At 64.9% G+C, this 43557-nt stretch carries 45 protein-coding genes and 1 pseudogene; 24 read left to right on the forward strand and 22 right to left on the reverse strand.

The annotated features are described in order from the left end of the window. The 3 genes from FNJ47_RS14920 to FNJ47_RS14930 all read right to left on the reverse strand — a co-directional run. A partial coding sequence (locus FNJ47_RS14920; RefSeq protein WP_163154254.1) for an ABC transporter ATP-binding protein occupies nt 1-645 on the reverse strand: 645 nt, incomplete at its 3' end. After that, the gene (locus tag FNJ47_RS14925) at nt 642-1793 is read right to left on the reverse strand and encodes a branched-chain amino acid ABC transporter permease (RefSeq protein ID WP_163154256.1); all 1152 of its coding nucleotides are present in this window, start codon (nt 1791-1793) and stop codon (nt 642-644) included. The genes FNJ47_RS14920 and FNJ47_RS14925, both read right to left, overlap by 4 nt. A 9-nt stretch (nt 1794-1802) precedes the next feature. Continuing rightward, nucleotides 1803-2678 carry a branched-chain amino acid ABC transporter permease gene (locus FNJ47_RS14930; protein WP_021080282.1) on the reverse strand — a complete coding sequence of 292 codons (876 nt, stop codon included), beginning with the start codon at nt 2676-2678 and terminating at the stop codon, nt 1803-1805. A gap of 292 nt (nt 2679-2970) precedes the next feature. Here FNJ47_RS14930 and FNJ47_RS14935 point away from each other — a divergent pair, with 292 nt between their 5' ends. Continuing rightward, nucleotides 2971-3723: an ABC transporter ATP-binding protein gene (locus tag FNJ47_RS14935; RefSeq protein WP_163154258.1), complete on the forward strand. Its 753-nt coding sequence runs from the start codon at nt 2971-2973 to the stop codon at nt 3721-3723. Beyond that, complete coding sequence (locus FNJ47_RS14940; RefSeq protein ID WP_163154260.1) at nt 3720-5240, forward strand: permease; 1521 nt, start codon at nt 3720-3722, stop codon at nt 5238-5240. The genes FNJ47_RS14935 and FNJ47_RS14940 overlap by 4 nt, the downstream gene beginning before the upstream one ends. An 8-nt stretch (nt 5241-5248) precedes the next feature. On the opposite strand, the gene FNJ47_RS14945 is transcribed toward FNJ47_RS14940, so the two are convergent. Then, complete coding sequence (locus tag FNJ47_RS14945) at nt 5249-6133, reverse strand: alpha/beta fold hydrolase (protein WP_163154334.1); 885 nt, start codon at nt 6131-6133, stop codon at nt 5249-5251. Nucleotides 6134-6351: 218 nt separating this feature from the next. On the opposite strand from FNJ47_RS14945, the gene FNJ47_RS14950 reads away from it, so the two are divergent. From FNJ47_RS14950 to FNJ47_RS14960, 3 genes are read left to right on the forward strand one after another with little or no spacing between them, the layout of a single operon-like run. Continuing rightward, entirely contained in the window at nt 6352-7167 is an 816-nt protein-coding gene (locus FNJ47_RS14950; protein WP_163154263.1) for an MBL fold metallo-hydrolase, read from the forward strand. A gap of 41 nt (nt 7168-7208) precedes the next feature. Then, a complete protein-coding gene (locus FNJ47_RS14955; protein ID WP_163154265.1) occupies nt 7209-8258 on the forward strand; it encodes an amidohydrolase family protein in 1050 nt (349 codons plus the stop codon). An 11-nt stretch (nt 8259-8269) separates the two neighbouring features. Beyond that, a complete protein-coding gene (locus FNJ47_RS14960) occupies nt 8270-9202 on the forward strand; it encodes a GNAT family N-acetyltransferase (RefSeq protein ID WP_163154267.1) in 933 nt (310 codons plus the stop codon). A gap of 201 nt (nt 9203-9403) precedes the next feature. Here the strand turns inward: FNJ47_RS14960 and FNJ47_RS14965 are convergent, their stop codons facing one another. The 3 genes from FNJ47_RS14965 to FNJ47_RS14975 form a co-directional block, all read right to left on the reverse strand. Next, entirely contained in the window at nt 9404-10660 is a 1257-nt protein-coding gene (locus FNJ47_RS14965) for an aminopeptidase (protein WP_163154269.1), read from the reverse strand. A gap of 115 nt (nt 10661-10775) precedes the next feature. After that, nucleotides 10776-12137, reverse strand: a complete 1362-nt coding sequence (locus FNJ47_RS14970) for a class-II fumarase/aspartase family protein (RefSeq protein ID WP_163154271.1) — start codon at nt 12135-12137, stop codon at nt 10776-10778. A 71-nt stretch (nt 12138-12208) separates the two neighbouring features. Beyond that, nucleotides 12209-12598 (reverse strand): carboxymuconolactone decarboxylase family protein, encoded by a 390-nt coding sequence (locus FNJ47_RS14975; protein ID WP_163154273.1) that lies wholly within the window; start codon nt 12596-12598, stop codon nt 12209-12211. Nucleotides 12599-12734: 136 nt separating this feature from the next. On the opposite strand from FNJ47_RS14975, the gene FNJ47_RS14980 reads away from it, so the two are divergent. The 7 genes from FNJ47_RS14980 to FNJ47_RS15000 all read left to right on the forward strand — a co-directional run bounded on the left by FNJ47_RS14980 (nt 12735) and on the right by FNJ47_RS15000 (nt 17928). After that, nucleotides 12735-13694, forward strand: coding sequence for a Bug family tripartite tricarboxylate transporter substrate binding protein (locus FNJ47_RS14980; protein ID WP_163154275.1), 960 nt, complete (start codon nt 12735-12737; stop codon nt 13692-13694). Nucleotides 13695-13713: 19 nt separating this feature from the next. After that, on the forward strand, nt 13714-14601 hold the full coding sequence (locus FNJ47_RS14985; RefSeq protein ID WP_163154277.1) for an NAD(P)-dependent oxidoreductase: 888 nt from the start codon (nt 13714-13716) through the stop codon (nt 14599-14601). Further along, entirely contained in the window at nt 14598-14834 is a 237-nt protein-coding gene (locus FNJ47_RS51230) for a hypothetical protein (RefSeq protein WP_235999890.1), read from the forward strand. The genes FNJ47_RS14985 and FNJ47_RS51230 overlap by 4 nt, the downstream gene beginning before the upstream one ends. Then, entirely contained in the window at nt 14765-15577 is an 813-nt protein-coding gene (locus FNJ47_RS14990) for a Gfo/Idh/MocA family protein (protein WP_347341669.1), read from the forward strand. Before FNJ47_RS51230 ends, FNJ47_RS14990 begins: the two co-directional genes overlap by 70 nt. A gap of 6 nt (nt 15578-15583) precedes the next feature. Beyond that, the gene (locus FNJ47_RS14995; protein ID WP_163154279.1) at nt 15584-16339 is read left to right on the forward strand and encodes a GntR family transcriptional regulator; all 756 of its coding nucleotides are present in this window, start codon (nt 15584-15586) and stop codon (nt 16337-16339) included. A 542-nt stretch (nt 16340-16881) separates the two neighbouring features. Further along, entirely contained in the window at nt 16882-17058 is a 177-nt protein-coding gene (locus FNJ47_RS49855) for a hypothetical protein (RefSeq protein WP_165445694.1), read from the forward strand. A 642-nt stretch (nt 17059-17700) separates the two neighbouring features. Then, nucleotides 17701-17928: a hypothetical protein gene (locus FNJ47_RS15000; protein WP_163154281.1), complete on the forward strand. Its 228-nt coding sequence runs from the start codon at nt 17701-17703 to the stop codon at nt 17926-17928. Between the two features lie 24 nt (nt 17929-17952). Here the strand turns inward: FNJ47_RS15000 and FNJ47_RS15005 are convergent, their stop codons facing one another. After that, a complete protein-coding gene (locus FNJ47_RS15005; protein WP_165445695.1) occupies nt 17953-18951 on the reverse strand; it encodes a L,D-transpeptidase family protein in 999 nt (332 codons plus the stop codon). A 562-nt stretch (nt 18952-19513) separates the two neighbouring features. Here FNJ47_RS15005 and FNJ47_RS15010 point away from each other — a divergent pair. After that, nucleotides 19514-19828 carry a hypothetical protein gene (locus FNJ47_RS15010; protein WP_235999891.1) on the forward strand — a complete coding sequence of 105 codons (315 nt, stop codon included), beginning with the start codon at nt 19514-19516 and terminating at the stop codon, nt 19826-19828. A gap of 9 nt (nt 19829-19837) precedes the next feature. On the opposite strand, the gene FNJ47_RS15015 is transcribed toward FNJ47_RS15010, so the two are convergent. Beyond that, nucleotides 19838-20872, reverse strand: a complete 1035-nt coding sequence (locus FNJ47_RS15015) for a D-alanine--D-alanine ligase family protein (RefSeq protein WP_163154283.1) — start codon at nt 20870-20872, stop codon at nt 19838-19840. Next, nucleotides 20869-21897 carry a putative zinc-binding metallopeptidase gene (locus FNJ47_RS15020; protein ID WP_163154285.1) on the reverse strand — a complete coding sequence of 343 codons (1029 nt, stop codon included), beginning with the start codon at nt 21895-21897 and terminating at the stop codon, nt 20869-20871. Before FNJ47_RS15020 ends, FNJ47_RS15015 begins: the two co-directional genes overlap by 4 nt. A gap of 249 nt (nt 21898-22146) precedes the next feature. Between FNJ47_RS15020 and FNJ47_RS15025 the strand changes: the two genes are divergently transcribed. Then, nucleotides 22147-22584, forward strand: a complete 438-nt coding sequence (locus FNJ47_RS15025) for a styrene oxide isomerase (protein ID WP_163154287.1) — start codon at nt 22147-22149, stop codon at nt 22582-22584. On the opposite strand, the gene FNJ47_RS15030 is transcribed toward FNJ47_RS15025, so the two are convergent. From FNJ47_RS15030 to FNJ47_RS15065, 8 genes and pseudogenes are all read right to left on the reverse strand, one after another. Beyond that, nucleotides 22574-22951 (reverse strand): hypothetical protein, encoded by a 378-nt coding sequence (locus FNJ47_RS15030; protein WP_163154289.1) that lies wholly within the window; start codon nt 22949-22951, stop codon nt 22574-22576. The two genes, FNJ47_RS15025 and FNJ47_RS15030, sit on opposite strands and share 11 nt — an antisense overlap. Before the next feature lie 69 nt (nt 22952-23020). Beyond that, entirely contained in the window at nt 23021-24304 is a 1284-nt protein-coding gene (locus FNJ47_RS15035) for an RNA polymerase sigma factor (RefSeq protein ID WP_163154291.1), read from the reverse strand. Between the two features lie 84 nt (nt 24305-24388). Continuing rightward, a complete protein-coding gene (locus tag FNJ47_RS15040; RefSeq protein WP_163154293.1) occupies nt 24389-24784 on the reverse strand; it encodes a YciI family protein in 396 nt (131 codons plus the stop codon). 159 nt (nt 24785-24943) lie between these two features. Further along, complete coding sequence (locus FNJ47_RS15045; protein ID WP_163154295.1) at nt 24944-25639, reverse strand: AprI/Inh family metalloprotease inhibitor; 696 nt, start codon at nt 25637-25639, stop codon at nt 24944-24946. Continuing rightward, entirely contained in the window at nt 25639-26622 is a 984-nt protein-coding gene (locus FNJ47_RS15050) for a 2-hydroxyacid dehydrogenase (RefSeq protein WP_163154297.1), read from the reverse strand. The genes FNJ47_RS15045 and FNJ47_RS15050 overlap by 1 nt, the downstream gene beginning before the upstream one ends. Next, nucleotides 26622-27409, reverse strand: a pseudogene (locus FNJ47_RS15055) (ABC transporter permease). The gene FNJ47_RS15050 and the pseudogene FNJ47_RS15055 overlap by 1 nt, the downstream one beginning before the upstream one ends. Then, a complete protein-coding gene (locus FNJ47_RS15060; RefSeq protein ID WP_163154299.1) occupies nt 27406-28209 on the reverse strand; it encodes an ABC transporter ATP-binding protein in 804 nt (267 codons plus the stop codon). Before FNJ47_RS15060 ends, FNJ47_RS15055 begins: the two are co-directional and overlap by 4 nt. 16 nt (nt 28210-28225) lie before the next feature. Further along, on the reverse strand, nt 28226-29269 hold the full coding sequence (locus FNJ47_RS15065) for an ABC transporter substrate-binding protein (protein ID WP_163154301.1): 1044 nt from the start codon (nt 29267-29269) through the stop codon (nt 28226-28228). Nucleotides 29270-29414: 145 nt separating this feature from the next. On the opposite strand from FNJ47_RS15065, the gene FNJ47_RS15070 reads away from it, so the two are divergent. Both FNJ47_RS15070 and FNJ47_RS15075 read left to right on the forward strand, forming a co-directional pair. Then, nucleotides 29415-30221, forward strand: a complete 807-nt coding sequence (locus tag FNJ47_RS15070) for a creatininase family protein (RefSeq protein WP_163154302.1) — start codon at nt 29415-29417, stop codon at nt 30219-30221. 146 nt (nt 30222-30367) lie between these two features. After that, on the forward strand, nt 30368-30631 hold the full coding sequence (locus FNJ47_RS15075; RefSeq protein WP_163154304.1) for a hypothetical protein: 264 nt from the start codon (nt 30368-30370) through the stop codon (nt 30629-30631). A 133-nt stretch (nt 30632-30764) separates the two neighbouring features. On the opposite strand, the gene FNJ47_RS15080 is transcribed toward FNJ47_RS15075, so the two are convergent. Next, on the reverse strand, nt 30765-31034 hold the full coding sequence (locus tag FNJ47_RS15080) for a metal-sensing transcriptional repressor (RefSeq protein WP_163154313.1): 270 nt from the start codon (nt 31032-31034) through the stop codon (nt 30765-30767). A gap of 321 nt (nt 31035-31355) precedes the next feature. On the opposite strand from FNJ47_RS15080, the gene FNJ47_RS15085 reads away from it, so the two are divergent. From FNJ47_RS15085 to FNJ47_RS15115, 7 genes are all read left to right on the forward strand, one after another. Beyond that, a complete protein-coding gene (locus tag FNJ47_RS15085) occupies nt 31356-31649 on the forward strand; it encodes a hypothetical protein (protein WP_163154315.1) in 294 nt (97 codons plus the stop codon). A 195-nt stretch (nt 31650-31844) separates the two neighbouring features. Beyond that, nucleotides 31845-32333 (forward strand): phosphoribosyl-ATP diphosphatase, encoded by a 489-nt coding sequence (gene hisE, locus FNJ47_RS15090; protein ID WP_163154317.1) that lies wholly within the window; start codon nt 31845-31847, stop codon nt 32331-32333. Continuing rightward, a complete protein-coding gene (locus FNJ47_RS15095; RefSeq protein ID WP_163154319.1) occupies nt 32317-32598 on the forward strand; it encodes a hypothetical protein in 282 nt (93 codons plus the stop codon). Before hisE ends, FNJ47_RS15095 begins: the two co-directional genes overlap by 17 nt. 13 nt (nt 32599-32611) lie before the next feature. Next, nucleotides 32612-34297, forward strand: a complete 1686-nt coding sequence (locus tag FNJ47_RS15100) for an Nramp family divalent metal transporter (protein WP_235999892.1) — start codon at nt 32612-32614, stop codon at nt 34295-34297. Between the two features lie 35 nt (nt 34298-34332). After that, nucleotides 34333-34533, forward strand: a complete 201-nt coding sequence (locus FNJ47_RS15105) for a hypothetical protein (RefSeq protein ID WP_163154321.1) — start codon at nt 34333-34335, stop codon at nt 34531-34533. A 307-nt stretch (nt 34534-34840) separates the two neighbouring features. Further along, a complete protein-coding gene (locus FNJ47_RS15110) occupies nt 34841-36829 on the forward strand; it encodes a carbohydrate porin (protein WP_163154323.1) in 1989 nt (662 codons plus the stop codon). A 222-nt stretch (nt 36830-37051) separates the two neighbouring features. Then, nucleotides 37052-38509: an FAD-dependent monooxygenase gene (locus tag FNJ47_RS15115; protein ID WP_163154325.1), complete on the forward strand. Its 1458-nt coding sequence runs from the start codon at nt 37052-37054 to the stop codon at nt 38507-38509. An 8-nt stretch (nt 38510-38517) separates the two neighbouring features. Here the strand turns inward: FNJ47_RS15115 and FNJ47_RS15120 are convergent, their stop codons facing one another. The 3 genes from FNJ47_RS15120 to FNJ47_RS15130 form a co-directional block, all read right to left on the reverse strand. Next, the gene (locus FNJ47_RS15120; protein ID WP_163154327.1) at nt 38518-40143 is read right to left on the reverse strand and encodes an FMN-binding glutamate synthase family protein; all 1626 of its coding nucleotides are present in this window, start codon (nt 40141-40143) and stop codon (nt 38518-38520) included. A 205-nt stretch (nt 40144-40348) separates the two neighbouring features. Continuing rightward, nucleotides 40349-41218, reverse strand: coding sequence for a patatin-like phospholipase family protein (locus tag FNJ47_RS15125; RefSeq protein ID WP_163154329.1), 870 nt, complete (start codon nt 41216-41218; stop codon nt 40349-40351). Between the two features lie 469 nt (nt 41219-41687). Then, a complete protein-coding gene (locus FNJ47_RS15130) occupies nt 41688-42461 on the reverse strand; it encodes a ferredoxin--NADP reductase (RefSeq protein WP_163154331.1) in 774 nt (257 codons plus the stop codon). Between the two features lie 297 nt (nt 42462-42758). Here FNJ47_RS15130 and FNJ47_RS15135 point away from each other — a divergent pair, with 297 nt between their 5' ends. Further along, complete coding sequence (locus FNJ47_RS15135) at nt 42759-43556, forward strand: ATP-grasp domain-containing protein (protein WP_347341670.1); 798 nt, start codon at nt 42759-42761, stop codon at nt 43554-43556. Nucleotide 43557: the final 1 nt, after the last annotated feature.

Raw genomic sequence — 43557 nt, forward strand, 5'->3', positions numbered from 1 at the left:
GACCAGGGTCATGTCGTGCTCGACCATCAGCACGGTGATGCCGAGCTCGCTCTTCATGTCACGGATCCAGAACGACATGTCGTCGGTCTCCTCGACATTGAGGCCGGACGACGGCTCGTCGAGCAGGATCAGCTTCGGCTCCGAGCACAGCGCCCGCGCCAGCTCGATCACCTTGCGTACGCCGTAGGGCAGGCCCGAGATCAGCTTGTCGCGGTAGGGCTCGAGATCGAGGAATTCGATCACCTGCTCGACGCGGCGGCGATGCGCCTTCTCGCCGGCGCGGACGCTCGGCAGGAACAACAGCTCCTGCCAGAGCTGCGTCGTGGAATGGCGATGGCGGCCGACCAGGAGATTGCTCAGCACGGTCGCATTCTCGAACAGCTCGATGTTCTGGAAGGTGCGCGCGATGCCGAGCTTCGCGATGTCGTAGGCCGGCTGCTGGGTGATGTCCTGATCCTCGAAGAAGATCCTGCCCGAGGTCGGCGGATAGATCCGCGAGATCAGGTTGAAGATCGAGCTCTTGCCGGCGCCGTTCGGCCCGATGATCGAGAGGATCTCGCCCTTCTCCACCGCGAAGCTGACGGCATCGACCGCCTTGAGGCCGCCGAAATGCAGCGACAGGTTCTCGGCGCGGAAATAGCTCATCGGTTCCGCTCCGATTTCACGTAGATCTTCTGCCGCTTGAAGGTCGCGCGCTTGTAGAGCGGGAACAGCTGGAAGAAGAGCTTGATCTTGAGCCAGCGGCCATAGAGCCCCAGGGGCTCAAACAGCACGAACACCACGATGATGATGCCGTAGATCGCGCCTTTGAGCCCGTTGGCGGAAGCAAAGGCCGCGACCGCATCCTGGATGTGGCCTGCGCGCTCGGCGCCGGCGCCCAACGTGGCCGCAGCGCCCGCGATCACGCCGGGCATGTCGTCCTTCAGATAGGTCAGGAACGGATCGATCATGACCAGGAAGATCGCGCCCAGCACCGCACCATGCAGGCTGAACGTGCCACCGATCAGGATCACGATGATGAACTCGATCGAGAGCTGCAGCGTGAACATCTCGGGCGAGATGAAGGACAGCTTGTGGGCGAACAGCACGCCGGCAAAGCCGGTGATCGCGGCCGAGATCGCGAACGACTTCACCTTGTAGAGCGCGACATTGATCCCCATGCTGCGCGCCGCGGTCTCGCTGTCGCGGATCGCGACAAAGGCGCGGCCGGTCGGCGAGCGCAGCAGATTGAGCGTGCCGACGATGGTCAGCACAAGCACCGCGAGGCAGAGATAATAGAAGGTCGGGCCGTCGCGCGACACCGTGGTGCCGAAGAGCTGCATGGTCTTGACCCGCATGCCCTCATTGCCGTTGGTCACGCTTTCCCAGCGCGCCATGATTTCCTCGACGATGAAGGCAAACGAGATCGTGGCGATCACGAGATAGATGCCTTGCAGCCGCAGCGCCGGAAATCCGACCAGCGCGCCGACGACGCCGGTCAACAGCCCGGCAGCGAGGAAGTACACTGGAAACGGCACGTTGAATTGCTGCAGGTAGGCCGCGGTGTAGGCGCCGATCGCCAGAAACGCGGCATGGCCGAGCGAGGCCTGTCCGGTGAAGCCGGTCAGGATCAAGAGCCCGACGCCGACCGTCGCGTAGATGCAGACGAAGACCAGCTGGCTCATCAGATAGCTCGAGAGCACATAGGGCGCAATCAGCAGCACCGCCAACAGCAGGCCGTAGGAATAGACGTAGCCGGAATGCGGAAACAGTCTGATGTCGTCTTCATAGTCGGTCTTGAAGAGAAACCGCATGCTTCCTCCTCAAACCTTCTTGCGGACATGAAGGCCGAACAGGCCCTCAGGCTTGAGCAGCAGCACTGCGAGCAGCACGATGTAGGGCGCGACGTCCTTCCATCCCTGCGGCAGATAGAAGCCGGCCATGCTCTCGATCACGCCGATCAGGACGCCGCCGACCACCGCACCCGGGATCGAGCCGAAGCCGCCGAGCACCGCGGCCGGAAACGCCTTCAGCCCCAGCACCAGGCCGACATTGGAATGGATGAAGGTGATCGGCGCCAGCAGCACGCCGGCGCAGGTCGCCACCGCCGCCGAGATCGCCCAGACGATCGAGACCACGCGCTTGACCGGGATGCCCATGTAATAGGCAGCCAGCATGTTCTCGGAACTGGCGCGCATCGCGGTGCCGAGCGTGGTGCGGTTAAAGAACAGATAGAGCAGCGCGCACAGGATGATGGTCGCCGCGATCACCGACAGCTTGTCGTAGGCGAGCACGAGGCTGCCAATTCGCAGCACGCCCTGGCTGAACGGCGTTTCGATCTTGAAGTCGTCGGTGCCCCAGATCATGCCGGCAACCGAGCGCAGGAAATAGCCGAGCCCGATCGTCGCCATGATGATGGAGAATTGCGGATAACCGAGAATCGGCCGCACCACGAGCCGCTCGGCCAGCATGCCGAACAGCGCCATGCAGATCACCGCGCCGGCGAAGCCGACCCAGTAATTCAGCCCGAGCATGCCGATGAAGGTGAAGGCGAAAAAGCCGCCCAGCATCATCAAATCGCCTTGCGCGAAATTGACGACCTCGGTTGCCTTGTAGACCAGCACGAAGCCGAGCGCGATCAGGCCGTAAACGCAGCCGAGCGCAATGCCGCTGACGAGCTGCTGAACAAAGTCCAGCATCGTTCCCTCCCCGATGCCCGGCGATTCTTATCGATCGCTCGTTGCATCCCGCCTTCGCGCCCTTGTGTCGGGAGCGCTGAAAGCCGCCTATGTCCGCCCCGATTGAGCCAAAACGCCCGATCCCTGTCAACAAACCGCTGATCCGGCTATATCATCACATTTGCGGAGATTTACCGCAGCACGGGGTAATACGGATATCGCCGGCGATTTGCCCCGTGCGATTCACTGCACCGAAACGGTTTTTGTCCAAGTTTGCGCAACCGACGAGCGAAATCCCGGATCGCCAAGCACCATGACATCGCAACTGTCCGCACTCGCCGTGCGAGGGTTAACCAAGCGTTTTGACCGCCCGGCGGTCGACGCGCTCGATCTCACCATCCGGGTCGGCGAGTTCTATGCGCTGCTCGGGCCGAACGGCGCAGGCAAGACCACGACGCTGCGCATGGTGGCGGGACTGCTGCGGCCCGATGCCGGCTCGGTATCGATCCTCGGCATCGATGCGCTGGCCGATCCGGTCGCCGCCAAGCAGATCATGGCCTGGGTGTCCGACGAGCCGATGATCTACGACAAGCTGACGCCGCTGGAGTATCTCGAATTCGTCGCCGGCCTGTGGGGCATCGATCCCCGCACGTCGGAGCAGTCGGCGCGCGATCTCCTGGTGTCACTCGGGCTTGAGCCGCATCTCAACGAGCGCTGCGAAGGTTTCTCCAAGGGCATGCGCCAGAAGGTGGCGCTCGCCGGTGCGCTGGTGCACGATCCGCGCCTGATCATTCTCGATGAACCGCTGACCGGCCTCGACGCGCTGTCGGCGCGTCACGTCAAGGGGCTGTTGCAGGAGCGCGTCCGCACCGGCTGCACCGTGATCATGACCACCCACATTCTCGAAGTCGCCGAGCGCATGGCCGACCGCATCGGCGTGATCGCGGCCGGCAGGCTGATCGCCGAGGGCACACTGGCCGAGCTGCGCGAGCAGAACGGCCGCAACGACACCACGCTCGAGGACATGTTCATCGCGCTGGTCGATACCGAAGCGGCGGCCGCGTGAACTCGGTCGCCCATCTCTCCTGGTTCGCCCGCCACGAATTCCGCCTGGCGTGGCGCGAATGGCTGGCGATGATGACCGGCGGCCGGCGCCGGCGCAATCGCGCGGTGATCGGCCTCCTGATCTTCGCGGCGATCCTGCATCTGCCGGCCTATGCCGTGGTCAGCCGCTATGCCGATCTGCGGTTTCCGCTCGATCCGTCCTCGCTGATCGTGCTGACCGCGACGATCTTCCTGGCCTGGGCGCTGATGCTCTCGCAGGCGATCGAGTCGGTGACGCGCGTGTTCTATGCCCGCGCCGATCTCGATTTGATCATGTCGTCGCCGGCGAAGCTCACCAACATCTTCTCGATCCGGATCGCCGCCATCGCGCTGACGGTGAGCAGCATGGCGCTGCTGCTGTCGACGCCCTTCATCGACGTGCTGGTGTATCTCGGCGGCCCGCGCTGGCTCGCCGGCTTCGGCGTCGTGCTTGCGATCGGGCTGTCGGCGGCCGCCACGGCGATCGCCGTCACCGCCTTCCTGTTTCGCCGGATCGGGCCGAGCCGGACCCGGCTTGTGGCGCAGATCGTCTCCGCCGTCATCGGCGCAGGCTTCGTCATCGCGCTGCAGATCGTCGCCGTGCTGTCCTATGGCACGCTGTCGCGGTTTGCCTTCCTGACCTCGGATACCGCGGCACGAATTGCTCCCGCCCTCGACAGCCTGCTCTGGTGGCCGGCGCGCGCCTCGCTCGGCGACCTCGAGATCATGATGCTGCTGCTCGCAGCAAGCCTCGTGTTGCTCGGCGTCGTGATGGCGGTGTTCGCACCGCGGTTTGCCGACACGGTCGCAAGCGTCGCCGCCAATCCGGCTGCGGTCACGCAGGGGCGTGCCCGCGCGTTTCGCCCCGGCTCGCGGCAGCAGGCGTTGCGACGCAAGGAGATCTTGCTGCTGCGCCGCGATCCGTGGCTGCTGTCGCAGAGCCTGATGCAGATGCTCTATCTGTTGCCGCCGGCGCTGATGCTGTGGCGCAGCTTCTCCGGCACCTCGACCGCGATCGTGCTGATTACGCCTGTCATCGTGATGGCCGCGGGCCAGCTCGCCGGCGGGCTTGCCTGGCTGACCATCTCGGGCGAGGACGCTCCCGATCTGGTGGCGACCGCGCCGCTGCCGCCGTCGCGCGTGACCCGCGCCAAGATCGAGGTCGTGCTGATCGCAATCGCCGTGGCGTTCGCGCCGCTGGTGGCCGCATTGATATTCGCCTCGCCGCAGCAGGCTGCGGTGACGGCAATCGCGATCGTCATCGCGACCGCATCCGCCGCCGCCGTCCAGCTCTGGTTCCGCGCGCAGGCCAAGCGCAGCCAGTTCCGCCGGCGCCAGACCTCCTCCCGGATCGCCACCTTCGCGGAGGCCTTCTCCTCGATCGGCTGGGCCGCAACCGCGGCATTGGCGCTGACGATTCCGGGAGCTGCGCTGGTCAGCGGCATTCTGACGCTGGTGACGCTCGCCATCGCCTGGAAGATCAGCCCGCGGCAAGCGTGAGACCGCGCTTAAGCCTTCATCACCTCGATCACCGCCGCGGCAAATGCCTCAGGGGCTTCCTGCGGCACATTGTGGCCGACGCCCGGAATTGCGCGATGGGCCAGGCGGCGCGTGTACTTTGCCGCGGTGCGACTGCCGTCGGACACGAACGTCACGCCATCGTCGGCGCCGTCGAGCGAGATGGCCGGGACCTTGATCACAGGCAATGTGTCGAGCCGCCGCTGCAGATCCGCATATTGCGGGTCTCCTTCGACAACGCCGTAACGATGCCGGTAGCTATGGATCACGACCTCGACATAATCAGGATTGTCGAACGCGACCGCAGTCCGCTCGAAGCAGGCCTCGTCGAACACCCAGCTGGGTGACCATTGCGACCACAGGATTTTCGCGATGCCGCGCCGGTTGGCGGCAAGCCCTGCGCGCCCCCGCTCGAGCTGGAAGTAGTACTGATACCACAGCGGCACCTCGCGATCCGGCGGCGCCGGCACCATCGCATGCGCGATGTCCTGGATCATGTAGCCATTGGTGCAGACCAGCCCGATGCAGCGTTCCGGCCACAGCGCCGCGCCGATCGATGCGGCGCGGCCGCCCCAGTCATAGCCGGCGAACACTGCGCGCTTGATGTCGAGCGCATCCATCAGCGCGATCAGGTCGGCTCCGACCGCGGCCTGCTCGCCCGAGCGCGGCGTCGCCTTGTCGCGGAATACCGTTGGCCCGTAACCACGCAGATAGGGCACGATGACCCGGCAGCCCTGCACCGCCAGCATCGGTGCAACGTCGACAAAGGAGTGGATGTCGTAGGGGAAGCCGTGCATCAGCAGCACGACCGGACCGTCCGCCGGGCCGGCCTCGTAATAGGCGATGTTGAGCACGCCTGCGTCGACATGGCGCAATGGCTCAAGCCGTTTGGTCCATGACGCACATGGCGAAGAGGCGGTGTCGGTCACGCAGAACTCCCTGATCTCCATGATCTGCACGGCATGGTAGCGCGACCCGGCGCGATAATCGCCTGGATCGTGTTGCAATCAGCGCCATGGAGCGATGCGCTGGTCTCATCATGACGGCAAGGCAATTGCGCGGTAGGCTTGCGCCGCCAATGACGGGACAGGTCATGCTGAGACTGCTCGCCGCGCTCGTCTTGCTGGGAACCTTGACCAGCCATGCCGTCGCGCAAGATGCCCAGCGCAGCGAATGCCTGGCGATGGCCAGTGCGCCGCCGCGCGCCATTCCGGTGAACTTCCGGCGCGTTGCTGCCAATGCCGACGAGGTCGCGATCACCTATGCCGGCCATTCGACCTATTATATCGACACGCCCGGCGGCGTCCGGATCGCGACCGACTACAACGGCGTCTACCAAACCGGGCGATTGCCCGACGTCGCGACCATGAACCGGGCCCACGCGACGCATTACACGCTGTTTCCCGACCCGAGGATCCCCCATGTGCTGCACGGCTGGGGTGAGAACGGCCAGCCCGCGCATTACGCTGACCGCATCGGCGACGTCTATATCCGCAACGTCACCACCGACATCCGCCGCTATTGGGGCGAAGATTCCGGCGGCGAGATGATCAAGGACGGCAACTCGATCTTCATCTTCGAGGTCGCCGGTCTCTGCATCGGCCATCTCGGCCACCTCCACGTCAAGCTCGACGACAGCCATTTCGCGGCGATCGGCCGGCTCGACATCGTGATGGTGCCGATCGACGGCACCTATACGATGTCGCTCGACGGCATCTCCGAGATCACCAAGCGGCTGCGTGCATCGGTGGTGCTGCCGATGCACCGCTTCGCCACCCCGCTCGATGAGTTCATGCGCCTGATCGGCCAGCAATTCGAGATCGACCGCCGCGGCGGCGAGCGTACCTTACGGATTTCGCGCGACACCCTGCCTGCGACGCCGACGGTGATCATTCTCGACGGCGTGTAATTCTGTTCAAGAAGAAGCAAAACCAACGGGAGTGAAAATCGATGGCCAGCACGTTACCCGCCTCCGCCAGCGGACTCTATGCCGATCCGCGCGAAGACTGGCTCGCCCAATACACCGAGGAGATCATCGATCCTGACAGGCCGATCGTCGATCCGCATCACCACCTCTGGGATCGCGGGGGCTTGCGCTACCTGATCGAGGACATGCGCGACGACATTGCCTCAGGTCACAACATCGTGGCCACCGTCTATGTCGACTGCCGGTCGATGTACCGCGCCGATGGCCCGGAAGCGTTCCGCCCGGTCGGCGAGGTCGAGTTCGCCAACGGCGTCGCGGCGATGGCGGCGAGCGGAGGCTACGGCAAGGCGGCGATCTGCGCCGGCATCGTCAGCCACGTTAACCTTCTGATCGGCGACCAGGCCAAGGCGGTGCTGGAGGCCGAGATTGCCGCCGGCAACGGCCGGTTCCGCGGCATCCGCCACTCCTCGGCCTGGGACGAGGACCCCAATGTCGCCCACATGTATGCAAACCGGCCGAAGGGAATCCTGCTGGATGCTACCTTCCGCAAGGGGTTTGCCTGCCTGGCGCCGCTCGGCCTCAGCTTCGACGCCTGGTTGTTCCACCCGCAGATCGGTGAACTCACCGACCTCGCCCGCGCCTTCCCCGACACAAGGATTGTGCTCGACCATTGCGGCGGTCCGGTCGGCACCGGCCGCTTCGCCGGCAAGCGCGCGGAAACCTTTCCGGCCTGGAAGGCGTCGATCCAGGAGATCGCCAGATGCCCGAACGTCGTGGTCAAGCTCGGCGGGCTGGCGATGTGCCTGCTCGGCTATGACTTCCACCTGCGCCCCCGGCCGCCCTCGTCGGAGGAACTCGCCGCCGCCTGGCGGCCCTATGTGGAGACCTGCATCGAGGCGTTCGGCCCGAACCGTTGCATGTTCGAGAGCAACTTCCCACCTGATAAGGGACAGTGCAGCTATCAGGTGATCTTCAACACCTTTAAACGGCTTGCATCACAATATAGCGAAGCCGAGAAGACGGCGTTGTTCTTGAAGACGGCAAAGGATGTCTATCGGCTCGATATCGGGTAAACTTCCGACTCATGGATGACAGCATCACCATCCGGCCGCTTCGAGAGGCTGATGCGGAAGCGGTGGTCTCACTTTACGCAAAGGCAGCTGCGGTGGAACCGCGGCTAGGCCCTGTCACGCTGCCGCAATGGGACCAGTTCCTGAAGCTGCCGCAGAACCGTGGCGGGCGCGACTTTCGTATTGCCGAGCTGAATGGCCGGCTGGTCGGGCTCGCCGAGTCCTCGCTGCGCGACCATGGCGCGCACCATTCCAGGTTCCTCAAGATCGTCGTGGCGCCCGAGATGCGGCGCCGCCGGATCGGCCTCGCGCTGGTCGACGACGTCCTTGCGATCGACACCGACGCCGATCTCACCGTGCAGACGCTGGTGAGCAGCGACTGGCCGGCGGGAATGGCCTTCGTCGCCGCTTTCGGCTTTGTTCATGTCGAGTCCGAGATCGGGATGAAGTGCGTCGAGCCGTTGCAGCCGGCGCGCACGCTCGCGGCCGCCCGCGCCACCATCGAGCAGGTCTCAGACGTCACCGCCTGCGCAGGCGAGGTCGCGCGCATCCACAACGCCGCCTATGCCTCGGACGCCGCGTTCCGGCTGTATTCGCCGGAGGAGATGGCGCAGGTCCTGACCGAGAGCGAGGTCTGGATCGCCTCGGAGGACGGACAGATGTCGGGCTTCTGCCTGACCGAACCGGAGCGGAACTCGATGTGGATCGAGTCGGTCGCCGTCGACCCGGCGCGGCAGGGACGCGGGCTCGGCCAGCTCCTGGTCTATCGGGTGCTGAGCGCACACGACGTGTCGGTCGAGCATCCCTGCTGGCTCAACGTCTCGAGCCGCAACGCCCCCGCGCTGAAGATCTATCGCCGCCTCGGCTTCCGGCCGCAGCACGAGACCTGCCGCTTCCTGGCGATGCGCGGCGAGCTGATCGCCGCGCGCGAGCGGCGGTTTCAATAGCCAAGCCTGCAACGTTAGTCCGGCGCCGCAAATCTATCCCCGTCACCCTGAGGTGCGAGCGAAGCGAGCCTCGAAGGGCGAACGGCCGGGCCCTCTCCGCGCCACGATATCCGGGCCGTGCATCCTTCGAGGCGCGCAAGGGCGCGCACCTCAGGATGACGGGACTGAGCCTCGCGCAAACTGGGCTAGCTAGCTGCGCCCTTACGCCCACTCGCCCTTGCGGAACACCGGAACGCTGCGGCCGTCGGCATGGATGCCGTCGATGTCGGTGTGGGCGGAGCCGATCATCCAGTCGATGTGGATCAGGCTCTTGTTGCCGCCCTGCTCGGCGATCCGCTGCGGCGTCAGCTTGTCGCCGTTGATGAAGCATTTCGAGTAGCACTGGCCGAGCGCGATGTGCGAGGCGGCGTTCTCGTCGAACAGCGTGTTGAAGAACAACAGCCCGCTCTTCGAGATCGGCGAGGAATGCGGCACCAGCGCGACCTCGCCGAGCCGGCGCGCGCCCTCATCGGTGTCGAGCACCTTCTTCAAGACTTCCTCACCGCGCGAGGCCTTCGCCTCGACGATGCGGCCTTCCTCGAACTTGACCGAGATATTGTCGATCAGCGTGCCCTGGTAGGACAGCGGCTTGGAGCTGACGACGTGGCCGCTGACGCGGCGGCAGTGCGGCGTCGTGAACACTTCCTCGGTCGGGATATTGGCATTGCAGACGATGCCGTTCTTGGCGGTCGACGCACCGCCTTCCCATTCATGACCGTCGGCGAGCCCGATCGTGAGGTCCATTCCCGGACCGGAATATTTCAGCGCGTGGAAGCGCTGGCCGTTCAGCCATTCGGTGCGCTCGCGCAGCCTGGCATTGTGCTTGTCCCAGGCGGCGACGGCGCCGTCCTGATCGACCCGGGAGGCGGCGAAGATCGCGTCGGCAAGCTTGGCCACCGCGACGTCCTCGGCATCATCGGGGAACACCTGTTTGGCCCAGGACGTGCTCGGATAGGCGATGATGTTCCAGTTGGTGTCGAAATTGACGATCTTCTCCAGCGCCGGCTGGTAGGCGATCGAATTGGCCTTGCTGGCGCGCGCGACCTTGGTCGGGTCTTCGCCCGACAGCAGCATCGGATTGTCGCCGACGATCGCGAGCCGCGCGGTGTTGGCGCCGAACGCCTTCGCCATGCCCTCATAGAGCCAGCCTGCGGCGCGATCGAAGCTCGCGTCGTTGGCGTAGCGGTAGCGCGCCAGCGTCAGCTCTTCGTCGGAGAAGAACGGGGTCACGAGACCCGCACCGGCCTTGTAGGCATGCTCCACGACCCGCCGCACCAGCGGCATTGCCGCCGCAGGCGCCGTCAGCAGCAAATCCTGCCCCGGCTGCAGCTGCAGGCCGACCTTGATTGCGACTTCGGCGAGCCGATCGAGTTTTACCGGATCGATCGAGGCGGAAAGATTGCGTTGATGTGCGGTCATGAAGCGCCGTGGCGTTTGAGGGTCTCTTCAGGATTCGTAGTCCAATTCGATCCGCATTCGCAAGGTTCCCTCCCGCTGCGCCCGATCACGCCACAGCGAGCAATTGCGTCGAATTTTACCGCTTCACAGACATCAGCACCCGGTCGACCATCTCAGGCGCAAGGCCGAGATAGTTTTTCGGCGCGGTGAGGCGGTCGATCGTCGCCCGATCGATCCGGCTCGCGACGCGATCATACGCGGCCAGCACCGCGGCCAGCGTCAGGCCCTTGTCGTTGGCGACACGGCAGGCGTCATAAACGACGTCATGCGCCTCCTGCCGGCCGATCGCGGGCGCAAGGCCCATCATCACGGCTTCAGCAACGATCAGCCCGCGGCTGATGTCGAGATTGTCGGCCATCCGCTTCCCGTCGACGATCAGGCCGCCAAGCGCGAACCTGGCCTGGTGCAAAGCGCCTGCTGTCAGCACAAAGCTTTCCGGGATCGCCATCCATTCGGCGTGCCACGGACCGGTGGCGCGTTCGAAATCCTGCACCATCGCGTCCAGCATCAGGCCCGCATGCTGGCGCACCGCCTTGGCGGCCGCGAGCATCAGCTCCGACGAGATCGGGTTGCGCTTCTGCGGCATGGTCGAGGACGCGCCGCGTCCCTTCACGAAGGGTTCGTAGACCTCGCCGAATTCGGTCGAGGCCATGATCATGATGTCGAGCGCGATCTTGCCGAGTGTTCCCGTGACCAGCGCGAGGTAATTTACCGCTTCCGCCAGACCGTCGCGCGCGACATGCCAGGTCGAGACAGGAACGCCGAGCCCGAGTTCCTCGCACAGCGCCTTCTGGACCTCGAAGCCCTTGTCGCCCAGCGAGGCCAGCGTGCCGGCGGCGCCGGCGAACTGGCCGACCAGTGCGCGCGGCTTCAACTCCGCCAGTCGCACGGCATGCCGATCGAACGCGGCGAGCCAGATCGCGGTCTTGTAGCCGAAGGTCACCGGCAGCGCCTGCTGCAAATGGGTGCGGCCGGCCATCGGCGTGTCGCGGTATTTCTTCGAGAGATCGACGAGGATGCCGCGCAACGCAGCGATGTCATCCTCGATGATCTCCAGGCCATCGCGCAGCTGCAGCACCACGGCGGTGTCCATGATGTCCTGGGTGGTCGCGCCCCAATGGACATAGCGGCCGGCCTCGCCGCACTGCTTTGCCATCTGATGCACCAGCGGCAGGATCGGGTAGCCGACCACATCGGTCTCCTGCCGCAGCAGATCGAAATCGAACGCGGCGACGTTGGTCCGCTCCGCGATCTGCTCGGCCGCGTCAACCGGAATCACGCCGCAACGTGCTTCGGCCTTCGCCAGCGCGACTTCGACCTCGGCATAGCGTTCGATCAGCCGCAGATCGGAAAACACCTCGCGCATCGCGCGCGTGCCGAAGGCATCGCGAAACAGCACGGAATCGAGCACGGTGGTCGAGGTCGGGAAGGCGGACATGGCAGATCCTTGGGCACATCCTGTTGCCGGTCGCAGTCGGCAACGTCCCTATCACGGCACGGGCCGGTGCCCTACCCCTCCGCAGGCGCCTCGCCGAACACCTCGGCTGCGATCTTGCTGGTCTCGATCGCGGCGGGGATGCCGCAATACATCGCGACCAGCAACAGCACGTCCTGCACCTGCGCGGCGGTGCAGCCATTGGCGAGCGCGCCCTTGGCATGCACGCGGAACTCGGCGGGCTTGCTGCTCGCCGCGGTGATGCCGAGCATCACGAGGCTGCGCATCTGGTCGGACAGCCCGCTGCGCTCCCAGACGTCGCCATAGACATAGGCATTGATGATGTTTTGCAGCGGCGCGCCGAAATCGCCCGCGGCCGCCATCCGCTTGGCGACATCGCCCTCGCCGAACATCTTCTGGCGCCGGCGCAGCCCGCGCGCATGGAGATCGCTGATGTCCACCATCGTCGTCTGGCTCCCCTGAATGGGCTATTTATACGGATAAATACTGCATACCTCAACATTCCAACAGGCCGAGTACTTGCCATTCAGATATATTTGTCCGTATAAATCTTCAAAAGCAGGCGCGGAGGGGACCGGGATGAAGTTACGGTTGGGGCTGCTCGTCGTCCTGCTCGCGGCACTTCCGAGCCTGCCGGCATTCGCCGCGGACGATTTCCCGCAACGGCCGCTCAAGATCATCGTGCCCTTCCCGGCCGGCGCCGGCCCCGACAATGTCGCGCGGCTGGTTGGCCAGCATCTGCAGGACGCATTCGGCCAGACCGTGCTGATCGAGAATCGCGCCGGGGCGCTCGGCAGCATCGGCGCTCAGGAAGTCGCCCGCAGCGCGCCCGACGGCTACACGCTGCTGATGGGCACCAACACCACCCATGCCAGCAACGTCGCGACGCTCGAGAGCCTGCCCTACGACCCGGTGAAGGATTTCGCGCCCGTCATCCGCACCACCACGACGGCGATGGTGCTGCTGGTCAACCCGAAGCTGGCGGCCAAGGACCTGCCGCAGTTCCTCAGCTACGCCAAGGCTACGCCCAACCTGACCGCCGGCTACGGCTCCGGCGCATCGCAGATCTCGATCGCGCAGCTGCAGTCGCGCGGCGGCCTGTCGCTGATTGCGGCTTCCTACCGCGGCGTGCCGCAGGCGATGACCGACGTGATGGCGGGCGTGATCGACCTGACCTTCGGCGATTTCTCGGTCGCGATCCCGCAGATGCAGGGCGGCACCTTGCGCGGCATCGCGGTCACATCCGCGGCGCGCAACGAGCTCACGCCCGGCCTGCCCGCCCTCTCCGAAGCGATGCCCGGCTTCGAGGCCACCATCTGGTACGGGCTGTTCGCGCCGGCCGGCACGCCGGAACCGGTGGTCAACAAGATCTACGCCGAGTGTGCGAAGTACCTCGCGATGCCGGAGACGAAGAAGAAACTCGCCGATGTCGGCGTGATCGTGGCACCGCTGGCGCCGGCCGAGTTCGGCGCCTTCGTCAAGAGCGAGGTCGTGCGCTGGTCGGCGGAGGTGAAGGCGGCCGGCATCCAGCCGCAATAGCGCGAAGCGGCGTCGCATCATGTCTCGCGAGACACCAGTCGGCATGATCGGATTGGGGCTGATGGGATCGGCGCTCTCCGCGCGACTGATCGATGCCGGCGTAGGCGTAATCGGCTTCGATATCGATGCGGCGAAGACCGATGGGCTGAGGTCGAGCGGCGCCGAGTTCGCCGCCTTCGCCGCCGACGTCGCGGCGCGCTGCCGGACCATCGTCATCGCGGTGTACGACGCGACCCAGGTCAAGGGATTGCTGCCGGACCTTGCCAACGCCAGGCTGCCGCCGGTCGTGATCTGCACCACCACCTGCGCGCCGGGCGAGATCACGGCGATCGCCGGATTCGCGGCGCACGCCCGCCTTGGCTTCATCGAAGCGCCGATCTCGGGCACCAGCGCCGAGGTGCGCGCCGGCACGGCCACCGCGCTCGTCGCCGGTGAGGCCGACATCATCGCGGCCGCTGCGGCAACGCTCGACATCCTCAGCCCGCAGCGGATCAATGTCGGCGCGATCGGCAATGCCAGCCGCACCAAGCTCGCCATCAACCTGATCCTGCAGAACAACCGCGCCGCGCTGGCCGAAGGCATCGCACTTGCCGAGGCGCTCGGCCTCGACGGCACGACCTTCCTTGCGACCGCGCGGCAATCGGCGGCATATTCCAGAGTGATGGACAGCAAGGGACCGAAGATGCTGGCGCGGGATTTCTCGCCGCAATCGCACATCGCGCAGACCTTGAAGGATGCCGAACTGATCCTGCAGGAGGCCGGCCGCCACGGCCTGCCTCTGCCGCTGACCTCCGTGCAAGCCGAACTGCTGCGTGCGGCGATCGCGCTTGAAGGCCCGGACAGCGACAGCGCCGCAATCATCGAGGCGATCCGGGCCGGACGCGAGCAGGACAAGGAACCCTCATGATCAAGTGTGCGATCGCGGGCCTCGGCCGCTGGGGCCGCGCGCTGGTCGAGGCTGCGCAGAGCGAGCCCCAGCTCAGGATCGTCAGCGCGGTGGAACCCGACATCGCCGGCGCCGCAAGCTTCTGCGCGGCGCACGGCCTGTCGCCTGCGCCAAGCCTGGAGGCGTGCTCGCCGAGCCAGGCATCGATGCCGTGCTGCTGGCAACGCCGCATTCGCTGCACAAGAGCCAGGTGATCGCGGCCGCCAGAGCCGGTAAGCAGGTGTTTTGCGAAAAGCCGCTGGCGCTCCGGCGCGACGATGCGGCCGAGATGTTCGCGGCCTGCCGCGACGCCGGCGTGCTGCTCGCAGTCGGGCATAACCGCCGGTTCTGGCCCTCGATGCAGGCGCTGCGCGCGATCGCAGCCTCCGGCGAACTCGGCACGATCCTGCATGTCGAGGGCCACAACAGCAACGAGAACTCGCAGGCCATCACGCAGGGCTGGCGGCTGTCGCCTGAGGAGTCACCCGGCGGCGGGCTGACCGGCGCGGGGCTGCACGTGCTCGACGGCTTCGTCAGCCTGCTTGGTCCGGCACGCCGGGTCTATGCTCGGTTGAGCGAACGCGAGGCGGGACCGCCGCCGCTCGACACTGCAACTTTAGCGATTGAATTTGTGAATGGCGTCAATGCAACCCTTGCGACGATCCGCGCAACGCCGTTCTATTGGCGCGTGCATGTGTTCGGAACGAAGGGATCGGCAGAGGTGCTCGACGAGGGGACGATGGTGCTACGGACATCCGGCGAAGCACCTGCGACGAGGCGGTATCCGGCCGTCAACACGCTCACCGCGGAACTCGCCGCCTTTGCCGATGCGGTCGAAGGCGGACAGCCGTTCCCGGTACCGGAGGCAGATGTGCTCGCGACGCTCGCCGCATTCGAGGCCACGCTGCAATCGATGCGGACAGGACATCCGGTTGCCTGCCATACGGCATACCAGTGACTCGCCATGTCTGAACAACCGGACCGAGCGAGATCGTCCCGCTACCGCGACATCGCCACCGGACTGCAGAAGGACATCCGGCTCGGCACCTACGCGGTCGGCAATCTGCTGCCGACCGAAACCGAACTGATGGCGAGCTACCAGGCGAGCCGCCAGACCGTGCGCGAGGCGCTGCGCATCCTGATCGACCAGGGCCTGATCGTGCGCCGCGCCGGCCTCGGTTCGGTGGTGATCGCCTCCGAGCCGCCGGTGCTGTTTACCCACAGCGTCAAGTCGCTCGGCGAGTGGCTGCGTTATTCCAACGAAACCTACCGCGACGTCGTTGCCAGCAGCGACATCGTGGCCGACCGCAAGCTGGCGGGACTTCTGAAATGCGAGCCCGGCAGGAGCTGGTTCCTGATCGAGGCGGTGCGCCGCTCGGACCAGTTCGCCGCGCCGCTCGGCTGGACCGAGATCTATGTGCTGCGCCGGTTCGCCGATGTGGTGACACGCAGCGACCACGGCCGCACCCCGGTGCACGAGCAGATCGCCAAGATGTACGGCCAGGTCACCGAGCGCGCGCAGATGGAGATCTTCGTCCGGGGCATGCCCGCGCCGATCGCCAAGTCGCTCGGCGTCAAGACCGGCTCGCCGGCGCTCACCGTGGTCCGCCGCTACTACGGCGTACGCGAGGAACTGTTCGAGGTGACTATCACAACGCACCCCGAAGGGCGCTACACCTACACGATGGACATGCAGCGCTCGCTGCGCCCGAAGCTCTAGCCGGGCCTCTCGGGCTCTACCGAGCCCGGGCCAGATGCGTGTTGGCGGAGGTGTGTGCCATCTGCGGGGTGCCGCTCACCCCCCAGATCACGACCGCGATCAGCGCGGCCGCCCAAACATATGGCACAGCATTCGGCTTCTTCATTTCCGAGATCAACCCCAACGTCTCAGGAGGACCGGCGGACCTCACGACCCAGATCGTGAATCTCACGACCACAGTTGTCAGCGTCTCACCAGGCTCCGTCCTTCACAACGCTACTAAGGTTAGACCTTGTCGGTTTCAGGACGTCTTCGTGCGATTCCGGAAATGATTTCGTGGGAACCGGGCGCTCTCATCCGAATTGATGAGATCGCAGGTCCCGCCTGAATGCGGTTGCGTTCGCGGCGAAGCTCAGACGAGGCCCGAGAGAATTTCCTGCTCAAATTTGAGTCAGGCGCACGACAAACATTCCAAACGGCGTCAGCTGAATTCTTTTTGATTGTCGTGCCGACGCTGGCCGTGGCATCAGGGCGTGTGACACTGCGATGACAAGGGTTCTCCCGTGACTGCCCAACCGGCCAAACTGCAAGGCGGCTCCCGCCGCCACTCCAAGGAAACGCAGGACGAGGTTGCGCGGTCGCTGGAACGGGAGCTGAGGTTCTTGTCGGAAGAGCGCCAGGAACGCGCGCTGCGGCTCGGCTTCGACATTCCAGCCAAGCCGCCGAAGGTGGATCAATAAGGCCGCCGCCGCCGCGCTTAAGCTGAGAGGCCGCGCTCCTTCCGGCGGTCGTCCCTGCGAAAGCAGAGACCCATTCCGCGGCGGATGTAGCGAGCGGGATTCTTCGTTCCACCGCCCTTCAACGCTAGACATCTGTGGTTACGGGTCTCTGCTTTCGCAGGGACGACACCAGATGTGTTGCGCGGCCGGTGGGCGATGGCTTCGCATTCTCGCGACATGATTGCCCGAGCTTTACTCTTCGTTCGGCCCTCTCTTGCAGCGGGCGCAGGGAGCCTGCGCCGTCGGGCAATCGGTTGCATGGGCCCGCGCCTGCCCTCGCTCGTCATTCCGGGGCGGCCCAAAGGGCTGAGCCCGGAATCCATCGCGCCTCCGCGTTGGTGGTGAAATGGATTGCGGGTTCGTGCTTCGCACGCCCCGGAATGACGAAGCGAGCAATGCGCGCATCCCGAAAAGCAACCAGGCGGGCGCATCGACCTGCATTTCGTCGCCGAAGCGATCCGTGCCGCAGGATTTGTCCGCGAAGCCTCATCGGCGATCGCGGAGAATCTTCGCTCGGAAGCCGTTGCTGCCGATGTCAAGATGCCGAACGGGACTAACGGCCTCACGCGCGCTGCGGCCTGCTGCGAATTCTCGGAGACTAGAATGCTTGGCCGCCCCGACGACAAGGAAGCCCTCAGACTGACGCTGGCGTTCTATTGCATCATGGAGCCGGACAAGCGCGCAATCATTCTAAGCCTCGCCGAACAATTTGCTCGCACATCGCAAACCGTCGAGGGCTGCGTGCACTTCCTGTTGCTGGACGACAGCCTGCCTGCAAGTCACGATGCGATGCCGGAATTCCTGAGCAGAAAGCGTCCGACCGACCAATAGCCGTCGCCTCCTGCGGTCACCGCATTATCGTGCGCCCTCGACGAACGTAACCGGCGTCCCTTTCGCAACACCGGCCGCAACGCGCAGCGCATCCCAGTTCGTGAGCCGGACACAGCCATGGGATGCCGCCTTGGAGACCAGGCCGGGATTGCCGGTGCCGTGAATGCCGTAGCCTTCCCCCGAGAGGTTGATCCACACCACGCCGACCGGATTGTTAGGGCCGGGCCTGATCGTGAACGGCTTGTTCGATTTGACGCCCTTGAACTTGTATTTGGGATTGTAGCGATAGGTCGGGTTCTTGTTGACCGCCGTCACCTTCAACGTGCCGGTCGGCGTCGGCTTCTCGGTGCTGCCGACCGTCGCGGGATAGAAGGCGAGCAGCTTCCCCGCCGCGTCGAATGCGCTGAGCGTCTGTCGCGTCTTGTCGACTTCCAGGCGCGCAATCGCCGGAGGCTTTGCGACGTCGAGCACGTTCGCAACCGCGATAGTCTCGCCGGCCTTGTCGAACTTCCGTCCGGGATTGAGCGCCTGAAGCAGCGCCTCGCTCATATGGAATTTCTCGGCGATCGCCTCGCGCGGGCTGGTGTAGTTCAGCGCCGGCAGACTCTTCATGCTCTCCATCTTTGCGGGGACCTTCGCCAGGAACGGGCCTTTCACATCAGCGTCGACGATCGTGTAATTGACGATCGCGGCGCCTTCGCTGGCAGAAGTGAGTCTGGTCCAGAGATCCGGCGTCACGGCCTTGTCGAACGACAATCCGTTCGCCGTGGCGAACGCAGTGAGTGCCTTCTGCGCGTTCTCGCCAAGCTCGCCGTCGATCTCGCCGGGGGAGAAATGCGCGCGATCGAGCAGGATCTCGAGCTTGGCAATGGAGGCGTTGATCTGTTGCCTGCCCGGCAATTTTGCCGGTGGTGCCGCAGCGTCGTTGATCGCGGCGGCATCGAGGCCGGCTGCGATCGCGGGCGCAGCCGGGGCAAGCAAAAGGACGAGAGCAAAAGGCGCAACGGAAAAATGTCGGAACATCGCGTATCCCAACGTGGCTACCTTCCGTAAAGTTACGGGACGCGTCGAAGTTCCAATGCGCAAAGCTACCGCGGAACGGCAGAGATCGCCGCTTTGGCGCAATCGACCCGCTAAGAGTCGCTATCCGAAATGCAGTTACGCGCAGCTCACATCACAATTCAGGTCTCACGAAGTAAATGCGATTCGTCATCGCGGCGCTTGCCGCGTTTCTTGTCTTGATGCTCGACGTCGATCGTTCGCCAAGCTCACTCGACGCCTCCGCAACGCGCCTACGGCGCGGATGAAAGCGCGGCGCTCGGCAGCGGCGCAAACTGCATCTCCGCGATGGCGGAGCCGGCATAGGCGCTGGCGATCAGGATCATAACGCGAATGGCGACGAACATGGTGCCTCCTGAGCTTCTTGTCTTTGCACCAGGATAGGCGGGACTTCTTTCCCGCCGGTGAGGAAAGCTGGTTGCCGCAACCTTGAAGGCATTGGTAAGCGAGCTCTTTACGCAGCCCCGTTCATCAGTTGGGAACCGTATCGGCCGATCGACCGGCCCGCTCAACGCGCGGTTCACCCTTGCCGGGCATTGTTCGCCTCAATCAAGAAGGCGCAAACACAATGCCGATTTTCAGGACGATCCTTGTTGTCGTATCGATTTTTCTTGCCGGTTTGTACGTCTACGATGCCTGCCGCCGCAATGCGCTCGCCATGCCGGGTTCGGTAAACGAAATCCTTGCACGACGGTGGCCGGAACCGGATGCGTTTCATCCGACCATGGCGTCCGCTCCCGTCGCCACTGCGAACGCGACGCCGGCGGCGCGTGTTAGGGAAACGTTTGCGATGTTCATCCCGAGGGACGCACGGCGCCATCTGATGCAGCGCAGCCTTTGACGGCTTGGTTCAACCCAGGGATACGCCGGCCTTGGCGCGGCTGATTCCGAGCGTCAGGATGCGGTTCAACAGACCTGGGTAGTCCAGTCCATCATGCCCGGCCGCTGTCGCGAACTCCTGGCTCTTCGCGATCTCGGGATTGGGATTGGCCTCAATGAAAAACGGAACGCCATTGGTGGACAGGCGGAAGTCGATACGCGCATATCCATCGAGCCCCAGCGTCCGGTAGATACGTTTCGCCAGTCGTTGAATATGGCCGGATAGTTCCGGCGTGAGGTCCTCGGCCGGCCCATCGACAATCCCGATGCGCTCCTGATAGCTGGTGTCGTGCTTGGCCTTTTCGGTGGCGATATGCCGCGCACCGGGACCGCCCATGCTGCCGAATTTCAATTCCCAAACCGGCAAGACGCGTAGCCGGTTATTGCCGAGCACGCCGACATAGAGCTCGCGTCCCTCGATGAACTGCTCGGCGATCGCCGCGGTTCCGATCCGCTCATGGATGAAGGCGACACGTTCCACGAGCTTCTCGTCGCTATCGACGATCGACGCCTGCGAGATCCCGAGCGATCCATCGCTGCTCAGGCTCTTGACGATCAGCGGCAGTTCAAGACGCGGCGGCCGCTTGACCTTGCGCCGCATCGGGAACACGGCGAAGGCCGGCACCGGGATACGGCGGTGATGCACCAGTGTCTTGGACAGATCCTTGCCGCGCGCCAGGATCAGGCCGCGCGGGTTGCACCCCGTATACGGGATCTTCATCAGCTCGAGATAGCTCGCGATGTGCTGGTCGTACACGACGTTGTAATGAAACTCCTCCAGCAGCGTGAACACCACGTGCGGCTTGAAGCCCTCGATCTCGTCGCGCACCGGCTTGATTTCTTCCTGCACACCGAGCGGACGAACCTCATGGCCGGCCGCGCGCAGCGTGCTCACGACGTCGTATTCGGTTTTCCACTCGTTGATCTCCCGCACCGAGTAGCCATCGCTGGAGTCGGGCGGCACACAGTCCGGGTGCATCAGCACCAGAATGCGAAAGTGTTTCATAGCGCGATCCATTTGCGGCGCGACGGGCCGAACAGCGCGTGCATGGTCTTGGCTGTCAGCAGGATGGTGAAGTTGGTCACGAGCTTCTGCTCGGGGCCGACGACACGCAGGTTGAGCTCGCGGCAGCGCAAGATCATATCATCAAGCACGGCATCGAGCGTCAGCTGGTTCTCGCCCGTCCACCGCGCGACCAGCTGCCTGATCTGGGCACGATGCCGCCGGATGAAGGACGCCGCCGGCTTGTGCCGATGATGCCGTGGGTCGGCCGAGAACAGCCGGGACAGGTCGCGGTCGTAGGTCTTCGGCGGCGTGAAGGCGTAGAACGCCTGTTTCTTCTTGTAGTGCTCGCCGAGCGTCTGCTTGAGCGCATGCAGCGGATCGACGCGCTCGCGGGTCGTGAGCAGCGGCCGCTTGCCGGCGATCTCGCCCATCAGCTCGTCGACATATTCCAGCTTCTTCATCGCCGGCCAGCCGGCATAGCGCGTTCGCCAGTTCGACCGCGGCCGCAGCCACACCGCGAAGGTCTCGGCAAAATCCTCGTCCGGATGGCTCTGCGCGTACCAGAGCCTGAGATGCTGGACATAATTCCGGCTGGCCGGGTTGGGCCGATAGTAGCGCGGGTAGTGCTTCGACGATGGGCCGAACAGCTGCTGCCAGCGCCGGCGGCGTTGCAACTGGTAGCCGTGCTGGATGGCGTGGCCCGCCTCATGACGGAGAATGGCCATGCACTCCGACCAGGTGCCGCCCTCGACGTCGAGCATCATCTTCTTCTCGAGCTTCATCAGACGCGGATGGGCAAGATAGAAGGGAATGGCGATGCCGGGCACATCGGCCGGGCTGAACCATTCGCTCGATATCCATGTGTGCGGTCGCAGCCTTATGCCGCGCTCCTCGAGCTCCTCATAGAGCGTGCGGACACAATCCGCGAGCCAGGTGTCCTCGACCGCAACCCTCAGACTGCTGAGACGTTGATCGAGCAACTCCTCATCCGACAGCTTCTCCCAGGCAAATTTCCGGCGCGGCATGGGCTTCCAAAGTCAAAAACAAATCGGAATCGGGATGGTGTCATAGGTTGCCGCCGGCAACAACCGCCGGGCCCTTTGCGGACAGGGCCTGGTCCGCGCCGGCGGCGCCGCCCCCCGGCCGCCTCGTGCTTCCTCCAAGAGCCGGCCGGCAGCGCGGAGAGCCGGGTCACGGGTCCAGGTCGCGCCAGCGCCTTCGCGCTTTCTGCTATGGTCAGCCATTATTGGGGCAAGGCTACCAGAGGGGCGAGAATGGATTACAGACGACGGCTGCTGTTTCACGGCATGGCCCTGTTCCTGATTGGGCTGCTGACCGGTCTCATCGAGCAGCACTTCACCAACGTGCGGATGGCGCTGGCGGCGCATCTCGAAGGCGTGATGAACGGCACGTTCCTGCTCGCGGTCGGCGCAATCTGGAGCGAGGTGAGACTGTCGCACCGCGCCAGCGTCGCAGCCTATTGGGCGCTGCTCTGCGGAACGTACGGCAACTGGGCCGTGACGACACTCGCCGCCGTCCTCGGAACCGGTGCACTCTCGCCGGTCACGGCCGCCGGGCGGAGTGCCGCGCAGTGGCAGGAAACGCTGGTGACCGCCGGGTTCGTCTCGATCGGGCTTGCGATCATCGCAGCGTCGATCCTGCTGTTGTGGGGGCTGCGCGGCAAGGCTGTGCCCGTTGCGCCTAAGGCTTGACCCAGCGCTGTACGGCCGCCGCGGTGTCGGCCGGATTGGTGTTGAAGCAGATGGCGGCGCCGGGCGCGAGCCGATGCACCAGATTGAGGATCTGCTCGAACAGCAGCAGCCGCTCCGGCGGCTCGCGCAGCCCGGCGCCGATCACGACGCAATCGTAGCGGCGCGCGTTGAGGGCCGCCGCCGTCACCGCTTCCGCGGTCTCTCCGAGGTCGATCAGGCAGCTCTCCACGTCATAGCCGAGCGTCCGCAGGCCCTCGATCTGCGCGTCGATGTAGCTGCGCACGAGTTCGGGAGTGAACTGCGGCATGACGGACAGATCGACGAAGGTGGGGTCGAGCCCGATCGCCAGCACGGATGGCTTCGTCATTTTGGTGGTTCCTGATCGGTTTGCGATTCCGCAAGCATGCCCGCGATTTGAGTCGAAATCGCGGAGCCGTCAGCGACAGCCGTGGTCCTGCGCCGCGCGGGCAGCTGCGGCGGCGCGGCGCTTCAGGAACTCGCGCTCGCGCACGTTGCCGGCCAATGCGGCGGCGGCCTCGAACGCGGCGTGCGCCTCGGCGAAGCGGCTGAGCTTGTGCAGCAGATCGCCGCGCACGCTCGGCAGCAGATGATAGGACTTCAGCGCCGGTTCATCGGCGAGACCGTCGACGATCACAAGCGCCGCCTGCGGCCCCTCGGCCATACCGATCGCGACCGCACGATTGAGCTCGATCACCGGCGAGTCCAGCAGCGCGGCGAGATCGCCGTACAGCGCGGCGATGCGGCGCCAGTCGGTCGCATCTGATGTGTCGGCCTCGGCGTGGCAGGCAGCGATCGCGGCTTGCAGCACATAGAAGCCGCCGGCGCCGCCGAGCTCGCGGGCGCGCGCCAGCGCCAGGCGCCCGCGGCGGATCTGCAGGTGGTCCCACTGCGCGCGATTCTGGTCCATCAGCAGGATCGGCTCGCCGGCCGCATCGGTGCGCGCCGCCAGCCGCGAGGCGTTGAACTCCATCAGCGCCAGCAGCCCGTGCGCCTCCGGCTCCGCCGGTGCGATCGAGGTCAGCACGCGGCCGATGCGCAGCGCCTCGTTGCAGAGCTGCGGGCGCAGCCATTCGTCACCACGGGCCGCGGTATAGCCCTCGTTGAAAATCAGGTAGACGACCTCGAGCACGGAGGCGAGCCGTTCGGACAGCTCCTCGCCGCGCGGCGTCTCGTAGACGAGACCGGATTCCGACAGCGTGCGCTTGGCACGCACTATGCGCTGGGCGATGGTTGCCTCGGCTTGCAGGAAGGCGCGCGCGATCTCCTCGGTGGTGAGGCCGCAGATCATCCGAAGCGCCAACGCCGCACGGGCTTCCCGCGACAACAGCGGATGGCAGGCGGTGAAGATCAGCCGCAGCAATTCGTCACCGATATCGTCGTCGAGCGCGGAATCAAGATCGGGCATGGTGTCCTGCTCCCGCGCCAGATCGTGCGCCAGCATACCGTGCCGCTCGACGAGCATCCGAGCACGGCGCAGATGATCGAGCGCACGGCGCTTGGCGACCGCCATCAGCCAGGCGCCGGGCTTTTCCGGCACGCCGCCGGCTGGCCAATGTTCGAGCGCGGCGACCAGCGCTTCCTGGGTCAGATCTTCGGCCAGCGGCACGTCGCGCAGCATCCGCGACAGGCTGGTGATCAGCCGCGGCTGCTCGATGCGCCACACCGCAAGGATGGTTGCCTGGATGTCGGCGGCCGTCATCGCCGCCGACCTGATATCTCTTCTCGTCGCGTTTTCTTCACGCGAAGCGGTGTCCACCTCGCTTGAAGCGCTCCGGTCCGCGCATCAGGCTAGGGCGGATACATCGACCTGGCACGCGCCGTCGACGCCCGGGGTGGCGAAGGGACGCACCTCGCAGGTGCCGTCCCAGCCCGGCATATGCTCCTTGTGCAGCTGCATGAACTCGACGGCGGCCGCGACGGCCTCCTCCTTGCTGCGCAGCTCGAAGATCGCGTAGCCGCCGATCATCTCCTTGGTCTCGACGAACGGTCCGTCGATGACATTGAGCTTGCCGTCGGTGATGCGCACCTGGGCGCCCATCGCGACCGGCAGCAGACCGCCGGTGTCGATCATGCGGCCCGCCTTGATTTCCCGCTCGGCGAGCTTGCCCATCGCCTCCATCAGGGCCGGCGTCGGCGGGCGCGGGGGCTGGGAGGAGGTGACGATATACATGAACCGCATCGGAAAACTCCTGTTGGGCGAGAAGCGGCGATGATCGCCGCAAAATCGGCTCGCTATGGGGGACGACGATCCGGCGGCGGCCGGATCGACATGAGGTCGGGAATTATTTTGGAGAGATTCGGCCGGAAATTCGTCCTGTTCCGGCCAGGACGGCGCGAATTACTGCTCCCGCAGCATGATCAGAGGGTCGGCGCTGTCGGGGACGCGGCGCCACTGGGCGTTGTCGTCGGCCTCGAACTGCCAGGCCTCGCCCTTGGCCGACATCAGGATCATCTGGCCATGGTCGAGCCGCCACAGCGTGGGATTGAAGGCTGCGACCACCGGATCGCATTTGCCCTTCAGGAACACCTGGAAATTGTCGTTGCCGGCATCGGTATTGGTCAGCACCAGGGCGCAGATCGCCTGGCCGTTGCCGCGGACCATCGACCAGTCGCCGATCATCTGGTCCATCGACTTGGCGAGCGAGCGGGCGGCGGCGAGGTTTTGCAGGATGTAGACGCCCTCGTTGGTGCGCATCCCTTCGAAGATGCCGGCCTCGACTTCGGTGAAATCGATCACGCCCTCGCCGGCCGCGTTGTGCAGCCGCACGATGTCGCCGAGGCCCTTGATGCTCCAGCCCGTGATGTCCTTGGTGAAGGGCAGCGCGGCGGCGCAGGCCGGCTCGAGCTCGAGCTTGAAGCCCTGCGGCGTCGCATCGCTCTTCAGCGTCACGACGCAGGTCTTGCTGCGCTCGGTCGTGGCGAGCTCCCACTGCCCGATCATGTGCTTCTTCAACGTCGAGGCGTCCTGCGCGGCTGCCGGACCGCACGCGGCCAGCAGCACAAGCAGCACGACGTTGAAGCGGGACAATATCATCAGCGGCCCTTCACCGGGGTTTCCGCAACCGGGGTCAGCGGCGGCTTGCCGGCGAACCAGTTCGTGATGTTGTCGACCACGAGCTGGTCCATCGCATTGCGCGTCACCACCGAGGCCGAACCGATATGCGGCAGCAGCACGACGTTCTGCATCGCCTTCAATTCGTCCGGCACGTTTGGTTCGGCCGCGAACACGTCGAGACCGGCGGCGAGGATGGTGCCGGACTTCAGCGCCGCAACCAGCGCCGGTTCGTCGACGACAGAGCCGCGTGCGACATTGATCAGCACGCCGCGCGGGCCGAGCGCCTTCAGGACGTCGGCATTGATCATCTTCGCCGTCGAGGCGCCGCCCGGCACGATGACGATCAGGGTATCGACCGCCTTCGCCATCTCGATCAGGTCGGGATAGTGCTTGTAGGAGACGTCCTTGGATGGATTGCGCGAGTGATAGGACACCGGGACTCGCGAGGCTTCGAGCCGACGCCCGATCGCCTGCCCGATCCGGCCCATGCCGACGATGCCGATCTTGCGGTCGCGGAGCGAGCCGACGCTGAGCGGATAGTTCTGGGTCTGCCACAGGCCGGAGCGCACATAGCGGTCGGCCTTGACGAATTCGCGCAGCGTCGCGATCAACAGCCCCATCGCGACGTCGGCGACCTCCTCGGTCAGCACGTCGGGCGTATTGGTGACCACAATATTGTGATCGCGCGCATAAGCGGAATCGACGTGGTCGTAGCCGACGCCGAAGCTGCCGACGATCTCGAGCTTCGGAAACAGCGCCATCGCGGTCTTGTCGGTCGCCATCGTGTGATAGGTGACGGCGATGCCGCGGATCTTGCCCATCGTGTCGGGCGTCAGGCGTTCGAGGTCGCCGCGGCTCTCGGCACGGTGCAGCACATACTGATCGGAAAAGCCGTTTTCGAGGATTGGCCGGATCGGTCCATAAACCAACAGATCGATCTTTTCGGAAGAAATCGGGGCCATCAATTGTCCTTTCCTAACGCGCTTTCATGCCAACGCCGCAACAACAGGTGCGAAACTAACGCCAGCAACCCATAGATGACAATCCCGGCCAGCGATAGCAGCAGAAGGGCTGCGAACATGCGGGGAATATTCAGCCGGTAGCCTGATTCAGCGATCCGGAACGCGAGGCCCGAGCCGGCGCCGGCGCTGCCGGCCGCGATCTCCGCGACCACGGCGCCGATCAGCGACAGCCCGCCGGCAATGCGCAGGCCGCCAAGATATAGGGCAGCGCCGCCGGCAGCTTCAGGAACAGCAGCGTCTGCAGCTTTGATGCGCCATAAAGTTGAAACAATCCGGCGAGGTTGCGATCGACCGAATTGAGGCCGAGCGTCGTGTTCGACAGCACCGGAAAGAACGCCACGATCCAGGCGCAGACGATCACGGCAGTCTGTTGTTGCAGATAGATCAGCAGCAGCGGCGCGATCGCGATGACGGGGGTGACCTGCAGCACCACCGCATAGGGGAACAGCGAGTATTCCAGCCATTTCGACTGGTTGAACAGCAGAGCCAGCACGACGCCGCCGACCGCTGCGGCAACGAAGCCTTCGAGCGTGGTCAGCAGCGTGACGCCGAGCGATTGCGACAGAATCGGCCAGTCCGCGACCAGCGTCTTCAGCACCAACAACGGGCTCGGCAGCACATAGGGCTGGATGCCATAGGCGCGGACGATCGCTTCCCAGAGCAAGAGGCCCGCCGCGAACACCGCAAGCGGAAGCACGAAGCGGACGAGGTCTTGCGGAGACTTCATGCGCCCGCCTGCCCTGCGTAAGACGGCGCCAGCGCGCCCGAGACCTCGCGGCAGAACGCGGCATATTCGGCCGAGGTGCGGAATTCCTCGCCGCGCGGCTCCGGCGAGGTGATGCGAAACTCGGCGCCGATCCGGCCCGGCCGCGCCGTCATCACGATCACGCGCTGCGAGAGATAGACCGACTCGAACACCGAGTGCGTCACGAAGATGACGGTCTTGTGCAGGTTGCGCCACAGCGACAGCAGGTCGTTGTTGAGGCGAAAGCGCGTGATCTCGTCGAGCGCCGCGAACGGCTCGTCCATCAGCAAAATATCCGGATCGGTGACCAGCGCGCGCGCCAGCGACACCCGCATCTTCATGCCGCCGGACAATTCGCGCGGGTAGGCGCCGGCAAAATCCGCAAGCCCGACCTGATCGAGCGCGGCGGCGATGCGCGCATCGGCATCGGCCGCCGGCGCATGGGCGAGCTTCAGCGGCAGGCGGACATTGTCGCGCACATTAGCCCACGGCATCAGGGTCGGCTCCTGAAACACGAAGCCAATCCTGTGGCTGCCGCGCTGCTCCGTGCCGTGATGCGAGAGCTCGACCGTGCCGGCGCTCGGCGTGGCGAGGCCGGCGATCAGCCGCAGCGCGGTGGACTTGCCGCAGCCGGAAGGTCCGAGCAGCGAGACGAACTCGCCGCTGGCGACGTCGAGGTCGAGCGGCCCGAGCGCCGCTACGCCGCTGTCGTAAGTCTTGGCGACGCCGCGCAGGCGCACCGCTGACCCGGCATCAGATCCAGACAACGCAGGCTCCGCCATCGCGATTTCGCAGCCGTCAGTTCTTCGGCCGAAGCTCGACGCCGACCGCCTTGTTGACGAAGCGCAGCGTGTAGCCCTGGCGATAGTCGATGGTGCCCTTGACCACGCCGGCGCGGACCATCTTGTCGAAGAAGCTCGCCATCCGCTCGTCGGTCATGGCGCCGATTCCGTTCTTGATGGAGTCTCCGGAATCGACGATGCCGTGCTCGCGCATCTTGGCGACGCAATAGGCGAGCAGCTCGTCGTTCATGTCGGGATTGAGCTTCTTGATCATCGCATTGCCGGCCGAATTGTCGCCGTAGACGTACGTGTACCAGCCGACAACAGACGCATCGACGAAGCGCTGCACCAGGTCAGGCTTCTTGTCGACCAGGTCGCGGCGGGTCTCGATCAGCGTCGAATAGGAGTTGAAGCCGTAATCGGCAATCAGGAGAACATTTGGCTTGAAGCCGGCGGCCTTCTCGACCGCAAAGGGCTCCGACGTGACATAGCCCTGCATCGCGGTCTGCTTGTTCACGATGAAGGGCTGCGGGTTGAAGGTGTAGGGCTTCACCTTGTTCTCGTCGAAACCGTATTCCGACTTCAGCCACTGGAAGTAGCTGGTGATGCCCTCCTTCGAGATCAGCAGCGTCAGCGGCTTCAGATCCTCGATCTTGCCGGCCTTGACCTCGGGATGGGTCAGGAACACCTGCGGGTCCTTCTGGAACATGGCGGCGACCGCGACCAGCGGCACGTTGTTGGTGACGGCGTCGAAGGTCTGCAACGAGTTCGCGCTCATGAAGAAGTCGAGCTTGCCCGCGATCAGGAGCATGCGGTTGTTCTCGTTGGGACCGCCGGGCACGATGGTGACGTCGAGGCCGTATTTCTTGTAGGTGCCGTCGGCGAGCGCCTGGAAGAACCCGCCATGCTCGCCCTCGGCGACCCAATTGGTGCCGAACGACACCTTGTCCAAAGTCTTGTCCGGGCTCTGCGCCCGCGCGGGAGCAAGGGCCGCAGAAACGCTGAGGGCGGCGGCCAGCAGGCCCATGGTTAACGCTCGCGGCAAAAAGGCCCGGATCATGGTTGGACTCCGTCTGATATTATGGCCCATGATGGAAGGCGGGACGACGTGGACCGCGCCCGGAGACGCGAACGCCCCACTGATGTTAGACAAACTAGCCTGCAAATCCATTCAATGAAACGCTTGTATTGAAACGACCGGCTTGATGACCTCTCAGCTTCCGCCCCGCGACTGGACCGCCATCCATTGGCCCGACCTCGCCAAGGGAACGGCTGCGCGCTGGATCGCGGTGCTGCCGCTGGCCGCGACCGAGCAGCACGGACCGCATCTGCCGCTCGGAACCGACGTCATGATCGGCGAAGCGTATCTGGCGCGGGCTCAGGAGCTGCTGCCGGCGGCCATCCCAGCGACTTTCCTGCCCTTGCAACCGGTCGGTATCTCCACCGAGCACATCGATTTTCCCGGCACGCTGACGCTTCCGACCAATGTGGCGCTGAAAAGCTGGATGGCGCTCGGCGAGAGCGTGGCGCGCGCCGGGGTCAGGAAGCTCGTGATGGTGACCAGCCATGGCGGCAATTCCGCCGCGATGTCGCTGGTGGCGCAGGATCTGCGCGCGCAACACAAGATGCTGGTGGTGACCACGAGCTGGTCGCGATTCGGCACGCCGGACGGGCTGTTCGATGCCGCCGAATTGCGCCACGGCATCCACGGCGGCGCGGTCGAGACCTCGATCATGCTGGCGAAGTATCCGCAGGCCGTGCGCAAGGATGCGATCGCGGACTTCACACCTGCGAGCGTGCAGATCGAGAAGGATCATCGCCATCTGTCGACCCAGCGGCCGGCGCCGTTCGCCTGGCAGGCGCAGGACCTCAATCCGAGCGGCGCGATCGGCGATGCCACCAAGGCCTCGGCCGAGAAGGGCGAGAAGCTGATCGAGCACGGGGCACGCGCGTTCTGCGAGCTACTGGCCGATGTCGACCGGTTCGATCCGGGCGCCTTTGACAGCAACTGACCGGGAATTCCCTCGTCCTGGTCGAGGCGACGAAACAATCCACGAAACCATATTTCGCGGCCGGCCTTCGAACCGGAACCGAAAAGCCTCCGTCCAACGGGCATGCGGACCAAACCGGACCGCGCTCAAACAGGATGGAGTATCCCATGTCGATCAAGACCAAGTTTGCCGCCCTCGCTCTCACCGCGCTCGCCGTGACCGGCACCATCGCGTCCACCACTTCGCAGGCCGAAGCGAAGCCGTATGGCTGGGGCTGGGGCGTTGGTGCGGGCCTGGTCGGCGCCGCCATCGTCGGCAGCGCGATCGCGGCCAGCGACGGCTACTACGACACCGGCTACCGCCGCTGCGGCTGGGTGCGCCAGTTCGACGCCTACGGCAACTACATCGGCCGCGTGCGCACCTGCTACTGATCGACGGGTTCTTACTCAGGCTGCGGATCTTGTGTTCGGCACGGGTCCTCATCCACCCCGTGTCGCAACCGACCCGTCCGGTGGTCCCCCCGGACGGGTCAATCCTTTTCGGTCCGCCGCATGCGGCCTTGGGTCACAGATATTTGGCGATCAGCCGGAAGTCGCGCAGCATATTGCGGCCCTTCGGACCCGATGCCTTCAGCGTCTCCTCGAGGCTGTGGCCGATGTGATCGTGGATCAGCGCCTTCTTGGCGCTCTCGATCGCACTCTCCACCGCCTGCAATTGCTGGGCGATCTGCGCACAGGGCCGGCCCTGCTCGATCATCTCGACGATGGTCTCGAGATGGCCGTTGGCGCGCTTCAGGCGCCGGGCGATAGCGATGTGCGGGTGGTCGTCGGACATATGGTTCTCCTATCCTCCCGGGAGGATAATCATTATCCCCCCGGGAGGATAGTGAAATCAGCTTGACAGCCCTCTGCGTCAGGCGTACTGGCCGATTGTCGGAACATTCGTTCCGCACCGGGGCGTCGCCCCGACCACGAGCCAGCACAGAAGGCACATGGGCAGTAGCAACTCAGGCGACAGTAGACCCACGACGGGACTGTTGACGCCGCACAGCAAGACTGATCGCGCAGGCTTCCGCTGCGTGGATGGGTGGTCGCGCCTCGGCTGACCGCCTGCTCCTCACCGGCCTGCCGCGACCAGCGGAAGTGGAGGTGAGCGATGTTCGAAAAGCTCGCAAAATTCCGGCCGTTTGAGCCGCGGCAGATTCCGCCGCGGGTGGCCACCTATTCCAATGACAACCTGCCGGGTTTTCGCCGCCCGGCGGACCGTCGGCGTCCAACCCCGGCCTGTCATTGGATCCTGATCGACGGCCGGCTGGAGTGCCGGTGGATCGTCGAAACCACCCTCGAATCATCAACCAATGATCTCGACCGACAGCGACGCGCGGACCGGCATTCCGGCCCGCGCGCAGCAATTGCGCATTCCGCCGCAAAGATGACCGCAATCGCCTGAAGGACCGACATGGACGAAGGACCTAGTTGTCCCGTTGCGCGCCATCGCGGTGCGACAACGGGACTCCCTTCGGGGAACGACATCAATTTTGGAATTGCCGCTGCTCACGGCAGCGGAGGTTGCGCGCGCGCCTAGAGCTGCTCCGCGTCCCTCCTGCCGTGCCCAACCGGCAGCGAGGAGACGATCGGAGCAAGCATGACAGAGATCGCCAGACATCCCGAGCGAGAGCCGGCCGGCCGGCGGAGGCGCGTCCTCCAGCGAGCCGAAGGACGTCCCGACATCGGCCGGCCGTCCACGTCGTCGAGCGCGCAGGGTGAGCTGAAGCTGCTCCATGCCTCGCTTGCCGCAGTGACACCGGACAATCACCCGCGCACCGCAAGACTGCTCGCATCGAGCACCCGCAAGATCGCCCAGAAAGTGATCGAGGAGGCCGGAGAGGTCGCGCTCGAGACGGTCAAGCACAACACACAGGCGATCGTCCGCGAAAGCGCCGATCTGCTCTACCACCTCGTCGCATTGTGGCATCGCGCGGGCGTCGACCCCGACTCGGTCTGGGTGGAGATGCGCCGCCGCGCCGACGAACTCGGAATTGCCGAGAAGCCACCGAAGGCCCGCAACCGGACTCCAGACCTGTCCATGCCAGTGCCACAGGGCAAAGGGGGTGACCATGACCAGGGCGAATGACCGCTTTGAGCATCGCCCCGCCGCCCCTGCTGCCACGAGGCGCGCCGTCGCAGCCCACGGCCCGCTCGGCCCGGTGTTGGAGAGCCTCGCAGGCATCCTGCGCGAGAGCGCGGGTCTCGTGCGCAACGTCGCCGGCCTCGGAATCGTGCTGGTGCTCGACACCACACCCCCGAAGCGCCGGCCGGTCGCAAGACCCCTGCCCGCGCCCGATACGACCAACATCATCCGCTTTCCGGCGCATCGAAGCGCCAAATCTCGCAAATGAGAAGGACCGAGTCATGACCGTCGTCAATGATTTGAATATGCACGCCCCCGGCCATGAAGCCGGCGCAAAGTCGTCCCAGAGCGCCGTGCTCGACAACGCCCATCTCGGCGACATCCGCGGCGCGCTCGGCAGTATCGCGCGGGACGACATCGCACCGCGGGCGACCTTGCTTGCCCGCCTGAAGACGCTGATGGCGATCGTCGGCCCCGGCCTGATCGTGATGGTCGGCGACAACGATGCCGGCGCGTTCGGCACCTACACCCAGGCCGGACAGAACTACGGCACCACGCTGCTGTGGACGCTGCTGCTCCTGATCCCGGTGCTCTACGTCAACCAGGAGATGGTGGTGCGGCTCGGCGCCGTCACCGGCGTCGGCCATGCGCGACTGATCTTCGAACGCTTCGGCAAGTTCTGGGGCGCCTTCAGCGTCATCGACCTCCTGGTGCTGAACGCGCTGACCATCGTCACCGAATTTATCGGCATCACCTTCGCGCTTCACTTTCTCGGCGTCTCGCAGTTCTGGGGCGTATTGGCCTCGGCTGTTATCGTGATGCTGGCGGTCTCGACCGGAGACTTCCGCCGCTTCGAACGCTTCGGGATCGTGCTGGTGTTCGGCAGCCTGCTGCTGGTGCCCGTGATCCTGATGGTGCATCCGCCGGTCGGGCAGATCGCAGCTGATTTCTTCGTGCCGAAGATGCCGCATGACGCCAAGCTCAGCGAGGTGATGCTGCTGATCGTCGCCATCGTCGGCACCACGGTGGCACCGTGGCAATTGTTCTTCCAGCAGAGCTACATCGTCGACAAGCGGATCACACCGCGCTTCATCCGCTATGAGCGGATGGATCTGTGCATCGGCATCGTGCTGGTCGTGGTCGGCGCGGTGGCGATGATCTCGTTCTGCGCGGCGGTGTTCGCTGGAACGCCTGAATTCGGCAATTACACCGACGCGTTGGGAACCGCGGTCGGGCTCGAGAAATATGCCGGCCGGCTGCCGGCGGTGCTGTTTGCCCTCGCACTGCTGGATGCCTGCATCATCGGCGCGGCCGCGGTTTCCCTCTCGACGGCTTACGCGATCGGCGACGTGTTCGCGGTCAAGCACTCGCTGCACCGCAAGCCGTGGGATGCAAAAGGCTTCTACAGCGTCTATTGCGGCCTGATCGTGCTCGCTGCCGTGCTGGTGCTGACGCCCGGCACACCGCTCGGGCTGCTCACCAACGCGGTGCAGACGTTGGCCGGCGTGCTGCTGCCGAGCGCGACGGTGTTCCTGCTGCTGCTCTGCAACGACCGCCATATTCTCGGACCCTGGATCAATTCGACCCGGCTGAACCTGTTCACCGGCGCTGTCGTGGCGGGGCTCGTGATGCTGTCGGTGATCCTGACCGCCTCAGTGCTGTTCCCAGATCTCGGCGAGGAATGGATCATCGGCATCCTGGTCGGCGGCAGCGTGCTTGCGCTCGCGGTCACGGCACTCGTCAAGCTGTACGAGATGTCGTCGCGCCGCAACGCATCGTTCCGCTTCAAGCCGAAGCCTCCGCTGTTCGATCGCGACACCTGGCGGATGCCGCCGCTCGACCGGCTGCCGCCGGCGCGGCTCAGCCCGCTGAGCCGGATCTGGATGATCGTGCTGCGCGGCTATCTGGTCGTTGCCGCGGGCCTCGTGCTGCTGCGGATCGTGCAACTCGCCACGGTGGGTGCGTGACGGCGCTCGGCCGTGGCCGGCGATGGGGCGCGATCATGTTGTTCAGGCTGGCGAGTGCCATCCTGCGCGGCGCAACCGCGCTCTTTCAGCGCCGCATGATTTCAGGCGCCGAGCTTCGGACGGCGCTGTCGATAGCGCGATGGGTCGAATGGGCCGGCGCGAGGGTCGTGCTCGGCAGGGCATCGCAGCCGGCATTCATCAAAACAAGGGACAAGGACAATGGTGACATCGATTGAACGGTCGAGTTTCGACCGATTTGCCGCAGACGCGCGGTCGATCGCAGCCGATGGGGCCTGCTGCCGCGTGCTGTTACGTGACTGTCATAGTGGCGTGCAAATCGAAGGGGTATCTGGCGCACCCCAGTTGCTATTGCGAATGACTTGCAATAAGAGTTGGGGAATGCCAGGTGCTGAGCTGGCTTTGGATGGGACGACACGGATCGGACCGGGGACGGCGGGCAATGACTTCAAATCTCGGGTGGCAAGTGGCCGCCAAATCTGTAAAGCCGGGCAAAACCGCCAACCGTTCGCGGAAAGCCGCGTCATGACCTGCGTCCGCCTCTTCAGGGTTCAGATCGCCGCCGGCGCAGCGCTCGGTGCGGCCGCATTCGGCGCGCCGGCGACCGCCGCCGACATGGCCGTCAAGTCACCGGCCCTGAACGCGGTCTACAACTGGACCGGTTTCTACGTCGGCGGCCATGTCGGCTACGGCGACGGCAGGCTCGGCGCCGATACCAATCCGCTACCCCTGCAGGCCGTCTTCTTCCCACACAGCATCACCGGCGGGATCGGCGGGTTCCAGGTCGGATACAATCATCAGTTCGCAAACCGCTTCGTGCTCGGCGTCGAGGCCGACGCAACATTCGTCGGCCCGGTCGATCTGCCGCGGCGCACGCTCGGCCCCTTCAACAGCTCGATCGACTATGTCGGCACCGTGCGCGGCCGCGCCGGTTACGCCCTCAACGGCTGGATGCCTTACGTCACCGGCGGCTTTGCCTGGGGCCGCACCCAAGTCAGGGTGAACGACGCCGCGGGTAGTGTCATCTCCGAACCGGGGCAGTACCAGACCGGATGGACCGTTGGCGCCGGCGCCGAATTTGCGCTGAGCGGCAACTGGACGGCCAAGCTCGAATACGACTACATCGACCTGTCGCGCCGCACGCGCGGCCTCAACGACTTCGGCATGCCTGGCGTCACCATCGACCCGCGGCTGCACCTGCTCAAATTCGGCCTGAACTATCAGCTCGGCGACTCGCCATGGTCGGCGACCCCGACCCAGCCCCGGCTGCCGGAATCCGACAATTGGTCCGTGCATGCGCAGACGACGCTGATCGGACAGGACTACCCGGCGATTCGTTCAGCCTACAGCGGCACCGACAGCATTCCGGCGGGCGGGCAGGCGCAGCAGACCTGGACCACCACCGCCTTCGTCGGTGTGCGGCTGTGGGAAGGTGGCGAACTCTACTTCAACCCGGAGACCGCGCAGGGCTTCGGCCTCAACGGTACGCTCGGCCTCGCCGGCTTCCCGAACGGCGAAGCCCAGAAGGCCGGCGCCGAATATCCGAGGATTCGGCCGCAACGTTACTACATCAAGCAGACCTTCGGCTTCGGTGGCGAACAGGAAGACGTCCCCGACGGCCCGAACCAGATCGCGGGCAAGCGCGACATCGATCGCCTGACACTGATCGTCGGCCGGTTCGCGGTCGGCGACTTCTTCGACGGCAATTCCTACGCCAAGGATCCACGTGCCGACTTCATGAACTGGGCGATGTGGGCCTCCGCAGCCTACGATTTCCCGGCGGATCTGCCCGGCTATACTCGCGGCGCCGTGGCCGAACTCAACCGCAAGGATTGGGCGGTGCGCGCCGGCGTGTTCCAGGTGCCGGATGCGCCGAACAGCGACGTCCTGACGTTCAAGACCGGCGGTGCGGTGGTCGAATTCGAGGGCCGTTACTCGGTCTTCGATCAGCCCGGCAAACTCCGCGTCGGCGTGTTCGGCAATCGCGGCTTCACCGGCAATTACAGCCAGGCGCTCGCGATCGCAGCCACCGACCCGTCGCTCGACATCAACGCGGTGATGGCCGGCATTCGTAAGGACAACCTGAAATACGGCTTCTACCTCAATGCCGAACAGCAGATCGCAACCGATGTCGGCCTGTTCGGTCGCCTGAGCTGGAATGACGGCCAGAACGAGATCCTGTCGTTCACCGATGTCGATCGCAGCCTGTCGGGCGGCGTGTCGATCAAGGGCAGCCGATGGGGACGGCCGGACGACACGATCGGCATCGGCGGCGCGATCAACGGGCTCTCCGCCTCGCACCGCGATTACCTCGCTGCCGGCGGCCTGGGTCTTTTGATCGGCGACGGCGCGCTCAACTATCGCAACGAAGGCATCTTCGAGAGCTACTACGCCTACTCCGTCAACAAGCACTTCACGGTGACGGCGGACTATCAGTTCATCACCAACCCGGCCTACAACGCCGACCGCGGCCCGGTGCACATCTTCTCCGGCCGTCTGCACGGCGAGTTCTGATCCGCACGTCATTGCGAGCGAAGCGAAGCAATCCATAGTTCCGCACGCGCGGAAGCATGGATTGCTTCGTCGCTTCGTTCCTCGCAATGACGGATTGACCGAGGTGGGGCGCGGCCACGCCAGCGCCCTCTCCCCACTCAGATATATGTAGACCCCCCGGGCTTGCCGCAAGCCCGGGGTCATCCCGTAGAACGCGCGCCCAATCAAACGGAGGAGTGCGGGATGCGGGAACATGCTGTGGTGATTGCCGGCGGAGGTCCGACCGGGCTGATGCTGGCGGGCGAGCTGGCGCTGGCGGGGATCGACGTTGCCATCGTCGAGCGGCGCGCCACCCAGGAACTTGCAGGCTCGCGTGCAGGCGGGTTGCTCGCGCGCACCCTCGAGGTGCTCGACCAGCGCGGCATCGCGGATCGATTCGTCTCGCAAGGGCAGCGCCATCCGGTCGTGCACGTCCACCCGATGCCGCTCGATCTCAGCGACTTTCCCACCCGGCACAATTACACGCTCGCGCTGTGGCAAAACCATATCGAGCGCATCCTGGCCGAATGGGCCGGCGAGCTCGGCGTGCCGATCTATCGCGGGCGTGACGTGACCGGTTTTGCGCAGGACGACAGCGGCGTCGATGTCACGCTGTCCGACGGCGAACTGCTGCGGGCACAGTATCTCGTCGGCTGCGACGGCGGACGCAGCCTGATTCGCAAGACGGCCGGCATCGATTTCCCCGGCTTCGATCCGACCACCAGCTGGCTGATCGCGGAGGCGCAGATGGCGGAGGAAGCGCCCCTCGGCTTTCATCACGATGCCGTCGGGATCCACGGGATCGGTAAGATAGAGGACGGTCGCGGTTTGCGGCTGGTGCTGACCGAGCGGCAGCTGCACTCCTCCGAACCTGACTTGAGCGATGTGCGCGAGGCGCTCGTCGCGATCTATGGCTCCGACTTCGGCATCCACAGTCCCGGCTGGATTTCACGATTCACCGATATGACGCGTCAGGCTGACGCTTATCGCGAACGGCGCGTGCTGCTCGCCGGCGACGCCGCGCATGTGCACCCGCCGATGGGCGGACAGGGCCTCAACATCGGCGTGCAGGACGCTGTCAATCTTGGATGGAAGCTGGCGCAGGTGGTCAAGGGCATCGCACCGGACGGTCTGCTCGACAGCTATCACACCGAGCGCCACCCGATCGGCGCCCGAGTGCTGCGCAATACGATGGCGCAGGTCGCGCTTCGGCGCACCGACGACCGCTCCAAGGCGCTGGATGAGTTCGTGCGCGAACTGCTCAGTATGGACGAGCCGCGCAAGCGTTTTGCCGCGGTCCTGTCCGGGCTGGACATTCGATACGATCTCGGCGGCGGCCATCCGCTGCTCGGACGCCGCATGCCAGATCTCGACCTCGTCACCGCCGACGGCCCGACGCACGCCTTCGCGCTGCTGCACCAGGCGCGACCGGTGCTGCTGAATTTTGGCGGGCCCGGCAGCATCGACATTGCGGGATGGAGCGACCGGGTTCAGCTGGTCGATGCCGCGTATGACGGCAAATGGGAACTTCCCGTGCTCGGAAAAGTTTCGGCGCCGTCCGCGGTGCTGGTCCGGCCCGACGGCTACGTGGCGTGGGTCGGCGAGCGAACGCAGGCGGGACTTACTGAGGCGCAGGCGAAATGGTTCGGCGCGCCCGCCTAGCGGAGCGCCTACCCCGCCGGCTGGAACGAATCCGCGCGCGCCATCGCCCAGGCGTCGCGGAAGCGGGGATCCTGGGTACCCTCGAGCAGCTCGCCCGGGCGCAGCGTCGGATAGAGCTGCGCAAAAGTACGGACGTCGGTGGTCGAGCTCCGCTGCGAGAAGTGGATCGGGCGCAGATCCTTGGTGTGCTCGAGGCCGGCGGCGGCGAGCAGCTCGGTCAGCGCGTGCAGGGTCGAGTGGTGGTAGTTGTACACGCGCTCGATCTTGTCGGGGACGTAGAGCGCGCGGTTGCGAATCGGATCCTGCGAGGTGACGCCGGTCGGGCAGCGGTCGGTGTGGCAGCTCAGGGACTGGATGCAGCCGAGCGCGAACATGAAGCCGCGCGCCGAATTGCACCAGTCGGCCCCGATCGCCATCGCGCGCGCCATGTCGAAGGCGGTCGCGATCTTGCCGGAGGCGCCGATCTTGATGCGATCGCGCGCGCCGATCCCGATCAGCGCGTTGTGGACGAAATTGACGCCCTCGCGCATCGGCATGCCCAAATGATCCATGAACTCGAGCGGCGCGGCGCCGGTGCCGCCCTCATTGCCGTCGACCACGATGAAGTCGGGATAGAGCCCACTCTCCTTCATCGCCTTGCAGATCGCCAGGAATTCCCAGGGATGGCCGATGCACATCTTGAAGCCGGCCGGCTTGCCGCCGGACAGTTTGCGCATCTGGGCCACGAACTCCATCATCTGCACCGGCGTCGAGAACGCCTTGTGATAGGCCGGCGAGATGCAATCCTCGCCCATCGGCACACCCCTGATCTTGGAAATCTCCTCGGAGACCTTCGCGGCCGGCAGTACGCCGCCATGGCCGGGCTTGGCGCCCTGGCTGATCTTGAGCTCGACCATCTTGATCTGGTCGTCGCCCGCGACGCTTGCGAAGAGCTCCGGATTGAAGGTGCCGTCGCGGTTGCGGCAGCCGAAATAACCGGAGCCGACCTCCCAGATGATATCGCCGCCCATCTCGCGGTGATAGGGGCTGACACCGCCCTCGCCGGTGTCGTGGGCGAAGCTGCCCTTCCTGGCACCGGCGTTGAGCGCCCGCACCGCGTTGGGGCTGAGCGCGCCAAAGCTCATCGCCGAGATGTTGAAGACCGACGCCGAATACGGCTTGGCGCAGTCGGGACCGCCAATGGTGATGCGGAACTTCTCGTCGGCACGCGGCTTCGGCGCCACCGAATGGTGCATCCACTCATAGCCCTCGCGGTAGACATCCTCCTGGGTGCCGAACGGCCGCTTGTCGAGCACCGCCTTGGCGCGCTGATAGACCACCGCGCGGGTGTCGCGCGAGAACGGCATGCCGTCCTTCTCGCTCTCGAAGAAATACTGCCGCATCTCGGGGCGGATTTCCTCGAGCAGGAAGCGGACATGCGCCGAGATCGGGTAGTTGCGCAGCACCGCGTGGTTCTTCTGCGTCAGGTCGCGGATGCCGAGGAACGTCAGCGCGCCGAAGATCAGCAGCGGGATCAGAACGATCTTGAAGACCTTGTGGTCGAAAATTCCAACCAGCAGCAGGAGCGTGGTGACGACGGCGCAGATCGTCAGCACGATGAAGCGCGGCGAGAACGGAAGCAGCATCGTGTCCATCAAATCCCCCTCCGGTCTGCCCTGACTACCCTGTCGGCCGTGAGCCTAATCCAACTCGCGGAACAAGTGCACTACGGTTATACGGCCGAGCGGTCACAGATGTGACAACCGCCCGGATGGGCGGGTGCGGGTGCCGCACCCGGCCAAATTGATTTGAAATCGACTTTTGCACTGCACCAAGAAGCGGCACCGCGCCAACCGCCCTTCAATGATCGTGCGGCTGCAGTTCGTGCGGGATGTGGCCCGGCTTCAGGCCGTCGCCGGCAAGCCACGCATTGGTGGTGTCGAGCGCGCGGGCGATGTGATCGGCGGTCCGGGAGAAATCATAGGGCGAGCCGACCAGCGGGCAGAGCGGCGGCACGACGAAATATTCGACACCGGGACCGATATTCTCGAGCTCGTTGACGAGCTGCCGGGCGATCAGGAGCGTCAGCGCATGCAGCGCGTTGGCGAGCGCGCCGACCGGCGGCGCCTGGTTGGCGCAGGCATGCCCGGTCGGCAGCACGATCAGGCGTTTGGCCCCCTGCTTCACGGCTACGCGGACCGGCGTGTTGCTGGAGATCGCGCCATCGGCGAGGTAGTGATCGCGATAGTGCACCGGCGTGAACGCGCCGGGGATCGCCGTCGATGCGACGATCGCCTCCGCGGCCGAGCCTTCCGACAGCACCACGCTGTCGCCGCTGATGATGTCCGTGGTGACGATGTGGATCGGGATCCGCGCGTCCTCGAGATTGCGGAACGGGATGTAGTCGTCGATCAGCTTGCGGACGCCGTCATGCGAGATCAGGAAGTCGCGACGCCACAGGAAACTCACCAGCGTCCGCCAGGTCACCGGAAACACGTCCTGCCGGTCCAGGCCGCGCCAGATCTCGGCGAGCCGCCTCACCCCCGCAACTGTCGGATCGCTGGCATAGAACGCGCCGTTCAGTGCGCCGACGCTGGAGCCGACCACCATATCGGCCGTGACGCCATGCGCGGCCAACGCCTGCAGCATCCCGACCTGGATCGCGCCGAAACTGCCGCCGCCGGCAAATACAAAGGCGGTCTTCGGTGCATCCGGATCGGTGATGGACAAGGTGCTGCTCCCTGATCGCCGCGTCCGGGAAACCGCTGCGCGGCGTTGCGCGGGTTATAGCGGCGCGGGAATGCGTGATGCTACTCAAGCAGGAGATAGCAGTCATCGCGGGACTCCGCCCCCTTTCCGTTTGCGGGCAAGGGAGGCGCGTCGCCAAAATATCGAAAACAACCCCATGCAAAGTAGCCTGCCGTGGCCGGCGTTCGACCAAGGCTACTTGACAGGGCCACTTGACGCGTCGGGCAACTCACGGATATATTTCCAATATTCCGAAATCAGCCAGACGTCTGTAACCGACGTTTCCACGTCCTCATGCCCGATAGCATACGCGATAGCCCTACCCGCACGCGGCAGAGGCGAAACGAGTCTGCGCGCACGCCTCGCCCACAAATGCAAAAGGCCGGAGCCTTGTGGGCCCCAGCCTTCGCAACAGACGTAGCAATGATCCCCGCGCGCGGGGCCAGCGGGATCAGCGCTCGACGAACGCCTTCTCGATCACGAAGTGACCGGGGGTGTTGCCGCTGCCTTCCTTGAAGCCGCGGGTCTCGAACAGCACTTTCAGCTCTTCCAGCATCGCCGGGCTGCCGCACATCATGATGCGGTCGGTCTCGATGTCGAGCGGACCCTGGTGCAGATCGGTGAACAGCTGATTGGAGGTGATCAGGTCGGTGATGCGGCCGCGGTTGCGGAACGGCTCGCGGGTCACGGTCGGATAGTACGAGAGCTTCTCCGACAGCAGCGGCCCGAACAGCTCGTCATCGCGCAGCTTGGCGACCAGCTCCTCGCCATAGGCAAGCTCGGAGACCTGGCGGCAGCCATGCACCAGCAGGATCTGGTCGTAGCGATCATAGACCTCGGGGTCCTTGATCAGGCTGGCGAACGGCGCAAGGCCGGTGCCGGTCGACAGCAGCATCAGCCGCTTGCCGGGGATCAGGTTGTCGGTGATCAGCGTGCCGGTCGCCTTGCGGCCGACCAGGATGGTATCGCCCTCGCGGATCTTCTGCAGCTTGGAGGTGAGCGGGCCGTCCTGCACCTTGATCGAGAAGAACTCGAGCTCTTCCTCGTGATTGGCGCTCGCCATCGAATAGGCGCGCAGCAGCGGCCGGCCCTCGACCTCGAGGCCGATCATGGCAAACTGCCCGTTCTGGAAGCGGAAACCGGAATCGCGAGTCGCCCGAAAGCTGAAAAGCGTATCGGTCCAGTGCTGAACGGAAAGAACTTTCTCTCGATAGAACGCGCTCATGGGTTTTCGTTTTCTCGACTGACCAGATTTAGAATGGTTTGATTTCTAGACTGCTCGCGATGGCGCAGAAGTGGCCGAAATCACTGAAGATCTCGCGTTTCCATTGCGCCAATGCGTGAGATAGTCAAGATCAACTGGCGTGCAATTGCGATCTCAGAATGGCAGTCGTTCGATTTCGCGCAGAGGTTCAGCCGCGACATCGTTAACACGTGGCGCTGCACGTAATTTACTTGCTGAGATCAGCACCGATCTGGCAATTAATTGCTACGAAAACCGTGGCGAAGGGAAAATGATATCGTGGTCCTGATCAGCCAGCGAATCTTCCTGGAAACCATCAAGAAATATTGTTTGGCGCACTCCGTTGCCGTCGAGGTGCGGTCCGGCGGCTGGCTGGTCGTCATGACCAGGGGCAGCGAGCGGCGGCTTGCGATCGGCTACGACATCGGGCTGAACAGCGCGGTCGCGCATCAGGTCGCCAACGACAAGTCGGCCTGCGCGGATGTGCTCGCATCGGCCTGCGTCCCCGCGATTCCGCATACGCTGTTTCTCGGCGCGAGGCTCAGCAAGCACATTCCGGGATCGGACTCGCTGGACGCGATGCGGCGTCTGCTCGACGCGCATCCGCATGGACTGGTCGTCAAACCCAATCAGGGGACATCCGGCGAGCTCGTCTTCCGCGTGACGACGCCAACGCAGCTCGAGACCGCAGTCGCGCGCATCCTTGCTGCGCATCCAAGCCTTGCGATCTCGCCCTATGTCGAAATCACCGACGAGGTGCGCGTCGTGCTGCTCGATGCGCGCGCGCTGATCGTCTACGCCAAGACGCGCCCGTCGGTGGTCGGCGACGGCATCCAGTCGCTGCGTGCGCTGGCACAGGCGGCCGCGACGGCCGAACAACTCAAGACCATGGCCGAGGATTTCGACGCCGCCGCGCTCGACGCCGTTCCCCCTGCCGGCGAACGGCTTCTGCTGAACTGGCGGCACAACCTCGACGGCAACGGAGTGCGCCAAACAATATTTCTTGATGGTTTCCAGGAAGATTCGCTGGCTGATCAGGACCACGATATCATTTTCCCTTCGCCACGGTTTTCGTAGC

Origin of the sequence: Bradyrhizobium uaiense (genome assembly GCF_010811875.1) — a bacterium.
Taxonomy (GTDB): Bacteria; Pseudomonadota; Alphaproteobacteria; order Rhizobiales; family Xanthobacteraceae; genus Bradyrhizobium; species Bradyrhizobium uaiense.

What these genes read in the sequence shown, in the direction of transcription:
- FNJ47_RS14925 (WP_163154256.1), bottom strand. Translation starts at nt 1,793, where the DNA reads ATGCGGTTTCTCTTCAAGACCGACTATGAAGACGACATCAGACTGTTT.
- FNJ47_RS14930 (WP_021080282.1), bottom strand. Translation starts at nt 2,678, where the DNA reads ATGCTGGACTTTGTTCAGCAGCTCGTCAGCGGCATTGCGCTCGGCTGC.
- FNJ47_RS14935 (WP_163154258.1), top strand. Translation starts at nt 2,971, where the DNA reads ATGACATCGCAACTGTCCGCACTCGCCGTGCGAGGGTTAACCAAGCGT.
- FNJ47_RS14950 (WP_163154263.1), top strand. Translation starts at nt 6,352, where the DNA reads ATGCTGAGACTGCTCGCCGCGCTCGTCTTGCTGGGAACCTTGACCAGC.
- FNJ47_RS14955 (WP_163154265.1), top strand. Translation starts at nt 7,209, where the DNA reads ATGGCCAGCACGTTACCCGCCTCCGCCAGCGGACTCTATGCCGATCCG.
- FNJ47_RS14960 (WP_163154267.1), top strand. Translation starts at nt 8,270, where the DNA reads ATGGATGACAGCATCACCATCCGGCCGCTTCGAGAGGCTGATGCGGAA.
- FNJ47_RS14965 (WP_163154269.1), bottom strand. Translation starts at nt 10,660, where the DNA reads ATGACCGCACATCAACGCAATCTTTCCGCCTCGATCGATCCGGTAAAA.
- FNJ47_RS14970 (WP_163154271.1), bottom strand. Translation starts at nt 12,137, where the DNA reads ATGTCCGCCTTCCCGACCTCGACCACCGTGCTCGATTCCGTGCTGTTT.
- FNJ47_RS14975 (WP_163154273.1), bottom strand. Translation starts at nt 12,598, where the DNA reads ATGGTGGACATCAGCGATCTCCATGCGCGCGGGCTGCGCCGGCGCCAG.
- FNJ47_RS14980 (WP_163154275.1), top strand. Translation starts at nt 12,735, where the DNA reads ATGAAGTTACGGTTGGGGCTGCTCGTCGTCCTGCTCGCGGCACTTCCG.
- FNJ47_RS14985 (WP_163154277.1), top strand. Translation starts at nt 13,714, where the DNA reads ATGTCTCGCGAGACACCAGTCGGCATGATCGGATTGGGGCTGATGGGA.
- FNJ47_RS51230 (WP_235999890.1), top strand. Translation starts at nt 14,598, where the DNA reads ATGATCAAGTGTGCGATCGCGGGCCTCGGCCGCTGGGGCCGCGCGCTG.
- FNJ47_RS14995 (WP_163154279.1), top strand. Translation starts at nt 15,584, where the DNA reads ATGTCTGAACAACCGGACCGAGCGAGATCGTCCCGCTACCGCGACATC.
- FNJ47_RS15000 (WP_163154281.1), top strand. Translation starts at nt 17,701, where the DNA reads ATGCTTGGCCGCCCCGACGACAAGGAAGCCCTCAGACTGACGCTGGCG.
- FNJ47_RS15005 (WP_165445695.1), bottom strand. Translation starts at nt 18,951, where the DNA reads ATGTTCCGACATTTTTCCGTTGCGCCTTTTGCTCTCGTCCTTTTGCTT.
- FNJ47_RS15015 (WP_163154283.1), bottom strand. Translation starts at nt 20,872, where the DNA reads ATGAAACACTTTCGCATTCTGGTGCTGATGCACCCGGACTGTGTGCCG.
- FNJ47_RS15020 (WP_163154285.1), bottom strand. Translation starts at nt 21,897, where the DNA reads ATGCCGCGCCGGAAATTTGCCTGGGAGAAGCTGTCGGATGAGGAGTTG.
- FNJ47_RS15025 (WP_163154287.1), top strand. Translation starts at nt 22,147, where the DNA reads ATGGATTACAGACGACGGCTGCTGTTTCACGGCATGGCCCTGTTCCTG.
- FNJ47_RS15030 (WP_163154289.1), bottom strand. Translation starts at nt 22,951, where the DNA reads ATGACGAAGCCATCCGTGCTGGCGATCGGGCTCGACCCCACCTTCGTC.
- FNJ47_RS15035 (WP_163154291.1), bottom strand. Translation starts at nt 24,304, where the DNA reads ATGACGGCCGCCGACATCCAGGCAACCATCCTTGCGGTGTGGCGCATC.
- FNJ47_RS15040 (WP_163154293.1), bottom strand. Translation starts at nt 24,784, where the DNA reads ATGCGGTTCATGTATATCGTCACCTCCTCCCAGCCCCCGCGCCCGCCG.
- FNJ47_RS15045 (WP_163154295.1), bottom strand. Translation starts at nt 25,639, where the DNA reads ATGATATTGTCCCGCTTCAACGTCGTGCTGCTTGTGCTGCTGGCCGCG.
- FNJ47_RS15050 (WP_163154297.1), bottom strand. Translation starts at nt 26,622, where the DNA reads ATGGCCCCGATTTCTTCCGAAAAGATCGATCTGTTGGTTTATGGACCG.
- FNJ47_RS15060 (WP_163154299.1), bottom strand. Translation starts at nt 28,209, where the DNA reads ATGGCGGAGCCTGCGTTGTCTGGATCTGATGCCGGGTCAGCGGTGCGC.
- FNJ47_RS15065 (WP_163154301.1), bottom strand. Translation starts at nt 29,269, where the DNA reads ATGATCCGGGCCTTTTTGCCGCGAGCGTTAACCATGGGCCTGCTGGCC.
- FNJ47_RS15070 (WP_163154302.1), top strand. Translation starts at nt 29,415, where the DNA reads ATGACCTCTCAGCTTCCGCCCCGCGACTGGACCGCCATCCATTGGCCC.
- FNJ47_RS15075 (WP_163154304.1), top strand. Translation starts at nt 30,368, where the DNA reads ATGTCGATCAAGACCAAGTTTGCCGCCCTCGCTCTCACCGCGCTCGCC.
- FNJ47_RS15080 (WP_163154313.1), bottom strand. Translation starts at nt 31,034, where the DNA reads ATGTCCGACGACCACCCGCACATCGCTATCGCCCGGCGCCTGAAGCGC.
- FNJ47_RS15085 (WP_163154315.1), top strand. Translation starts at nt 31,356, where the DNA reads ATGTTCGAAAAGCTCGCAAAATTCCGGCCGTTTGAGCCGCGGCAGATT.
- hisE (WP_163154317.1), top strand. Translation starts at nt 31,845, where the DNA reads ATGACAGAGATCGCCAGACATCCCGAGCGAGAGCCGGCCGGCCGGCGG.
- FNJ47_RS15095 (WP_163154319.1), top strand. Translation starts at nt 32,317, where the DNA reads ATGACCAGGGCGAATGACCGCTTTGAGCATCGCCCCGCCGCCCCTGCT.
- FNJ47_RS15100 (WP_235999892.1), top strand. Translation starts at nt 32,612, where the DNA reads ATGACCGTCGTCAATGATTTGAATATGCACGCCCCCGGCCATGAAGCC.
- FNJ47_RS15105 (WP_163154321.1), top strand. Translation starts at nt 34,333, where the DNA reads ATGTTGTTCAGGCTGGCGAGTGCCATCCTGCGCGGCGCAACCGCGCTC.
- FNJ47_RS15110 (WP_163154323.1), top strand. Translation starts at nt 34,841, where the DNA reads ATGACCTGCGTCCGCCTCTTCAGGGTTCAGATCGCCGCCGGCGCAGCG.
- FNJ47_RS15115 (WP_163154325.1), top strand. Translation starts at nt 37,052, where the DNA reads ATGCGGGAACATGCTGTGGTGATTGCCGGCGGAGGTCCGACCGGGCTG.
- FNJ47_RS15120 (WP_163154327.1), bottom strand. Translation starts at nt 40,143, where the DNA reads ATGGACACGATGCTGCTTCCGTTCTCGCCGCGCTTCATCGTGCTGACG.
- FNJ47_RS15130 (WP_163154331.1), bottom strand. Translation starts at nt 42,461, where the DNA reads ATGAGCGCGTTCTATCGAGAGAAAGTTCTTTCCGTTCAGCACTGGACC.